This window comes from Agromyces aurantiacus (genome assembly GCF_016907355.1).
Classification (GTDB): Bacteria; Actinomycetota; Actinomycetes; order Actinomycetales; family Microbacteriaceae; genus Agromyces; species Agromyces aurantiacus.
In genome coordinates, this window is sequence record NZ_JAFBBW010000001.1 from 3333745 (window position 1) to 3387789 (window position 54045).

Consider the following 54045-nt stretch of genomic DNA (forward strand, 5'->3'; position numbering starts at 1 on the left):
CTGGAGCGCGCCGAGCGAGCCCATGCCGCGGTACGCCTTGTACTGCTTCCCGTTCTGGAAGACGAGGTCGCCCGGGCTCTCGGCGGTGCCGGCGAGCAGCGAGCCGAGCATGACGGTGTCGGCGCCCGCGACGAGCGCCTTCGCGATGTCGCCCGAGTACTGCAGGCCGCCGTCGGCGATGAGCGGCACGCCGGCCGGCTTCGTGGCCTTCGACGCCTCGTACACGGCCGTGATCTGCGGCACGCCCACGCCCGCGACCACGCGCGTGGTGCAGATCGAGCCGGGGCCCACGCCCACCTTCACGGCGTCGGCGCCCGCGTCGACGAGCGCCTTCGCGCCCTCGTACGTGGCGACGTTGCCGCCGATCACGTCGATGTGCGCGAACGTGGGGTTGGCCTTCAGGCGGCGGATGACGTCGAGCACGCCGGCCGACTCGCCGTTCGCGGTGTCGACCACGAGCACGTCGACGCCCGCGTCGCGCAGGGCCTCGGCACGCTCCCACGCGTCGCCGAAGAAGCCCATGGCCGCGCCGACGCGCAGACGGCCCTCGGCATCCTTCGTCGCGTTCGGGTACTGCTCGGACTTGTCGAAGTCCTTGACCGTGATCAGGCCGGTCAGTCGCCCCTGGTCGTCGACGAGGGGCAGCTTCTCGACCTTGTGCTGCGCGAAGATCGCGACGGCCTCGTCGGGGTCCATGCCGACGCGGCCGGTGATGAGCGGCATCTTCGTCATGACGTCGGCGACCTTCGTGGTCGGCTTCTCGAAGTCGGAGACGAAGCGCATGTCGCGGTTCGTGATGATGCCGACGAGGATGCCCTCGGCGTCGACCACGGGCAGGCCCGAGACCCGGTACGTCGCGCACAGCTGGTCGACCTCGGCCACGGAGGCATCCGGGGTCGTCGTCACCGGGTTGGAGACCATGCCCGACTCGCTGCGCTTGACGCGGTCGACCATCTCGGCCTGCTCGGCGATCGAGAGGTTGCGGTGCAGGATGCCGATGCCGCCCTGACGCGCCATGGCGATGGCCATGCGGGCCTCGGTCACGGTGTCCATCGCGGCCGAGAGCAGGGGCGTCGCCACCGTGATGCGTCGCGTCAGGCGCGAACTGGTGTCAGCCTCGCTCGGGATCACGTCGGTGTGCCCCGGCAGCAGGAGGACGTCGTCGTACGTGAGTCCCGTGAATCCGAACGGATCGGCCTGATCCATGTCGCCCCTTCGTATCGAGTCGTGCTCGAACGCCCGCGCACCGCGGATCGCGGGGCACGACGCGTCGACGCGGTGGTACAGAGAGTTTAAGCGAGTTTGCGCGCCCGGCATTCCCCGGATAACAATCGAGGGCCGTTTGTGAGCCGTGGCGAAACACATGGGACATAATCGGCACGTACTGTCGACGACGTCGTCGTCAGGAAGCCGGACCCGACCTCACCCCAGGTCGGCTCTTTGGAGGTGCAGTGGAACCCACGCGAACAGTCCCCACACGATCTCGCGGGAGGTGGCTCCTCCTCTTCGGACTCCTCGTCTCCGCACTCACTCTGTCCGGCATCGCAGCGTCCCCTGCGTTGGCGGACGAAGGGGGTACGGCGACGCCGAGCCCGACGGCGGAGGAGTACGAGTACTTCTTCAGCGGCAACGTCAAGTACAACGACGAGCCGCTCGAGGGCGTCGAGATCTCGGTCGAGGGCAACGGATTCGAAGCGTCCACCGAGACCGACGCCGATGGGCGTTGGACGATCGGCGTGCCCGAGAAGGCGACGTACGAGGTCACCCTCAATGAGGACACCCTCCCCGAGGGCGTCGTCGTGGCCGAGGGCAAGAACACGGTCGAGGCCGAGTTCGGGCTGACGAGCCGCAAGGCCGTCAACTTCTTCCTCGGCGAGGGCCAACGGGTCACGACCGACATCGGCGCCCAGGTGCTGATCCGGGTGGTCAACGGCCTGAACTTCGGCCTGCTGCTCGCGCTCGCCGCGATCGGCCTGTCGCTCATCTTCGGCACCACCGGGCTCTCCAACTTCGCCCACGCCGAGATGATCACGTTCGGCGCGTTGATGATGCTGACCTTCGGTGTCGATCTCGCGTTGCCCGTCTGGCTCGCGCTGATCATCGCGCTGGTGCTGTCCGCCGCATTCGGCTGGACGCTCGACGCGGCGATCTGGAAACCGCTGCGGCGACGCGGGGTGGCGCTCATCCCGCTGATGATCGTCAGCATCGGTCTCTCGCTCGCGGTCCGGTACACGTACCAGTTCTTCTACGGCGGTGCGACGCGCCAGTTGCCCGGAGCCACGCTCCCCTCCGACATCCGCATCGGGCCGATCGCGCTCTCGTGGATCGACATCGTGAGCATGGCGACGGCCATCGTGGTGCTGCTCGCGGTCGCGTACTTCCTGCTGCGCACCCGCATCGGCAAGGCCACGCGCGCGGTCTCCGACAACGCGCCGCTCGCCGCGGCCAGCGGCATCGACGTCGACCGCGTCATCCGCATCGTCTGGGTGCTCGGCGGCGCGCTCGCGGGCCTCTCGGGCATCCTCTGGGCGTACTTCCGTCCCGGCGTCAGCTGGGACATGGGCTTCCAGATCCTGCTGCTCGTCTTCGCGGCCGTCACGCTGGGCGGTCTCGGCACCGCGTTCGGCGCACTCGTCGGCTCGCTCATCGTGGGCCTGTTCGTCGAGCTGTCCACCCTGTGGCTGCCGAGCGACATGAAGTACGTCGGCGCGCTCGTCGTGCTGATCCTCGTGCTGCTGTTCCGACCGCAGGGCATCCTGGGTCGCCGAGAGAGAATCGGTTAAGGAGCGAACATCATGATCGATTTCCTCGCAATCCTGGGCAACGCGGCGCAGCAGATCATCAGCCCGACGACGGCGGCGTACGCGCTCGCCGCGCTCGGCCTGGCGATCCACTTCGGGTACACCGGCCTGCTGAACTTCGGCCAGGCGGGCTTCATGGCCATCGGCGCCTACGGGTACGCCATCTCGACGCTGTCGTTCGGCTTCCCGGTCTGGGCCGCGGTGCTCGTCGGCATCGGCGCGTCGATCGTCTTCGCGCTGATCCTCGGCATCCCGACGCTCCGGCTCCGGGCCGACTACCTCGCCATCGTGACCATCGCGGCGGCCGAGATCGTCCGGCTCGTGTTCACCACGAACACCTTCGAGGACGTGACGGGGTCGGCGAGCGGCCTGCAGGGCTACAAGGGCGGCTTCGCCGCACTGAACCCGATCCCCGACGGCACCTACGGGTTCGGCCCGTGGGTCTACAACGCCTACGACTGGTGGATCCGGATCGTCGGGTGGACCCTCGTGATCCTCGCGGCGCTCGTCACGTGGCTGCTCATGCGCAGCCCGTGGGGTCGCGTCATCAAGGGCATCCGCGAAGACGAGGACGCCGTGCGCGCGCTCGGCAAGAACGTCTACTCGTACAAGATGCAGAGCCTCATCCTCGGTGGCGTCTACGGCACCCTCGCCGGCATGGTCTTCATCATGCCGCGCGCGGTCGTGCCGGCGAACTACCAGACGTCGCTGACCTTCTTCATCTACGCGATCCTGCTGCTCGGCGGCGCCGCGACGATCTTCGGGCCCATCGTCGGCTCGATGATCTTCTGGGTGCTCATCTCGTTCTTCTCGGGCTTCGTCGCCCGCGGGGTCGAGGCCGGCTGGTTCCCGTTCATGACCCAGGTGCAGGCGGGCCAGCTCACGTTCATCCTCGTGGGCGTCGGCATCATGCTGCTCGTGGTCTTCAGGCCGCAGGGCATCTTCGGCAACAAGAAGGAGTTGGCCTTTGTCCGATAACGTCACTCCCGCGACGAAGCCGGTGAAGACCACCGGCCTCCACGTCGGCGACGCCGTTCCGGGCGTCAAGAAGGTCGACCCGATCCTCGTCGCCGACGGCGTCAAGCGCACGTTCGGCGGCCTCACGGCCGTCGACGTCGCCCACGTCGAGATCCCGCGCGGCGCCATCACGGCCCTCATCGGCCCGAACGGCGCCGGCAAGACCACGTTCTTCAACCTGCTCACGGGCTTCGACAAGCCCGACGAGGGCACGTGGGAGTTCGACGGTCGCTCGCTCGCGCACGTGCCGGCCTACCGGGTCGCGCGCATGGGACTCATCCGCACCTTCCAGCTGACCAAGGCGCTGGGCCTGCTCACCGTGCTCGACAACATGAAGCTCGGTGCGACGGGCCAGTCGGGCGAGAACCTGTTCCGCTCGGTGCTGCCGTTCCTCTGGCGCAAGCAGGAGGACGAGATCGAGGCCAAGGCGAAGGACCTGCTCACGCGCTTCAAGCTCGACGCCAAGCAGGACGACTACGCGGCGAGCCTCTCCGGCGGCCAGCGCAAGCTGCTCGAGATGGCGCGGGCGCTCATGAGCGACCCGACCCTCGTGATGCTCGACGAGCCCATGGCGGGCGTGAACCCGGCGCTCACCCAGTCGCTGCTCGACCACATCCTCGACCTGAAGGCCCAGGGCATGACGGTCCTCTTCGTCGAGCACGACATGCACATGGTGCGCCACATCGCCGACTGGGTGGTCGTGATGGCGGAGGGCAAGATCGTGGCCGAGGGCGACCCGCACACGGTCATGCAGGACCAGGCCGTGATCGACGCCTACCTCGGGGCCCACCACGACACCGATCTCGGCGCGACCGACACCGGCCACGTCGAAGCCATGAAGGAGCTCATCGATGACGAACAGTGAATCCGCGGCCGCCGAGCCGGCCGGCGGCACGGCCCTCGCGCCCGAGGCCGACGCGGTCATCGACGTCAGGAACGTGACCGCCGGCTACCTGCCCGGCGTGAACATCCTGAACGGCTGCTCGCTGGTCGCCCGCCAGGGCGAGCTGATCGGCATCATCGGCCCCAACGGCGCCGGCAAGTCGACGCTCCTGAAGGCGATCTTCGGCCTGGTGCGCGTCCGCGAGGGCGGCATCCACCTGCAGGGCGAGGAGATCACGAACCTCAAGGCGAACAAGCTCGTCGCCAAGGGGGTGGGGTTCGTCCCGCAGACGAACAACGTGTTCCCGTCGCTGACCATCCAGGAGAACCTCGAGATGGGCATCTTCCAGAAGCCCAGGGATCTCAAGCACCGACTGGAGTTCGTGGTCGACATCTTCCCCGAGCTCGGCAAGCGCCTCGGCCAGCGGGCCGGTTCGCTCTCGGGCGGCGAGCGCCAGATGGTGGCCATGTCGCGAGCGCTCATGATGGGACCGCACGTGCTGCTGCTCGACGAGCCGTCGGCCGGCCTCTCGCCGGTCCGGCAGGATGAGGCGTTCCTGCGGGTCAAGGAGATCAACCGCGCGGGCGTGACGACCATCATGGTCGAGCAGAACGCGCGGCGCTGCCTGCAGATCTGCGACCGCGGCTACGTGCTCGACCAGGGCCGCGACGCCTACGAGGGCACCGGGCGCGAGCTGCTCAACGACCCGAAGGTGATCGGCCTGTACCTGGGCACGCTCGGCCAGGACTAGCACGCACGACGCGAAGGGGTGGGATGCCGCGGCATCCCACCCCTTCATCGTGCCCGCCGCGAACGCGCGGAACCCGGGGGCCGCGTCGGCCGCGGTACGTTCGTCTGCGGTCCTTCCAGACTGCGCCGGGGCGCGCGATCGGGTAGGAGCGGGCGCACGCCTGCGCAGTGGGGGGCGGGGCCCCGGGCCGGCGTGAGGCCGGGACGCCTGCGCAGGGGCGCGCGGCGGGATGGCGGGGATGCACCGCCGTCGCCCGCTGCGGCGCCTCGAGGGTGCGTCGATCGATCCGCCTGCCCGGACGGTCGAGTCCGGCGAAGTGGGGCGCACCCGGCTGACCTGCGACCGGTGACGGGCATCCGGGCGTCGTGAGGCTCCCCTCCGCGACCGGACGACGAGGGACCCACGAGCGGACGCGTGGGGCGTGCCGCCCCGCGCACGCGAAAGGGCCCCGGCCGAAGCCGGGGCCCATCCTGCGCGTCAGCGACTAGTTGATGCGCTCGTAGGTGTTGTCGTCGCCGTACTCGTAGATGCCGATGGTGGCCTCGGTCGGGTCGCCGTTCTCGTCGAGCGTGATGGGGCCCGACGCACCGTCGTAGTCGACCTGCTTGCCCTCGGCGAGGAGCGCGGCGGCGTCGGCGAAGGTCGTGACCTTCTCGCCGTCGCCCGATCCACCGGAGACCTGCTGGAGGTACGCGCCGATGTCGGTGCCCTCGGTGCTGTTGGCCGCGTAGGCCGCCATCGCGATGAGCATCAGGGCGTCGTACGACTCGGGGCCGTAGCTGAAGTCGGCGAGCGTGTCGTCGACCCCGAGCAGGCGCTCGCGGAAGTCGTCGGCGAGCTTCGGCCCGGGCAGCGTGCCCTTGGCGCCGGCGATGAGGCCGGGCGCGAAGTCGGCGCTGTAGTCGGCCAGGTTGCCGTCGACGAAGTAGAGCTGGTCGCCGGGGTAGCCCGAGCCGACGAGCGCCGGAACGACGACCTTCGCCTCGTCGAACGTGATGACCGCGACCGCGTCGGGGTTCGCCGCGTTGATCGCCGCCAGCTGCGAGTCGAAGTTCGAGTCGCCGGTGTTGAAGAGCTCCTGCGCGACGACCTCGCCGCCGGCCTCCTCGAACGCCTTCGTCGTGAACTCCGCCAGACCGGTGCCGTACGGGTCGTTCAGCACCAGCAGGCCGAGCGTGGAGGCGCCGTCCTCGGCGATGAGGTTGCCGAGCACCTCGCCCTGGAGCTTGTCGGACGGAGCCGTGCGGAAGTACAGGCCGTTGTCGTCGTAGTCCGTGAAGTCGGGCGACGTGTTCGCCGGCGAGAACTGGACCACGCCCGCGGCGGTGATCTGGTCGATGACCGTGAACGACACGCCCGAGGACGCGGCGCCGATGATGGCCGAGACGTCCTGCGAGAGGAGGTCGGTCACCGAGACGGTCGCGATGTCGGTCGTGGTGTCGCCGGAGTCGCGGTAGACGACCTCGACCTGGATGCCGGCGTCGGCCTCGTTGATCTCCTGCGCGGCGAGTGCCACGCCGGCCTCCTCGGGCGGGCCGAGGAAGGCGAGCGTGCCGCTCTGCGGCAGGATGGTGCCGACCTTCAGGGTGAGGTCGCGCTCACCGGCCTCGATGGGCTGGGCGTCGCCGGTGTCGGCGGGCTCCTCCGACTCGGCCGGGGCATTCCCGCCCGTGCTGCACGCGGTGAGGAGGAGGGCGGACACGCCGGCGATGGCGATGCCCGTCCAGGCCGCGCGAGCCGAGCGCGAGGCGGTTGCCTTCGCGAATACGCTCATGTTGCTCCTTGGGACTGAAGGATCGGTACACAGATGCAGCGTCGTGCGACGCCGGTGTTTTGACAGTATTCGGCGGGTCCGACCGAGACAAGGGATCCCGGTCACAACCCGGTAACGCCGCCCCAATCGTTACCTCGGTGACACATCCTGCCCGTCGAACGCACGAAATCCGCGCCTCGCGCAGGATCCGCGCACGCTTCGCGCGTGCGTGGGTGCATGGCGGGTCGGCTGCGCAAGACCCCCGTAGAGGGGTCTCGCGACGTGGGTGGCCCGCTGCCGCGAGCGTCACGGCCGCCGTTCGAGCCGGCTCAGAGCGCCGCGAGCGCCGCCCGGCGGCTCGCCCGCGCACCGCGCACGAGGTCGACGGTGAGCACGGCGAGGGCGAGCCACACGAGTCCGAACCCGAGCCAGCGCTCGGGCGGCATCGGCTCGTGCAGGACCAGGACGCCCACGAGGAACTGGATGAAGGGCGCGAAGTACTGGATGAATCCCATGTAGATGAGCGGCAGCCTGCGGGCGGCCGCCGCGAACAGCAGCAGGGGAACCGCCGTGACGGCGCCCGCGGACAGCAGCAGCACGGTGTGCCACGTGCCCAGGGTGCCCATGGTCAGCCCCGTCGTCGTGGCGACGACGACCAGCAGCACGGCGGCGGGCGGGGCCAGCCACGCGGTCTCGAGCGTCAGGCCCGAGACGGCGTCGACCCGGTGGCCCACGCGCTTCTTGATCAGGCCGTAGAACCCGAAGCTGAACGCGAGCACGAGCGCGATCCACGGCAGTTGGCCGTAGCCGACGGCGAGCACGACGACGGCGACGATGGAGATGCCGACGGCCGTCCACTGCACGGCGTTCAGGCGCTCGCGCAGCACGAGCACGCCGAGGAAGACCGTGACGATCGGGTTGATGAAGTAGCCGAGGGCGGCCTCGACCACCTGGTCGGACAGCGTCGCGTAGACGTAGGTGAACCAGTTGACGAAGATGAGCGCTCCGGCCGCGCCCATGGTGAGGACGACCCGCCGGTCGCGCAGCAGCACCGCGAACGGGCGCCACGTGCGCGTGATCGCGATGAGCAGCGCGCAGAACACGAGCGAGAGGAGGATGCGCCAGGCGACGATCTCGAGGGGTGTCGTCGGCGCGAGCGCGATGAAGTAGATGGGCAGGAAGCCCCAGAGCCCGTAGGCCGAGACCGCGAAGACGAGTCCGAGCCGGTTCACCCCCGCCTTCGGGGCGCGGGACGGCGCGGCGGCGGGAGGAGGGGATGGCACCGGATCAGCCTACGCGCGACCGCGGACTCCGCGTCGCCGCATCCGTGCCCTCGCCGCCGCGGTCCCGCTGCGGCCCGCGCGCAGGACGCCCGACCGGCCGGACATGACGACGCGGCCCGGATGCCGAATGGCATCCGGGCCGCGGAACGTGTCGAGTCGGCTAGCGGACGACGACCGCGAGCACGTCGCGGGCCGACAGCACGAGGAACTCCTCGCCGCCGAACTTCACCTCGGTGCCGCCGTACTTCGAGTACAGGACGCGGTCGCCGACGGCCACGTCGAGCGGAACGCGGTTGCCGTTGTCGTCGATGCGGCCCGGGCCGACCGCCACGACCTCGCCCTCCTGGGGCTTCTCCTTGGCGGTGTCGGGGATGACCAGGCCGGATGCGGTGGTCTGCTCGGCCTCGACCTGCTTGATGACGATGCGATCCTCGAGCGGCTTGATGGAAACCGACACGGTTGACCTCTTTCTTGACGAAGACTGGGTTAGCAGCCTCTGAGTGAGAGTGCTAACCCGAGTCTAGGGCGGTTCTGGCACTCGTGCAACGTGAGTGCCAGCGGATGTCGCGGTGCTAGCGTGGCGGCGTGGAACGCGACGAGCTGGTGCGGCTGCTCTCCCCCGAGGGGCTCGATCTGCTCGACTCGCTCCCGGCCTGGTCGAGCAGCGCCGATGTCGTGCGCACGGTCGCCGACCTGCGCAAGCAGGGGCACTCCCCCGGCCTGGTCGCCGCGGTGCTGAGCCAGTCGAAGCTCCGGGCGAAGGCGCGTGCCAAGTTCGGCGAGTTCGCCGACCGGATGCTCTTCACGGAAGCCGGCCTCGAGCAGGCGACGCGGCTCCGCGTCGCCGCCCTCCACGCGGGACGGTTCGCCCGCGCAGGACTCCGCCACGTCGCCGACCTCGGCTGCGGGATCGGCGGCGACGCGCTCGCCTTCGCCGCGGTCGACCTCGAGGTCACCGCCGCCGAGGCCGACGAGGTCACGGCGGCCATCGCCGCGTTCAACCTCACGCCCTTCCCCCACGTCCACGTGGTGCACGCGCGCGCCGAGGAGGTGCCCCTGGCCGGCATCGACGCTGCGTGGCTGGACCCCGCACGGCGCACGACGACGGGCGGTACCACGACACGGCTCTCCGACGCCGCGGACTACTCGCCGTCGCTCGAGTTCGCGTTCGGCCTCGCCGATCGCCTGCCGATCGGCGTCAAGCTGGGCCCGGGGACCGACCGCGACGTGATCCCGCCGGGCACCGAGGCGCAGTGGGTCTCGGTCGACGGCGATGTCGTCGAGCTGGCGGTGTGGACCGGCGCCCTCGCGCGGCCCGGCGTCGGCCGCGCGGCGCTGGTCATCCGGGGCGACGGCGCGCACGAGCTCGTGGCGCCCGGCGACAGCGAGGATGCGCCGGTCGGGCCGCTCGGGGACTACCTGTACGAGCCCGACGGGGCCGTGATCCGGGCGCGCCTCATCGGCGACCTCGCCCGCGCGAACGGCGCCTGGATGCTCAGTCAGGGCATCGCCTACCTCACCGGCGACCGCGAGGTCGACAGCCCCTTCGCGCGCGGGTTCCGGGTGCTCGAACGGCTCCCCGCCGACGAGCGCCACCTCCGGCAGGCGTTGCAGGCCCGTGGCGTCGGCACGCTCGAGATCAAGAAGCGCGGCGTCGACGTCGACCCCGCCGCACTGCGGACGCGGTTGAAGCTCCGCGGCGACGACGCGGCGACCATCGTGCTGACGCGCGAGGAGGGCCGGCACGTCGCCCTCCTGGTCGAGCGGCTCTGAGCCGGCCGCCTCGAGCGCGGAGCCGGCACCGAGCCCGTCAGCGCGGGAGCGCCCCGAACACGATCGCGTAGTAGCCGATCCACACGCACGAGAACACCAGGCCGGCGATGCCGGCGCCGATGCCCACGAACGCGGGGATGCGGCCGTGCTCCTCGCGGCGCACGCCGAGCACTCCGAACACGATCGCCGCGACGGACACCGGGAGCATCCATCCGACGAACAGCGACGCGGCCGCGCCGATCACGCCGAGGGCGGCGGCGACGTAGCTGTAGACGCGCCGGCGCTCCTCCTCCTCGACCTCGTACTCGGGCACCTCGGGCTCGGGTCGGCGCACCGCGAGCAGCTGGCCCGTCGGCAGGGCGTGCAGCTCGCCCGTGTCGAACGGGCGGTCGAACTCCCGCGGCGCCCCCGCGGAGGGCCGCTCGGGTTCGCCCTGCGCAGGCGCCGCCGGATGCGGCTCGATCGCCGTGTGCGGGCCGACCGGCGTCGGCGCGGTGTGCGTGGGCACCGCATGCGGCGGCGCGGCGGCGGGCGCGACGGTCCGCTCGGGCGGGATGCGCTCGTCGGTCATGCGGACTCGGGCCGGGTCAGTAGGAGTAGCCGCTGTAGGCGTCGCCGATCGCGAACAGCACGCCCCACAGGATGAAGGAGAGCAGCGCGAGTCCGAGGCCGATGAATCCGAGCACGATGCCGGTCAGCCACATGCCCTTGGCGGCCGGCTCGCGCTTGCGGCCGATGAAGCCGAGGATGACGGCGGCCGCGGGCACGAACAAGCCGAGCACGCCGCCGACGAATGGCAGGAACAGGATCGGCGAGCCGACGATGCCGATGATGCCCGCGATGAGCGAGATCAGGCTGTAGACCGACGTCGGCCTGGCCGCCTGCGGGGCGTACGGTCCGGTGGCGCCGTACGGTGCCGGGGCGGCGGGCGGCACGGAGCCGTACGCCGGCGGCGGGACGGGCGGCGCACCGTACTCGGACGGCGCCCCGTAGGCGGACGGCGCCCCGTACGCCGCGGGAGCCGCCCCGTACGCGGGCGGAGCGGCATCGGTCGGGGCGCCGTACGGCGACGACGGCGTTCCCGCCGTGTAGGACGGCGGTGCGGGCGGTACCGGCGGCCCCGACGGCGCGGGAGGGACCGGCGGCACGGGCGGGGCGGGCGGCGCGGGCGGCTCCGGCGCCTCGAGCGGGTGCACCGGCTCGGGTGCCTCGGGCCCCGGCTCGGCCGGGATGGTCGGCTCGATCGGCTCGGCCGGGATGGTCGGCTCGATCGGCTCGGCCGGGATGGTCGGCTCGATCGGCTCCGCGGGCACGGGGGGCTCGACGGGCTCCGCCGGGATCGACGGTTCGGACGGCGCGACCGGCTCGACCGGCTCGTCGGGATTCCTGGGATCGCTCATGTCGAGCCCCTTCCGTGCTGCGGGTGGATCAGTAGGTGGTGATGTTGCCGCTGCTGACCGCGGCGCCGAGGATCGCGAACCACGCGATCACGGCGATGATGCCGACGACGAGGCCGATGTAGCCGATGATCAGGCCGGCGATCGCGAGGCCGCGGCCCTGCTCGCCGGTCTTCTTGATCTGGCTCAGGGCGATGTGGCCGGTGATGATGCCGACGATCGAGATGAAGAACGACGAGACGAGCGAGACGATCGCCAGCACGTTGGTCTTCTGCGACGCCGGAGCGCCGTAGGCGGGCGCCGACGCGTTGTACGCGGGAGCGGTGCCGTAGGACGGCGCGGGCTGGGCGGGCGGAGCCGGAGGAACGTTCGGGACGTTCGGGTCGGCGTTGGGGTCGGTCATGTGAACTGCTCTCCCTCAGGTGTGTGCATGGACTGGGCCATGCTGGCAGCGCCGCGGTGCGGTGTCAACGACCTGCGGCGCGGGTCGCGGCCCCGCGTTCGCGGGGTTTCTCGCGTCACCATAGCGCCCGTCGACGACGCCCGGCAGGGGCGGAAGTCCCCATGTCTCCCGACGTCGCGCCGCGACGGCCCGCTCAGGTCTGGATGTCGGTGACCGGGAGGGTCGAGTCGGCGCCGAAGTCGAGTCCCGAGGGTTCATGCCCGGCCATGATGAGCCGGGCGCCGAGCGCCGCGATCATGGCGCCGTTGTCGGTGCAGAGCGAGAGCGGCGGGATGCGCAGCGCGACGCCCGCGTCATCCGCCCGCTGCTGGGCCACCTCGCGCAGCCGCCGGTTGGCGACGACGCCGCCGCCGAGCAGGAGCCTGGGCACGCCGAGGTCGGTGCACGCGGCGATCGCCTTCGACACGAGCACGTCGACGACCGCCTCGCGGAAGCTCGCGGCGACGTCGGCGAGGGGCACCGGCTCGCCCGACGCCTCGCGCTGCTCCATCCACCGCGCGACCGCGGTCTTGAGCCCCGAGAACGAGAAGTCGTAGCGGTGGCGATCGAGGTCCTTCGGCCGGGTCAGCCCCCGCGGGAAGCGGATGGCGTCGGGGTCGCCGCCCACGGCGGCGCGGTCGATCTCGGGACCGCCGGGGTAGGGCAGCCCGAGCAGGCGCGCGACCTTGTCGAACGCCTCGCCCGCGGCGTCGTCGATGGTCTCGCCGAGCAGCTCGACGTCGGAGTCGAGGTCGCGCACGAGCAGCAGCGACGTGTGCCCGCCCGAGACGAGCAGCGCGACGCTCGGGGTCTGGAGCGGCCGGTCGCCGAGGAGGTCGGCGCCGACGTGGCCGACGAGGTGGTTCACGGCGTAGATCGGCTTCTCGAGCGAGAGCGCGAGCGCCTTGGCCGCGCCCACGCCGACCATGAGCGCGCCCGCGAGTCCCGGGCCGCTGGTCACGGCGACCGCGTCGAGCTCGTCGAGCCCGACCGACGCCTCGTCGAGCGCCGCCCGGATCGTCGGCCCGAGCGCCTCGAGGTGTGCGCGCGCCGCCACCTCGGGCACGACGCCGCCGTAGCGGGCGTGTTCCTCCATCGACGAGGCGATGGCGTTGGCGAGCAGCTCGGTGCCGCGCACGATGCCGACGCCGGTCTCGTCGCACGAGGTCTCGATGCCGAGCACGAGCGGGGCGTCGCGGTTCACGGCGTTCCTCCTGCGGGGTCTGCGGGCGCGGGCGCGCCGACGGCGCCGGATGCCGCGGGGCGGGCGAGCGCGGGCGGCACCGCGAGCCGCATGGCGATCGCGTCGACCCCGTCGGGCTGGTAGTAGCCGCGGCGCACGCCGATCTGCTCGAAGCCGAGGGACTCGTAGAGCGTTCGCGCGACCGGGTTGTCGGCGCGCACCTCGAGGAACAGCTCGGTCGCCCCGCGACGACGCGCCTCGTCGATGAGGGCGTGCATGAGGGCGCGCCCGATCCCGCGGCCCCGCGCGGCGGCGTCGACCGCGATGGTCTGGATGTCGCCCTGCCCCGAGCCGCGCGGCGCCAGCAGCCCGGCGTAGGCGAGCGGCCGGTCGGGCCGCTCGTCGTCGATGACCACGAGGTAGTACGTGTGCGCGCCCTCGAGCTCGGAGCGCATGGCGTGCTCGGGCCAGGCGTCGGTGGCGAACGTGGTGCGCTCGATCGCCATGATCGCGTCGAGGTCGCCGGGGCGCGCACGTCGCAGCATGAGGCTCACGGCGTCACCCGCTTGGCGGCCGAGAGCGTGACGTCGGGCGCGCGCAGGTAGAGCGGCTCGTCGCCCGCGACCGGCAGGCGCCCGGACGCCCAGGCGAGTTCCGCGAGCAGGCCGAGCGAACCGGCCGAGACGGTGTCGGCGTCGAGGCGGATGCCGCGGGGCTCGGGCACCGCGTCACGCGGCTCGAGGCGCGGGGCGGCGGAACGGACGGGCAGGCCGTCGGCGTCGATCCCGTCGTAGTCGGTCACGGCGGACTCGCGGCGACGGGCGTCGGTGACGACCTGCAGCGGACCGCTGCCGGAGGCCGAGTACCACGCGAGTGCGATCGCGTCGTGGCTGACGACGGGCACGACCGGCCGCCCGATGCCGAGCGCGAACGCGCGCGCGGCGGCGATCCCGACGCGGAGGCCCGTGAAGGGCCCCGGGCCCATGCCGGCGGCCACGGCCGAGAGATCGGCCGGGCGAACGCCTGAGCGCGCGAGCACCTCGCGGATGCCGCCGCCGATCGCCTCGGCGTGACGCATCGTGTCGCGCGTGCCCGTCTCGGCGAGGATGCCGCCGTCGCGGTCGACCACGGCGACGGACGTGCCGGTCGAGGTGTCGATCGCGAGGAGCATGTCCCAAGCCTACGGGGGCTCGCGCACGCGCGGGTCAGGCGTCGATCGCGGAGGCCGCGGCGTACGGGGTGTCCGCCCAGCGCGGACCGTGCCCGAGGATCTCGACGGTCCGGGGCTCGTCGGCGTCGAGCTCGTCGGCCTCCGGTTCCCCGGCGCCCGACCCGTCGGCGCGCGCCTCGTCGCCGCGCCGACGGGCGATCACGACCTCGAGCCAGGACTCGGCGACGCCGTCGAGCAGGCCGGCGCCCCATTCCACGACGACGACCGCGTGCGCGAAGTCGAGGTCGAGGTCCTCGAGCTCGGCAGCGCCCGAGAGCCGGTAGGCGTCGACGTGCACGAGCGGCGCACCGCCGACGAGGCTGGGGTGGGTGCGCGCGAGCACGAACGTCGGGCTCTGCACGGGCCCGCGGACGCCGAGGCCCTCGCCGATCCCGCGCGTGAGCGTGGTCTTGCCGGCGCCGAGCGGCCCGGTGAGCACGACGAGGTCGCCGGCGCGCAGCCAGGTGGCCAGCTCGCGCCCGAGGTCCTCCATCGCCGCCGCGTCGGGCACGCTCCGGCGCGTCACGACGGCTCCAGGTGGGTCCGCGGCACGCGCGGGCCGATGCGGGTGACGATCTCGTACGCGATCGAGTCGGCTGCGTCGCCCCAGTCGTCGGCCGAGGGCGCGCCGGTCCCGGGGTCGCCGAAGAGCACGACCTCGTCGCCGACGGCCACGTCCTCGTCGCCCACGTCGACGAGGAACTGGTCCATGGCGATCCGGCCGACGACGGGATGGCGCCGCCCGCCGATCGCGACCTCGCCCCGCCCGGAGGCCTGACGGGGCACGCCGTCGGCGTACCCGAGGGGCACGAGCGCGAGCGTGGTCGACCGCGAGGCGCGCCACGTGTAGCCGTAGGACGCGCCGGTGCCCTCCTCGACCCGGCGCACCGCCGCGATCCGGCCGCGGAGCGTCATCACGGGCCGCAGGCCCAGTTCGGCCGCGGTCGTGCCGTCGCCGTAGGGCGGAACGCCGTACAGGCCGATGCCGATCCGCACCATGTCGAGCCGCGCCTCGGGGAACCGGATGGCGGCCGCCGTCGAGGCGAGGTGCCGCACCTCGGGTGCGAGGCCGGCGGCCTCCGCCGACTCGACGCCGCGCAGGAACGCCTCGAGTTGGGCGGCGTCCTCGGCGGGCGACGCGTTGGCGAGGTGGCTGAAGAGGCCTCGCACGCGCACGCGTCCGGCGCGTTCGAGCTCGACCGCGCGCTCGATCGCCGGCGCCCAGTCGGTCGCCGCGATGCCGTTCCGGCTGAGCCCCGTGTCGAGCTTCAGGTGCACGTTCGCCGGTCGATCGGCGATCGTCGCCGCCTCGGCCGCGGCCTCGAGCTGGGCGAGCGAGGAGACGCCGAGGTCGATGTCGCGCGCCACCGCGGGCGCGAACCGCGCGGCGGGGTCGTGCAGCCAGGCGAGCATGGGCGCGTCGATGCCCGCCCCGCGCAGCGCGATCGCCTCGTCGAGGTCGGCGACACCGAGCCAGTCGGCACCGCCCTCGAGCGCGGCGCGCGCGACCGCCGCGGCGCCGTGGCCGTAGCCGTCGGCCTTCACCACCGCCATGATGCGGGCGGGGGCGACGGTCGCGGCGAGGTGGCGCACGTTGTGGCGCACGGCGCCGAGGTCGACGACCGCCTCGCGGAAGGGAGCGAGCACGTGCCGGGGGTTCACAGGTCCTCCTGGTCGGGACGGTCGGACGGGTGGGAGCCGGGGCGGAGCGGGGCGGCCCGGCCATCGCCGTCGAGCAGGTCGCGCGCCGACGCCGCGGGGCCGACGCCGCGCTCGAGCACGACGAAGGCGCTCGCGATCCCGGCGTCGTGGCTCATCGACAGGTGCACCCGGTCGATCCCGAGTGCGGCGACATGCTCGGACAGCGCTCCGGAGAGCGCGAAGTCGGGATTGCCGTCGTCGTCCTGCACGATGCGCATGTCATGCCAGCGGATCACGGCGTGGCCGCCCAGCGCCTTGATCAGGGCCTCCTTCGCGGCGAACCGGGCGGCCAGCGAACGTGCGGGCCGATCCCGTTCGCTCTGGGCGAACAGCCGGTCGCGGAGCGAGGGCGTCCGCTTGAGCGAGCGCTCGAAGCGCGCGATGTCGACGACGTCGATGCCGATGCCCGCGATCACGCGATCCTCCCCGCGTCCACGATCCGAGTCTGCCGCACGTCCGGCCCGGCGGCACCGGGCCGGACGTCGCGGATCACTCGACGGTGACCGACTTCGCCAGGTTCCGCGGCTGGTCGACGTCGAGGCCCTTGGCCTGCGAGAGCTCCATGGCGAAGATCTGCAGCGGCACGACCGCGAGCAGCGGCTCGAAGAGCGGGGCCGCGAGCGGGATCCGGATGACCTCGTCGGCGAACGGCAGGACGGCGGCATCCCCCGCCTCGGCGATCGCGATGACGCGGGCGCCGCGGGCGCGGATCTCCTGGATGTTGGAGACGACCTTCGGGTGCAGCGCCGCCGAGCCGCGCGGGCTCGGCACGACCACGAACACCGGCTGGCCCGGCTCGATGAGCGCGATCGGACCGTGCTTCAGCTCGCCCGCGGCGAAGCCCTCGGCGTGGATGTACGCGAGCTCCTTGAGCTTCAGCGCGCCCTCGAGCGCGATGGGGTACCCGACGTGCCGGCCGAGGAAGAGGACCGACCGGGTGTCCGACATCCAGTGCGCGAGCTCGCCCACGCGGTCGGCCTGCTCGAGCACGGTCGCGATCTTCTCCGGGATGGCCTGGAGCTCGGCCACCTGCGCGGCGAGCTGGGACTCCGAGAGCGTGCCGCGCACGCGCGCGAGGTGCAGGCCGAACAGGTACAGCGCGGTGATCTGCGCGACGAAGGCCTTGGTCGACGCGACGGCGACCTCCGGCCCCGCGTGCGTGTAGACGGCCGCATCCGACTCGCGCGGGATGGTGGCACCCTGGGTGTTGCACACCGAGATGGCCTTCGCCCCCTGCTCGCGCGCGTACTTCACGGCCATCAGGGTGTCCATGGTCTCGCCCGACTGGCTGATCGAGACGACGAGCGTGCCGTCATCGATCACCGGGTCGCGGTAGCGGAACTCGTGGCTGAGCTCGACCTCGACGGGGATGCGGGCCCACTGCTCGATCGCGTACTTGGCGACCATGCCCGCGTACGCGGCGGTCCCGCACGCGATGACGGTGATGCGCCGGATGGCGCGCAGCGCGTCGTCGCCGAACTCGTCGAGCTCCGGCACCGACACGACGCCGTCGACGATCCGGCCGCGGATCGTGTTCGCCACGGCGTCGGGCTGCTCCGCGACCTCCTTGGCCATGAACGACGACCAGCCGCCCTTCTCGGCCGCCGAGGCGTCCCAGGCTACGTCGAACGGCTCGACCTCGACCGGGTTGCCCTCGAAGTCGGTGACGGTGACCCCGGCAGCCGTGATCGCCACGATCTGGTCCTGCCCGATGGCGACCGCACGCTTCGTGAACTCGACGAAGGCCGCGACATCCGACCCCAGGAAGTTCTCGCCCTCGCCGAGCCCGATGACCAGCGGCGAGTTGCGCCGTGCGCCCACGACGACGCCCGGCTCGTCCTCGTGCACGGCGAGGAGCGTGAACGCCCCCTCGAGGCGGCTCACGGTACGACGGAACGCCTCGCGGAGATCACCGGTCTCGCGGTAGACCTTGCCGAGGAGCACGGCGGCGACCTCGGTGTCGGTCTCGCTCTGGAACTCGAACCCGTCTGCGACGAGCTCGTCCTTCAACTCGGAGAAGTTCTCGATGATGCCGTTGTGGATGAGGGCGAGCTTGTCGTCGTCGGCGAGGTGCGGGTGCGCGTTGCGGTCGGTCGGCCCGCCGTGCGTGGCCCACCTCGTGTGGCCGATGCCGGTGCCGCCGCGGTGGATCGGGTGGCGCTCGAGCTCGTCGGCGAGCACCTGCAGCTTGCCCGCGCGCTTGGCGAACTCGAGGTCGCCCTCGTCATCGACGACGGCGACGCCGGCCGAGTCGTAGCCACGGTATTCCAGACGGCGAAGGCCGCCCATGAGGACGTCGAGGCTGTTGCGCTCTCCGACGTATCCGACGATTCCACACATGCGCTCGATCCTAGCGGCGACCGGATGGGCGAATGCCCGGAGGGTCCTGACGACGCCACTAGACTGTGCCGGTGCCCGATCCGCAGAGCCCGTCGTCGCACACGCCGCACTCCTCGCCCTTCGTCGAACTCGACCGGGCCGACTGGGCGGCGCTGGCCCCGTCGATGCCCTCGCCGCTCCGCGAGACCGAGATCGTGCAGCTCCGCGGGCTCGGCGAGCCGCTCGACCTCAACGAGGTCGCCGAGGTGTACCTGCCGCTCAGCCGCCTGCTCAACCTCTACGTGGGCGGCACGAAGGCGCTGCACGAGGTGACGAGCACGTTCCTGCGCGAACGGTTCGAGTCGACCCCCTTCGTGATCGGCGTCGCCGGTTCGGTCGCGGTCGGCAAGTCGACGATCGCGCGGCTGTTGCGAGAGCTGCTCGCGCGCTGGGAGCACACGCCCCGCGTCGAGCTCGTCACGACCGACGGCTTCCTCTTCCCCAACGCCGAGCTCGCGCGGCGGGGCCTCATGGAGCGCAAGGGCTTCCCCGAGTCGTACGACCGCCGCGCGCTCCTCCGCTTCGTGAGCGAGGTGAAGGCCGGCGCGCCCGAGGTCCGCTCGCCCTTCTACTCCCACCTGGCGTACGACATCGTGCCCGACGCGCAGATCACCGTCCGCCGGCCCGACGTGCTCATCGTCGAGGGCCTGAACGTGCTGCAGCCCCCGGGTCCGGGGCACCGCCTCGCGGTGAGCGACCTGTTCGACTTCACGATCTACGTCGATGCGCGCACGCAGGACATCTCCCGCTGGTACGAGGAGCGGTTCCTCAAGCTCCAGCGCGGGGCGTTCTCGAATCCCCGATCGTACTTCCACCGCTTCGCGAGCCTCACCGAGGACGAGGCGCGCGCGCGTGCGCGTTCGATCTGGCACGCCATCAACGAGCCGAACCTGCTGCAGAACATCCGCCCGACGCGCTCGCGCGCCTCGCTCGTGCTGCGCAAGGGCTCCGACCATGCCGTGCAGAGCGTGCTGCTGCGCAAGCTCTGACGACCCGGCGAGACGCCCGACGCGCCCGGCCGTCGCGTCGGAGTCAGTTGGCGAGGCGCTCGCGCACCACGTCGGCGAGTCGGCCGGCGTGCGCCTCCGCGACCGGCAGCTCGGCGGCCTCGACCATGACCCGCACCATGGGCTCGGTGCCCGACGGCCGCAGCAGCACGCGTCCGGAGTCGCCGAGCTCGTGCTCGGCGCGACGGACCGCCTCCGCGATCTCGGCGTCGTCGTGCAGGGCGTGGTGGTCGACGCCGCGGACGTTGACGAGCACCTGCGGGTACACCGTCATCGCCGAGGCGAGCTCGGCGAGCGACCTGCCGGTCCGCGCCATCTCGGCGACCAGGTGCAGCCCCGTGAGCACGCCGTCGCCGGTCGTGGCGTACTCGGACATGATCACGTGGCCCGACTGCTCGCCGCCGAGGGCGTAGCCGCCCTGGGCGAGCGCCTCGAGCACGTACCGGTCGCCGACCTTGGTCTCGACGACCCGGATGCCGTGCTCGGCCATCGCGCGCTTCAGGCCGAGGTTCGACATCACCGTGACGACGAGGGTGTCGTCGGTCAGGGTGCCGCGCTCCTTCATCGCGAGCGCCAGGATCGCCATGATGCGGTCGCCGTCGATCACGTTGCCGTCGGCGTCGACGGCGAGACACCGGTCGGCGTCGCCGTCGTGCGCGATGCCGACGTCGGCGCCGTGCTCGCGCACGGCGCGCTGCAGCGGTTCGAGGTGGGTCGATCCGACGCCGTCGTTGATGTTCATGCCGTCGGGATCTGCGCCGATGACGACCACCTCGGCACCGGCGTCGCGGAAGGTCTCGGGCGAGACGCCCGCCGCCGCGCCGTGGGCGCAGTCGAGGACGACCTTGATGCCGTCGAGGCGGTTCGGCAGCGTGCCGAGCAGGTGTACGACGTAGCGGTCCTCGGCGTCGGCGAACCGGCGGATCCGGCCGACGCCGTCGCCGGTCGGGGCGAGCTTCTGCCGGCCGAGGAACGACTCGATGCGGTCCTCGACCTCGTCGGGGAGCTTCGTGCCGCCGAACGAGAAGAACTTGATCCCGTTGTCGGGCGCCGGATTGTGCGACGCCGAGATCATCACGCCGAAGTCGGCGCGGATGCTGTCGATGAGGAACGCCGTCGCGGGGGTCGGGATCACGCCCGCGTCGAGCACGTCGACGCCGGAGCTGGCGAGGCCGGCCGACACCGCGGCCGTGAGGAACTCGCCGGAGACGCGCGGGTCGCGCGCGACGACGGCGACGGGACGTCGGCCCGCCGCGCGGAGTTCGTCGGCGTGCCGGCCCTGCGTGAGGACGGCGGCCGCCGCCTGGGCGAGGCCCAGGGCCAGGTCAGCCGTGAGTTCACGGTTGGCCAGGCCCCGGACCCCGTCGGTTCCGAAGAGCCGAGGCATGCCAGGTGCTCTCGCGACTAGCGCTTCGAGAACTGCGGCGCCTTGCGGGCCTTCTTGAGACCAGCCTTCTTGCGCTCGATGACGCGCGCGTCGCGCGTGAGGAAGCCGGCCTTCTTCAGGGTCGGGCGGTTGTTCTCGCGGTCGATCTCGTTGAGCGCGCGCGCGATCGCGAGGCGCAGGGCCCCGGCCTGGCCGGAGGGGCCGCCGCCGGTGATGCGGGCGATCACGTCGTACGAGCCCGAGAGCTCGAGCACGGTGAACGGGTCGGTGATCAGCTGCTGGTGCAGCTTGTTCGGGAAGTAGTCCGCGAACTCACGGCCGTTGACCGTGATGGTCCCGGCGCCCGGTACGACGCGCACGCGGGCGATGGCCTGCTTGCGGCGGCCGACGGCCGCGCCCGAGACGTTCAGGACGGGGCGCGCGGCGGGCGCGGCGGCCGCGGCCGGCGTCTCGGTGGTGTAGCTCTCCGGAGCCTGGTCGATCTGGTCTGCGATCTTCGCCATGGTGATGTCTGAATCCTTCTTCGCGTCGGCGCCGGGGCTTACTGGGCGACCTGGGTGAGGGTGTACGGCTTCGGCTGCTGAGCCGCGTGCGGGTGCTCCGGGCCGGCGTAGACCTTCAGCTTCTTCAGCTGCTGGCGACCGAGCGAGTTCTTCGGGAGCATGCCGCGGATCGCCTTCTCGACGGCGCGGACGGGGTTCTTCTCGAGCAGCTCGGCGTAGCCGACGGCCTTGAGGCCGCCCGGGTAGCCGGAGTGGCGGTAGGCCTTCTTCTGCTCGAGCTTCTGACCGGTCAGGGCGACCTTGCCGGCGTTGACGATGATCACGTGGTCACCGGTGTCGACGTGGCTGGCGAAGGTCGGCTTGTGCTTGCCGCGGAGGATCGCGGCGGCGTGGCTGGCGAGACGGCCGAGCACGACGTCGGTGGCGTCGATGACGACCCAGTCGCGCTGGATCTCGTTCGCCTTCGGGGTGTAGGTGCGCGTCACAGTAGTGCTGCTTTCTGATCGAGTGAGGGGTTCGTGAATCCCGCTCCGGTGGGGGTTCGCCCGCGATGCGGGTCGAACGGCCCCGGTGGAGGGCTCAACATCGGGCACCGACGCAGTCGACGGCACCAAAGGGGAAGTCTAGCCGACCACGCCGTCGACGTGCAATTCGCGCCGTGCGCGGGTCTGCTGCGCCCGCGCCGCGAGCTCCTCGTCGGGCGGGTAGCCGACCTCGGTGAGCGTGAGCCCCTTCGCGGGCAGGACCTTGAACGCGCTCGTGCGCTGCCTCGCGTGCAGGAGCTCGGACGGACCGCCGACGTCGAGGCGCCCCTCGCCCACCGCGAGGCACGCGCCGACGAGCGCGCGGACCATCGAGTGGCAGAACGCGTCGGCCTGCAGCGAGGCGACGAGCACGCCCTCGGCGTCGCGCCGCCACCGGTAGGACTGCAGCGTGCGGATGGTCGTGGCCTCCTCGCGCGGCTTGCAGAACGCCGCGAAGTCGGCGAGGCCGATGAGCGTCTGGGCCGCCACGTCCATGGCCTCGACGTCGAGCTCGCGCGGGTACCAGACGGTGCGGTGCCGCTGCAGCGGGTCGTGCTCGCCGACGGCGTCGGCGACGCGGTACTCGTACCGGCGCCAGATGGCCGAGAACCGCGCATCGAACCCGGGCGGCGCCGGCCGCGCCGCGCGCACGACCACGTCGGAGTCCTGTGCGCCCAGGATGCCGCGGACGCGCCTCGCGAGCACGGCCGCGGGATCGGCCGCCGATCCGCTCGAGGCGTCGCCGCGCCTGGGCCGGGACACCGCCGCGAGCGCCCGCTCCTCGACGTCGAGGTGGGCGACCTGCCGCGCCGCGTGCACGCCCGCGTCGGTGCGCCCGGCCACGACGAGCCGCGGCGCCACGCCCTCGCGGCGGAACAGCGTCGCGAGGGCGGTCTCGAGCACGCCCTGCACGGTGCGCAGCCCGGGCTGACGGCTCCAGCCCGCGAAGTCGGTGCCCTGGTAGGCGAGGTCCAGACGCAGGCGCACGACGGATGGCGCGTCGTCCGCCCCGCCCTCGACGCTCCCGGTCAGCCCATCGTCCACCCGAACAGCCTAGATGCGACGAGGGGCCCCGACGCGTCGCGCGTCGGGGCCCCTCGTGCAGGAAGGCGCGAAGGCTACTTCGCCGCCGCCTCCTCGGTCTCGGCCGACTCCTCGGACGCCTCCGAACCGGCGGCCTCGTCGACCGCGGCCTCGGCCTCGGTGACGACCTCCGGGGTCTCCTCGGCCGCGGCCTCCTCGGCCGGCGCGGCGGGGGCGGCCTCGGCGGCCGGCTTCGCGGCGCGCTTCTTCGGGGTCACGGGCTCGAGGACGAGCTCGATGACGGCCATGGGCGCGTTGTCGCCCTTGCGGTTGCCGATCTTGGTGATGCGGGTGTAGCCGCCCTCACGGTCGGCGACCTGCGGCGCGATCTCCGCGAACAGCTTGTGCACGACCGACTTGTCGCCGATCACGGCGAGCACGCGACGGCGCGCGTGCAGGTCGCCGCGCTTGGCGAAGGTGATCAGGCGCTCGGCCAGCGGACGCAGGCGCTTGGCCTTGGTCTCGGTGGTCGTGATCCGCTCGTGCGTGAACAGCGCGGCGGCGAGGTTCGCGAGCAGCAGGCGCTCGTGCGCGGGTCCGCCTCCGAGGCGGGGGCCCTTCGTGGGCTTCGGCATGGTTCGTTATCTCCAGTGGTGGGGGGTTGGTGCGGCCCGTGGCCTGCTAGTTCTCGTCGTCGAAGCCCGTGTAGAAGTGGGCGCCGTCGAAGCCGGGGACCGAGTCCTTCAGCGACAGGCCCATCTCGGTGAGCTTGTCCTTGACCTCGTCGACCGACTTCTGGCCGAAGTTGCGGATGTTCATCAGCTGCGACTCCGACAGCGCCACGAGCTCGGACACCGTGTTGATGCCCTCGCGCTTGAGGCAGTTGTACGAGCGGACCGACAGGTCGAGGTCCTCGATCGGGATCGAGAGCTCGCTCGAGAGCACGGCGTCGACCGGCGCCGGGCCGATCTCGATGCCCTCCGCGGCCGTGTTGAGCTCGCGCGCGAGGCCGAACAGCTCGGTCAGCGTGCGGCCGGCCGACGCGATCGCGTCGCGCGGCGAGATGGCGGGCTTGGTCTCGACGTCGACCACGAGTCGGTCGAAGTCGGTGCGCTCGCCGGCACGCGTGGCCTCGACGCGGTAGGTGACCTTCAGCACCGGCGAGTAGATCGAGTCGACCGGGATCTGGCCCGCCTCGGAGTACTCGTTGCGGTTCTGCGAGGCGGAGACGTAGCCGCGGCCGCGCTCGATGGTCAGCTCGAGCTCGAACTTCGCCGAGTCGTTGAGGGTCGCGATGACCAGCTCGGGGTTGTGCACCTCGACGCCCGCGGGAGCGGAGATGTCGGCGGCGGTGACCTCACCGGCGCCCTGCTTGCGCAGGTAGGCGGTGATGGGCTCGTCGTGCTCGCTGGAGACGACCAGGTTCTTGATGTTGAGGATGATCTCGGTCACGTCCTCCTTCACACCCGGGACGGTCGAGAACTCGTGGAGCACGCCGTCGATGCGGATGCTCGTCACGGCCGCGCCGGGGATCGAGGAGAGGAGGGTGCGACGGAGGGAGTTGCCCAGGGTGTAACCGAAGCCCGGCTCGAGGGGCTCGATCACGAAACGCGAACGGAACTCCGAGATGTTCTCTTCGGTGAGCGTCGGGCGCTGTGCGATCAGCACGGTGTGATTCCTTTCGGCAGGGTGTCCGCTATATGACACCTGCGAGTTCGAGGATCTTGAGTTGTGAGAGAGAACGTGACCCTGCGGGTCGAGGAGCGTCCGGCGCAGCCGGACGCGTCTCGAGACCGGGATCTCGAGACGGCCTGACGGCCTCCTCGATCCGCAGGACGGAGTGTGCTAGACGCGGCGGCGCTTCGGCGGGCGGCAGCCGTTGTGCGCCTGGGGCGTCACGTCGTTGATGCTGCCGACCTCGAGGCCCGCGGCCTGGAGCGAGCGGATCGCGGTCTCGCGGCCCGAGCCGGGGCCCTTGACGAAGACGTCGACCTTCTTCATGCCGTGCTCCTGCGCCTGGCGCGCGGCCGACTCGGCGGCCAGCTGCGCGGCGAACGGGGTCGACTTGCGCGAGCCCTTGAAGCCGACGCCGCCCGACGAGGCCCAGCTGATCACGGCACCGTTCGTGTCGGTGATCGACACGATGGTGTTGTTGAACGTCGACTTGATGTGGGCCTGGCCCACGGCGATGTTCTTCTTCTCCTTGCGGCGCGGCTTGCGAGTAGCCGCCTTGGGTGCTGCCATGTTCGAAATCTCCTAGATCTTGGCGCGAGCGGTTACTTGCGGCCGGGCTTCTTCTTGCCGGCGACGGTGCGCTTCGGGCCCTTGCGGGTACGAGCGTTGGTCTTGGTGCGCTGACCGCGGACCGGGAGGCCGCGGCGGTGGCGGAGGCCCTCGTAGGAGCCGATCTCGACCTTGCGGCGGATGTCGGCGGCCACCTCGCGGCGGAGGTCGCCCTCGACCTTGTAGGTGCCCTCGATGTGGTCGCGCAGCGCGACGAGCTGGTCGTCGCTGAGGTCCTTCACGCGGATGTCGCCGCTGATGCCGGTGGCCTTCAGCGTCTCGAGCGCGCGGGTGCGACCCACGCCGTAGATGTAGGTCAGTGCGATCTCCACGCGCTTCTCGCGCGGGATGTCGACTCCTGCCAGACGTGCCATGGTGGCGTTCTCCTGTTGAGTGAGTCGGAGGTGTGGAGCACTTCCGGTGCCTCGGCCTCCGTCCGAGGGTGTCCCCCGCGCCTCAGGGGCGCAGGTTCGTGGAAGTGCCGGTATTCGGTTGCGTCGGCGCGGGACTAGCCCTGGCGCTGCTTGTGGCGCGGGTTCTCGCAGATGACCATCACGCGGCCGTGGCGGCGGATGACCTTGCACTTGTCGCAGATGCGCTTGACGCTGGGGTTGACCTTCACAGTCGTGGTTCCTTTTTTCGCTGTCCTCGTACCCGCGGGGTGCCGCGGGCCGTTACTTTCCGAACAGCCCCTACTTGTAGCGGTAGACGATGCGGCCGCGGGTCAGGTCGTACGGGCTCAGCTCCACGATCACGCGGTCCTCGGGGAGGATGCGGATGTAGTGCTGGCGCATCTTTCCGGAGATGTGGGCGAGCACCTTGTGCCCGTTGGTCAGCTCGACCCGGAACATCGCGTTCGGGAGAGCCTCGATGACCGAGCCTTCGATCTCGATGACGCCGTCTTTCTTGGCCATAGCCTCACTATCGCTTGGAGTGTGGGTATTCGGTCTGCGATGATGATGCACGACCTCGACGGGCCCATCGGGCATGCCGAAGCGGGCGTGCAAAACACCAAGGGTCAACTATAGGCGAATCGGGCGTGATTCGCCACTCCGTCCGCGTGTCAGCTTGCGGTGCGGCGGGCGACCGTCTCGACGAGGCGGTCGTGCAGCGGATGGCCCGGCTGGATCTCGCACACCTCGTGCACGATCGCGGCCGCGGCATCCGTTCGCAGCCGCTCCTGCAGTTCCACGCTCTCGGGGTCGGCCGGGACGTCGAACCCCAGCGCGGCCTCGATCGCCCCGAGCAGGCCGTCGACGGGCATCCCGCGCTCGGCGAGCTCGGCGGCGGGCGCGATGAACCGCTCGCGGCGACCCAGCTTGCGCAGCGGCTGGCGTCCGACGCGTTCGACCGTGTCGGGCAGCGCCGCGTTGCGGAACCGCGACAGGATCGTCGCACGGTACGCGGCCTGCTCCTCCTCGGTGAAGCCGTGCTTGGCGACGATGAGCGCCGAGGTCTCCTCCAGCACGCGCCCGACGCGCTCGGCCACCGACGCGTCGGCGAGCGCGTCGGCGATCCGCTCGTGCCCGGCCAGGAAGCCGAAGTACGCGGTCGACGCATGGCCGGTGTTGACGGTGAACAGCTTGCGCTCGATGTACGGCCCGAGCCGCTCGACGAAGTGGGCGCCCGGGATCCGCGGCGGCGCGTCGCCGAACGGCGGCCGCTCGATGGCCCACTCCGAGAACGTCTCGACCGTCACGTCGAGGTGGGCACCCGAGGGCTGGCCGGGGACGATGCGGTCCACGGCGGTGTTCGCGAAGACCGCCCGCCGCTCGAGCTCGATCCACTCGTCGGGACCGGCGAGGCGCTCGGTCTCGGCGCGCAGCATGCTCGTCGCGTCGATCGCGTTCTCGCACGCCATGACCGCGAGCGGCGCCGCCCCGGGCGAGCGGTCGCGCAGCGCCTGCAGCACATGCGGGGCGATGAATCGCAGCACGTTGGGCCCGACGGCCGTGGTGAGCACGTCGGCGTCGGCCAGTTCCGCGGCGAGCGCCGCGGCATCCGCTCGGCTGTCGATGGCCCGGTAGCCGTCGACGACGAGGTCGCGCGCGCCCTCGCCGACCTCGTGCACCGTGTACGAGTCGGATGCGGCGAGGGCGGCGATGAGCTCGGCGTCGACGTCGGCGAACACGACCTCGTAGCCCGCGTCGTGCAGGAGCAGGCCGATGAAGCCGCGTCCGATGTTCCCGGCGCCGAAGTGGACGGCCTTCACGACTCGTTCACCTCGGACAGCAGCGCGTGCAGCTCCTCGCTCGAACCGGCCGCGAGCAGCGTGTTGACCTGGTCCTCGTCGGAGAAGACGATCGCGATCTTGGAGAGGATCTCGAGGTGCTCGTCGCCGAGGCCCGCGATGCCGACGACGAACCGCGCCGGTTCGCCGCCCCAGTCGATGGGCTGCTCGTAGCGCAGCATCGTGAGCGCCGACTTGCGGATGAGGTCCTTCGCCTCGTTCGTGCCGTGCGGGATGGCGAGCCAGTTGCCCATGTACGTCGAGACGGTCGATTCGCGCTCGAGCATCGAGTCGACGTACGCCGCGTCGACGGCGCCGGCGTCGACGAGCACGCGCCCGGCCTCGCGGATCGCCTCGTCGCGGGTCGCGCCGCCCGGCACGATCCGCACGTTCTCGGGCGAGAGGATCTGGTCGGTCATGGGAACTCCTTCTTCGTCGGCGGTTCTCGTGGGTGCTGGGTCGAGGTCTGGTCGGGCGGTCGGGCGGTCGGCCGGTCGGGCGGCCCGGCGCCGGGCGGATGACGCGACCGCCCGGGCCGCGGACGCCGCACGGGGTGTGCCGCGTCGCGACCCGGGCGTCGCGTCATCCGGTGGCGGTCGTCAGCGCTCCTCCCGCTGCGCCTCGATCAGCTCCACGACCTCGTCGTACTTGGGCGAGTTCATGAAATTGTCGACCGAGATGTGGACGGCGTCGGGCGTCTGGTGGCGTGCCCGGTCCGTGAGCTGGTTCTGCGTGATCACGAGGTCGGCCGACGAGTCGAGGGCCGCGATCGCCTTGTTGACGACCGTGACGTCCTCGATCCCCGCCTTCTTGATCTTGTTGCGAAGGACGCTCGCGCCCATCGCGGACGAGCCCATGCCGGCGTCGCAGGCGAACACGACGTTCTTGATCTCCCGCATGGTGCCGGTCGCGGGGCCGCCGAGCCCGCCCGCCTGGGTCGCCGCGCCGCCGCGCAGGTTGGCGAGCGCGTCGGAGCTCTTGCCCTTGGCCGCCTCGGTCTGCGTGATCGCGGCGCCGAACGCGTCATCCGAGACCGCCATCGCCTCGAGGTCGCGCTTGCGCGACGCCCGCAGGATGACGGCGGCGATCGCGAACGTCACCGCGGCCGACAGGACGACCGACAGGATGACGGCGAAGTACGCGCCCGGTGCGGTCTGCAGCAGCACCGCGATGATGCTCCCCGGCGCGGCCGGCGCCCGCAGGGCACCGCCGAGCACCATGTTCGTGGTGACGCCGGTCATGCCGCCCGCGATGAGCGCGAGGATCAGGATCGGCTTCATCAGCGCGAACGGGAAGTACACCTCGTGGATGCCGCCGAAGAACTGGATGACGGCCGCACCGGGGGCCGATGCCCTCGCCGCGCCGATGCCGAAGAACGTGAACGCCAGCAGCAGGCCGACGCCGGGGCCGGGGTTCGCCTCGAGCAGGAACAGGATGGAGGAGCCCTGGTCGGCCGCCTCCGAGAGGCCGAGCGGGGTGAGCACGCCGTGGTTGATGGCGTTGTTCAGGAACAGCACCTTGGCCGGCTCGATGATGATGCTGGTCAGCGGCAGCAGGTTCGTCTCGACGAGCCAGCCCACCGCGGCCGAGAGGGCGTTCATGATGCCGTTCACGAGCCAGGCGACCGGGTAGAAGCCGACGATGGCCATGACGAAGCCCCAGATGCCGGCCGAGAACATGTTGACGAGCATCTCGAAGCCCGCCCGGATCTTGCCCTCCCAGATGGAGTCGATCCGCTTCATCGACCAGGCCGCGAGCGGGCCGAGGATCATCGCGCCGATGAACATGTGGATCTGGCCGAGCTGGTTGTCCTCGGGCAGCGTCGCGTTCACCTGGGCGATCAGGAGGTCGGACCCGGCGATCGCACCGAAGGTCGCGATGCCGCCGACCACGCCGCCGCGCACGCCGTACACCATCGAGCCGCCGGTGTAGCCGATCAGGATCGGCAGCAGGTAATGGATGAACGGGCCGACGATGGTCGCGAGGTCCGCGTTCGGCGTCCACCCGACGGCGATGAAGAACGCGGTGAAGATGCCCCACGCGATGAGCGCGGGGATGTTCGGCATGATCATGCCGCTGAGGAAGGTTCCGAATCTCTGGACGTGGACGCGGGCTCCCCCGGGTCGCTTCGTCTCAGCTGACGTCGTCGTCATGGCTGCCTCCTGGGCTGGTGTGCGTCACGGCACGGTCGTGCCGCTGGGGGTGGGTGCGGATTCGGCGGCCTCACGTGCCGCCTGCTTCGCCTCGGCCGCTCCCTCCGCGACCAGGGCTGCCCGGGCGATGCGCTCGGCATCCTCCCGGGTGTACCGCGCGAGGGAGGCGCGGACGTCTGCGAGTGCCGATGGGGACATCGACAGGCTGGTGGCGCCGAGGCCCACGAGCACCACGGCGAGCAGCGGATCGGCTGCGGCCTCGCCGCAGATGCCGACCGGGCGGCCGTCGGCCCGACCGGCGTCGCCGACGTGCTTGACGAGGTGCAGCACCGACGGGTGCCACGCGTCCTGCAGGTTCGCCACCGTGCCGAGCAGCCGGTCGGCCGCCATCGTGTACTGGGTCAGGTCATTCGTGCCGATCGAGGCGAAGTCGGCGACCTTGAGGATGTGCCCCGCGATCAGCGCGGCCGACGGGGTCTCGACCATGACGCCGGCCACCTTGATGCCGAGCTCGCGGCACAGCGCGGTGAAGTACCGCGTCTCCTCGACCGTCGCGATCATGGGCGCCATCACCCAGAGGTCGGCGTCGGTCGCGGCGTCGGCCGCGGCGAGCGCGGTCAGCTGCTCGCGCAGGATGACCTCCGAGTGCCGGAGGGCCCGGATGCCGCGCAGGCCGAGCGCGGGATTCTCCTCGTGCGCGTCGTTCAGGAACGACAACGGCTTGTCGGCGCCCGCGTCGAGCACGCGCACGACCACCTTCCTGCCCTCGAAGGCCGCGAGCAGGCGCGTGTACTGCTCCTGCTGCTCCGTGACGGACGGCGCGGTGTTCGCGTCGAGGAAGAGGAACTCGGTGCGGAAGAGCCCCACGCCCTCGGCGCCGAGCTCGAGGGCCTCGGCCGCGCCGTCGGCCGAACCGAGGTTCGCCAGCAGCGGGATGGCGGTGCCGTCGGCGAGTGCGCCCGGCGTGATCGGCGCCGCGGCCCGCGCGGCGCGCTCGGCGATGCGCTCGCGCGCCGCGGCGACCTCGTCGGGCGAGGGGGATGCCGTCACGCGGTCGTCCGCCGCGTCGACGATCACGGTGTCGCCGTCGGCGAGGCCGGCGGCGCCGGCTGCACCGACGACCGCGACGATCGACTTCTCGCGCGCGAGGATCGCGGTGTGCGAGGTCGGTCCGCCGTCGATGGTGACCAGGCCGAGCACCTGCGTGAGGTCGAGCAGCGCCGTGTCGGCCGGCGCGAGGTCGCGGGCCACGAGGATGAACGGATGGCCGGGGTTCGGCACTCCGGGAGCGGGCACCTTCAGCAGGTGCGCGACCACGCGCTGCGAGACGTCGTCGAGGTCGGCGGCGCGCTCGCCCATGTACCCGCCCATCGACGCGAGCAGGTCGCGGAACGACGCGAACGCCTCGAACACCGCGCGCTCGGCGGTCTTGCCCGTCGCGAGCCGTGCGACGATGTCGTCGACGAGGGTCGGGTCCTCGGCCATCATGGCCTGCGCCTCGAGCACGTCCTGCGCGGCGCCGCCGGCCTGCCGGCCCTTGCGCTGCAGCTCGTCGGCGACGACGGAGAGCGACGCCCGGGCGCGTTCCTCCTCGCGCGCCGGGTCGAGGTGACTGGGGCGGTCGACCGGCTCCGGCAGCCGTTCGGCCATGCGCACGACCGGTCCGACGGCCACGCCCTGGCCGATCCCCGTGCCTCTGATCTCCATCACTCGCCCCTCCGATTCGATTCGATGGGCGACGGATGCCGCGGGCTACTCGTCGTGGTCGGTGCTGAGCAGCTCGACGAGCTCGTCGAGCACGCGCTGCTCGTCGCCTCCGTCGACGGCCACGGTGACCTCGTCGCCGAAATCGATGCCCTGCGCGATGACCGCGAGGATGCTCGCCGCATTGACGGGAGCACCACCGTTCTTCGCGATGGTGACACTCGATCCCGATGCCGCGGCGGCCTGGGTGAACAGCTTCGCCGGACGGGCGTGCAGCCCGTGCGTCGATCCGACTCGAACAGTGCGCTCCACCATGTCTCCGGCCTCCGTCGCTGGCGTCCGTTCCCGCCTTCACCATAGTGCCGTGCACGCGCGCAGGGAACGGGGTTGCGCGGCGTGGGGGCGTTCACGATCGTGCTCCCGTGATCGCGATCGCGAGGTCGAGCGCCGCGTCGCCGTCCAGCGTGTGGGTCTCGCCGGGCAGCACGGCCAGCGGCACGGATGCCGCGGCGGCCGCCTGCTCGAGGTCCTCGAGCCGCTCGGCGAGGTGGATCCCGACGAGCAGCGCGTCGGCACCGGCGAGCGCCTCGGCGAGCGTCTGCTCGCCGGCGGCGCGCACGTCGACGTCGAGCCCGCGCGTGTCGGCGGCGCGACGGATGCGCAGCGCGGCGAAGGTGCTCGACGCACCCGCTCCGCACACCACGACGATCCGCATCGCCTGCCTCCTCGCCCGGCTTCGCCCGGTCCCCTTCGATCGGTCACGGCGGATGCCGCGATCGAGTCGAGTGTCCTCCCCGGGGCGGCGCGCCCGCCACCAGACGTGCTTCCGCACCCCCGGAAGATCTCCTGCGACCCGCGGCGCGACGGCCCTGGGGGTGGTTGACTGGACGGCACCCGCCCGGCACGGCGCCGTGGCGGCCGAACGGGAGCGAGCGGACGTGCCGGACAAGTGGGAGCGCCTCGTCGAGGTCCTCTCCGCCGAGGACGGGTGGACGACGGCCGCGCGGCTGGCCGAGCGGCTCGGGGTCTCCGACCGGACCGTGCGCAGCTACGTGGCCCGCGCCAACCGCGACGGCGCCGACCTCGTCGAGTCCGGGCCCGACGGGTACCGGCTGGATCGCGACGCCTGGATCCGGCGGATGCGCGAGCGACCCGGCGGCATCGACGCGGGCACGCCCGACGGGCGGCGGGCCCGGCTCATCCGCGACCTCGTCGACGCCCCCGACGGACTCGACGTGCACGAGGTCGCCGCGACCGCGCACGTGAGCGAGTCCACCGTCGAGGCCGACCTCGGCCGCGTGCGCGCGCGGCTGCAGGGCAGCGGCCTCGCGCTCGAACGCGACGGCAGCACCGTGCGCCTGGTCGGGCCCGAGTCCGCCATGCGCCGGCTCGTCGGCGCCCTCGTCCGGGAGGAGGGGCGCCGCGGCATCCGCGACCTGTCGTCGCTGCGAGCCGGCTTCGCGCCGATGGACGGGTTCCGCCGTGCGCTCGTCGACGGGCTCGACGACGCCGGTTACGCGCCCAACGAGTACGCCCTCGACGACGTGCTGCTGCACGTCGCGATCGCGCTCGACCGGGTCGCCCGCGACCGCACGCTCCAAGAGGGCACCGCCGACGCGGGCCACGCGCGCGACGGCGAGCCCGACGATCCGCTCGCGGAACTCGTCGACGATCTCGTCGTGCGCGAGTTCGGCGTGCGGCTCCCGCCCGCCGAGCGCCGCCACCTCGCGCGACTCATCGGCACGCGCGCCGCGACCCGGCGATCCGGCGCGACGCGCGCGGGCGTGCTGCGCGAGATCGTCGCGCGCATCTCCCGCGACTGGCTGGTCGAGCTGGGCGACGACGAGTTCATCGAGCGGCTCGCGCTGCACGTCGACAACCTCGCGGCGCGCGCCGCCGACCGCAGCTACTCGCGCAACCCGCTGACCGCCTCGATCAAGTCCGCCTACCCGCTCATCTACGACCTCGCCGTCTACCTCGCCAGCGAGCTCGCACGCCTCGAGGGGATCACGGTGAACGACGACGAGATCGCCTACCTCGCCATGCACCTCGGCGCGCAGCTCGAGCGCACGCGCGCCCGCGGCGAGGTCGTGCGCGTCGCGGTCGTCGCACCCGGGTACCACGACGCCAGGGCGCTGCTCGTCGAACGCCTCCGCGCACGGCTCGGCGACGAGGTGGAGCTCGCCGTCGGCGACCCGGCCGAGCTCGAGGCGGATGGCGCGGGCGCGGCATCCGACGCCGACCTCGTCGTCGCGGTGCTGCCGCCGCGCACGCCGCTCCCCCACGTCGTGACCGTGGCGCCGATCCCGACCGAGGACGACCTCGAGCGCGTCCGGGCCGAGGTCGTGCGCCTGCGCCGCGGGCGGCGGCGTGCGCGCCTCGCGTCGACCCTGTCGCGCACGATCGGACCCGACCTGTTCGTGCGCGGCGTCGGCGGCCGCGAGCGCGAGGAGGTGATCCGCCTGCTCGGCGAGCGGCTCATCGCCGCCGGCGTCGTCGATGACGAGTACGTGCGCGGCGCGCTCGAGCGCGAGCGGATGTCGTCCACCGCGTTCACCGACCTGCTCGCCGTGCCCCACGCCATGACCATGAGCGCCTCGCGCAGCGCGATCGCCATCGCGATCGACGAGCGGCCCATCGCGTGGGGCGGCGCCGACGTGCACGTCGTCGCGCTGATCGCGTTCGCCGAGGGCGGGCGCGCGGAGTTCCAGGCCGTGTTCGACCAGTTCGTGGAGGCGTTCTCCGAGCCCGAGAACGTGCGGCGCCTCGTGCGCGGCGCGCTCGACTATCCGGGACTGCTCGCCGAGCTGTCGGGCATCATGGCCCCCTGAGCGAGCCCGTCCCGGGCGTCGCGCTCGAGGCCTCAGGCGATCGGCACCGGCACGACCCCGAACGGGGCGAGCCCGGCGGCGCCGCCGTCGGGCGCCGTGAGCACCCAGATGCCGTCGCGGTGCACCGCCACGCTGTGCTCGACGTGCGCGCCGTCGCCGCCGTCGGAGGTCGTGACCGTCCACCCGTCGTCGCGCACGAAGGTCTCGGCCGAGCCCGACGTGATCATCGGCTCGATCGCGACGACCAGCCCGGGCTGCACGCGGGGGCCGCGCCCGCGCACCGCGTGGTTGTACACGGTCGGCTCCTCGTGCATCGCGCGCCCGATCCCGTGCCCGCCGTAGCCCTCGAGGATGCCGTACGGTCCGGAGGCCGCGACCGATTCCTCGATCGCCTCGCCGACCTCGTTGAGGTGCCGTGCCGAGGAGAGCCGGGCGATGCCCGCCCAGAGGGCGAGGTCGGCGGCCTCGGCGAGCTCCTGCCGCGCGCGCACGACCTCGGGACGATCGGGGTCCGGCAGGACGACCGTGAACGCGGCGTCGCCGTTCCATCCGCCCACCTCGGCCCCGCCGTCGACCGACACGATGTCGCCCGGCCGCAACGGCCGTTCGCCCGGGATGCCGTGCACCACGTCGTCGTCGACCGACACGCAGAGCGTGTGGCGGTAGCCGGGGACGAGCGCGAAGTTCGATCGGCCGCCGCGGCCGCGGATCACCGCGTCGGCGACCGCGTCGAGCTCGAGCGGCACCGCGCCGACCACGAGTCGTTCACGCACCGCCGCAAGGGCGCTCGCGGTCGCCTCACCTGCCGCCACCATCGCCCGCAGCTCGGCGGGCGACTTCAGCGGCAGGCGCCGGAACACGGGGGCGCCGGTCAGGCGGGGACGGCCGCCGCGCCGTCGCCGTTGGGCACGAGCCCGCGCTCGGCGAGCGCCGCGAAGATGCGGGCGGTCACCTCGTCGAGGGCGCCCACGCCGTCGACCGGCAGCACGAGGTCGCGTTCGCGGTAGACGTCGAGGATCGGCGCCGTCTCGCGCTCGTAGATCGCGAGGCGGTTCTCGATGACCTCCTCGGTGTCGTCGGTGCGACCCTGGTCGCTCGCGCGCTGGCGAAGTCGCGCGATGCTCTCCTCGCGCGGCACCACGAGCTCGATCACGGCGTCGAGCGACTCGCCGCGGCCCTCGAGGAAGGCATCGAGGTGGTCGACCTGGCCCCGGTTGCGCGGGTACCCGTCGAGCAGGAAGCCGTGCGCCGCGTCGGGCTGCGCCAGGCGGTCGCGCACCAGCTCGCTGGTCAGCTCGTCGGGCACGAGGTGGCCCGCCTCGATGATCTCCTGGACCTGCTTGCCGAGGTCGGTGCCGCCCTTGACGTTCTCGCGGAAGATGTCGCCCGTGGCGACCTGCGGGACGCCGAACGCCTCCGCGACGAGCACGCCCTGCGTGCCCTTGCCCGAGCCCTGCGGGCCGACGATGAGGAAGCGTGCGGAGTTCGTCATCGGAGGAGCCCTTCGTAGTGGCGCTGCTGCAGCTGGGCGTCGATCTGCTTCACGGTCTCGAGGCCGACGCCCACGATGATCAGGATCGAGGCGCCGCCGAACGGGAAGTTCTGGTTCGCGCCGACCGCGGCGAAGAAGATCAGCGGGAGCAGCGCGATGAGGCCGAGGTAGAGCGAGCCGGGCAGCGTCACGCGCGTGAGCACGTAGTCGAGGTACTCGGCGGTCGGGCGTCCGGCGCGGATGCCCGGGATGAACCCGCCGTACTTCTTCATGTTCTCGGCCACCTCGTCGGGGTTGAACGTGATCGCGACGTAGAAGTACGTGAACCCCACGATGAGGAGGAAGTAGATGAGCATGTAGAGCGGGTGGTCGCCCTTGGTCAGGTTGTTCGTGATCCACACGACCCACGGCTGCGGCGTCTCGCCCGCGGCGGGCTGGTTGAACTGCGCGATCAGCGCGGGCAGGTAGAGCAGCGACGAGGCGAAGATGACGGGCACGACGCCGGCCATGTTGACCTTGATCGGGATGTAGGTGTTGTTGCCGCCGTACGTGCGCCGGCCGACCATGCGCTTGGCGTACTGCACCGGGATGCGGCGCTGCGACTGCTCGACGAACACGACCGCCACGACGATCAGCAGGCCGATCGCGAGCACCACGGCGAAGACGTCCCAGCCGCGCGAGATGCCGATCGCCCAGAGCGAGCCCGGGAAGGTCGCCGCGATCGAGGTGAAGATGAGCAGCGACATGCCGTTGCCGATGCCGCGCTCGGTGATGAGCTCGCCCAGCCACATGATGAGGCCGGTGCCGGCGGTCATGGTGACGACCATGAGCATGATCGCGTACCAGGCGTCGTTCGTGATCAGCTGCGAGCACGAGGGGTCGGAGTTCGCCGGGAACAGGGCGCCCGAACGCGCCACCGTGATCAGCGTGGTCGACTGGAGCACGCCGAGCGCGATCGTCAGGTACCGCGTGTACTGCGTGAGCTTGGCCTGGCCGGCCTGGCCCTCCTTGTAGAGGGTCTCGAAGTGCGGGATGACCACGCGCAGCAGCTGCACGATGATCGATGCCGTGATGTACGGCATGATGCCGAGCGCGAAGATCGAGAGCTGGAGCAGCGCGCCGCCCGAGAAGAGGTTGACGAGCTCGTAGAGGCCGGAGGCGCCCTGGTTCGCCGCGAGGCACTGCTGGACGTTGCCGAAGTCCACGAACGGCGCCGGGATGAAGGAGCCGAGTCGGAACAGGGCGACGATGCCCAGCGTGAACCCGATCTTCCGGCGAAGGTCGGGGGTGCGGAAGATCCGCCCGATGGCGTTGAACACTCGTCCTCCTGTTGCTCCGTCGTGGAGTCAGTCCATATGCGGCTCGAGCCTGTCGAGACCCCCGTGAATCATACGCGAGGTCCCGACAGGCTCGAACTCGGGTGGGTTGCTGCGGCCTACTTGACCGAACCGCCCGCGGCGACGATCTTCTGCTCGGCGGAGCCGGAGACCTTGTCGACCGCGACATTGAGCTTGACCTGGATGTCGCCGTTGCCGAGCACCTTGACGCGCTCGTTCTTGCGGACGGCGCCCTTGGCCACCAGGTCGTCGACGGTCACGTCGCCGCCCTTGGGGTAGAGCTCGGCGAGCTTGTCCAGGTTGACCACCTGGTACTCGACGCGGAACGGGTTCTTGAAGCCGCGCAGCTTCGGCGCACGCATGTGGTACGGAAGCTGGCCGCCCTCGAACCCGGGCCGGATGTTGTTGCGGGCCTTCGAGCCCTTGGTGCCGCGACCGGCGGTCTTGCCCTTCGAACCCTCACCGCGTCCGACGCGGGTCTTGTCCTTCTTGGCACCGGGCGCCGGGCGCAGGTGGTGCACCTTCAGCACGGGCTCGCGCACGACGTCGGCCTCGGCCTTCTTGGCCGGAGCCTTCTTCGCCGGAGCCTTCTTCGCCGGCGCCTTCTCGGCAGCGGCGTCGTCGGCCTTCGCGGCGGCGGCCTTGGCCGGCGCCTTCTTCGCGGGAGCCTTCTCGGCCTTCTCAGCCGCCGGCTTCGCGGCCGCCTTCTTCGCGGGAGCCTTCTTGGGGGTCTCCTCGGCGACGGCGGCCTTCTTCTCGTTCTCTGCCATTAGTCGATCTCCTCAACCTTCACGAGGTGGGCGACCGTCTTGACGTAGCCGCGGTTCTGCGGCGTGTCGTCGCGGACGACGGAGTCGCCGATGCGCTTCAGTCCGAGGCTGCGCAGCGTGTCGCGCTGGTTCTGCTTCTCGCTCACCTTGGACTTGATCTGGGTCACCTTCAGCTGCTTGGCCATCAGGCACCTGCCTTCGCTGCTGCGGCGGCCTCGGCCGCCTGGGCCTCCGCACGCAGGAGACGGGCCGGGGCGACCTCGTCGTAGTCGAGACCACGACGGGCGGCGACGGCGCGCGGCTCCTCGAGCTGCTTGAGCGCCTCGACCGTGGCGTGCACGATGTTGATGGTGTTCGACGAGCCGAGCGACTTGCTCAGCACGTCGTGGATGCCGGCGCACTCGAGCACGGCGCGGACCGGACCACCGGCGATGACACCGGTACCGGGGCCGGCCGGACGCAGGAGCACGACACCGGCCGCGGCCTCGCCCTGCACCGGGTGCGGGATCGACGAGCCGACGCGGGGGACGCGGAAGAAGTTCTTCTTCGCCTCCTCGACGCCCTTCGAGATCGCGGTCGGCACCTCGCGGGCCTTGCCGTAGCCGACGCCGACGAGTCCGTTGCCGTCGCCCACGACGACCAGCGCCGTGAAGCTGAAGCGGCGACCGCCCTTGACGACCTTCGACACCCGGTTGATGGTGACGACGCGCTCGAGGAACTGGCTCTTCTCGGCGTCGCGGTCGCGACGATCGCGGCCCTGGCCGCGGTCGCGGCCGCCGCGGCGGCCTTCGCGCTCGTTGCGCTGCGGCTCGGACGACGCTGCCGTCTCGACGGGTGCCTCTGCGGTCACCTCGGTCTCCTTCACAGTGCCACTTTCGTTAGTAGGTGCAGTGCTCACAGGTTCAGCCCTGCCTCTCGCGCTCCATCGGCGATCGCAGCGACACGACCGGCGTACTTGTTGCCGCCGCGGTCGAACACGACCGACTCGATGCCGGCCTGCTTGGCACGCTCGGCGACGAGCTCGCCGACCTTCTTGGCCTTGGCGGTCTTGTCACCCTCGAACGCGCGGAGGTCGGCCTCCATGGTCGAGGCGGAGGCCACGGTGCGGCCCTTGCTGTCGTCGACGACCTGCACGAAGACGTGGCGGGCCGAACGCGTCACGACGAGACGGGGGCGCAGCTCGGTGCCGACGACCTTCTTGCGGAGCCGGGTGTGGCGGCGCGAACGCGCAGCCGACTTGCTCTTGACGGCCATGATTACTTACCAGCCTTTCCGGCCTTGCGACGCACGACCTCGCCGGCGTAGCGGATGCCCTTGCCCTTGTAGGGCTCGGGCTTCTTGATCTTGCGGATGTTGGCGGCGGTCTCGCCGACGGCCTGCTTCGAGATGCCCGAGACCGTGAGCTTGTTGTTGCCCTCGACGGTCAGCGTGATGCCGGCCGGCGGTTCGACGGTGACCGGGTGCGAGAAGCCGAGCGCGAACTCGACCGCGCTGCCCTTCTGCGCGACGCGGTAGCCCGTGCCGACGATCTCGAGGCCCTTGGAGTAGCCCTGGGTCACGCCGAGGATGTCGTTGGCGATGAGGGTCCGCGTGAGGCCGTGGAGCGAACGCGACGCGCGCTCGTCGTCGGGGCGCGTGACGAGGACCTGGTTGTCCTCGACGGCGACCTCGATCGGGGCGGCCACGGTGAGCGAGAGCTCGCCCTTCGGGCCCTTCACGGTGACCGCGCGGCCGTCGACCTTCACGTCGACGCCGGCGGGGATGTCGATGGGGAGTCGTCCGATTCGTGACATGGATCTACCACACGTAGGCGAGGACTTCCCCACCCACGCCCTTCTTCTCGGCCTGGCGGTCGGTGAGCAGACCGCTGGAAGTGGACAGGATCGCGACGCCGAGGCCGCCGAGCACCTTGGGGATCTCGGTCGACTTCGCGTAGACGCGCAGGCCGGGCTTCGACACGCGCTTGATGCCCGCGATCGAACGCTCGCGGTTGGGGCCGAACTTGAGCTTCAGCGTGAGGGTCGTGCCGACGCGCGCGTCGGTCACCTCGAAGTCCGCGATGTAGCCCTCGTTCTTCAGGATCTCGGCGATGTGCGCCTTGAGCTTGGAGTTGGGCATCGACACGGAGTCGTGGTGCGCCGAGTTGGCGTTGCGCAGGCGCGTCAGCATGTCAGCGACCGGGTCGGTCATCGTCATGACGAGTGTTTCCTAACGTTCACCAGGTTTCAGGACCCGTTCCACGGGGACTGACCTGTGGTGGTGGCGGCACGCGGATGCGAACCGCCGGATGCCGGTGCCGGCGGAGCCTCGGATGCCTCCGAGACCCGCCGGCGCTGGCACAAACTCGTAGAGTCTACTACGAACTACTGGGCGGACTCGTTCGACTTGAACGGGAAGCCGAGCGCCTTGAGCAGCGCGCGACCCTCGTCGTCGGTCTTGGCGGTGGTCACCACGGTGATGTCCATGCCGCGGACGCGGTCGATCTTGTCCTGGTCGATCTCGTGGAACACGGACTGCTCCGTGAGGCCGAACGTGTAGTTGCCGTTGCCGTCGAACTGCGCGTCCGAGAGGCCGCGGAAGTCGCGGATGCGGGGCAGCGCGAGCGAGAGCAGGCGGTCGAGGAACTCCCACATGCGGTCGCCGCGGAGCGTCACGTGGGCGCCAATGGGCTGGCCCTCGCGGAGCTTGAACTGGGCGATCGACTTGCGGGCCTTGGTGACCTGCGGCTTCTGGCCGGTGATGCGGGTGAGGTCGGCGATGGCGCCGTCGATGACCTTGCCGTCGCGCGCGGCCTCGCCGACACCCATGTTGACCACGATCTTCACGAGACCCGGCACCTGGTGCGGGTTGGCGTAGCCGTTCGCCTCGGTGAGGGACTTGGTGATCTCGTTCTTGTACTTCTGCTTGAGGCGCGGCTGGATCTTGCCAGCCGGCGCAGCAGTCGCGGTGTCAGTCATTACAGGTCCTTACCTGACTTCTTGGCGTAGCGGACGCGGACCGTCTTCTCGACGCCGTCCTTGGTGACCGTCTCGGTGCGGAAGCCCACGCGGGTCGGCTTCTTCGTCTCGGGGTCGACGAGCGCGACGTTCGACACGTGGATCGGGGCCTCGTGGGTCTCGATGCCGCCGGTCTTGGTGCCGCGCTGCGTCTGGCCGACGCGCACGTGCTTGGTGACGTAGTTCACGCCCTCCACGACGACGCGGTTCTGGTCGACGAGCACCTCGATGACCTTGCCCTGCTTGCCGCGGTCTCCGCCGCGGGCCTGGCTGCGGCCCGAGATGACCTGGACCAGGTCGCCCTTCTTGATGTTCGCCATGGTTACAGCACCTCCGGCGCCAGCGAGATGATCTTCATGAACTTCTTGTCGCGGAGCTCCCGGCCGACCGGCCCGAAGATGCGGGTGCCACGGGGGTCACCGTCGTTCTTGAGGATCACCGCGGCGTTCTCGTCGAACTTGATGTAGGAGCCGTCGGGACGACGGGTCTCCTTCACGGTGCGGACGACGACGGCCTTGACCACGTCGCCCTTCTTCACGTTGCCACCGGGGATGGCGTCCTTGACCGTGGCGACGATCACGTCGCCCAGGCCCGCGTACCGGCGGTTCGATCCGCCGAGCACGCGGATCGTGAGCAGCTCCTTGGCACCCGTGTTGTCGGCGACCTTGAGCCGGGATTCCTGCTGAATCACTTCGTACTCCTTCTGAGAGGCAAGCCCGGGGGCTTACTTGGCCTTCTCGACGATCTCGACGAGGCGCCACCGCTTGGTGGCGCTGAGCGGGCGGGTCTCGGAGATCACGACGAGGTCGCCGATACCGGCGGTGTTCTGCTCGTCGTGCGCCTTGACCTTGGACGTGCGGCGGATGACCTTGCCGTACAGCGGGTGCTTCACGCGGTCCTCGACCTCGACGACGATGGTCTTGTCCATCTTGTCGCTGACGACGTAGCCGCGACGGACCTTGCGGTAGCCGCGCGCGTCGGCGTCCCGGACGTCGTTCTCGGCGGACTCGTGGCCCTTCGTCTCCTTGGCGGTTGCCATGACTAGGCCTCCTTCGTCTCGGCCTCGGCTGCCTCATCGGCGGCCTTGGCCTTCTTGGTCTTCTTGGCGGGCGCGGCGGGTGCCTCGACCGGAGCCGGCGTCGCGCGGATGCCGAGCTCGCGCTCACGGATGACCGTGTAGATGCGGGCGATGTCGCGCTTGACGGCCTTGAGGCGGCCGTGGCTCTCGAGCTGGCCGGTGGCCGACTGGAAGCGCAGGTTGAACAGCTCCTCCTTGGCCTTCTTCAGCTCGTCGACGAGACGATCGTCCTCGAAGGTGTCGAGCTCGACGATAGCGAGCTCCTTGGAACCGACGGCCATTATGCGTCGCCCTCCTCGCGCTTGATGATGCGTGCCTTGAGGGGCAGCTTGTGGATGGCACGGGTCATGGCCTCGCGAGCGAGTTCCTCGGAGACGCCCGAGACCTCGAAGAGGACGCGACCCGGCTTGACGTTGGCGACCCACCACTCGGGCGAACCCTTACCGGAACCCATGCGGGTCTCGGCCGGCTTCTTCGTGAGCGGACGGTCGGGGTAGATGTTGATCCACACCTTGCCGCCGCGCTTGATGTGACGCGTCATCGCGATACGAGCGGACTCGATCTGACGGTTGGTCACGTACGCGGGGGTCAGGGCCTGGATGCCGAACTCGCCGAAGGAGACCTTCGTGCCGCCGGTGGCCTGGCCCGAACGGCCGGGGTGGTGCTGCTTGCGGTGCTTGACTCGACGGGGAATCAACATGGTTATGCCTCAACTCCTGCGGTCACCGGCTCCTGCGAACGCGGCGCACGGCGGGGACGGTCATTGCGGTCACGCGACGGCTTCTGCGAGGCCTGCTCGCGGGCGAGCTCCTTGTTGGTGATGTCGCCCTTGTAGATCCAGACCTTCACGCCGATGCGGCCGAAGGTGGTCTTGGCCTCGTAGAAGCCGTAGTCGATGTTCGCGCGGAGCGTGTGCAGGGGCACGCGGCCCTCGCGGTAGAACTCCGAGCGGCTCATCTCCGCGCCGCCGAGACGGCCCGACACCTGGATGCGGACGCCCTTGGCGCCGGCGCGCTGCGCGCCCTGCAGGCCCTTGCGCATCGCGCGGCGGAACGCCACGCGAGCGGAGAGCTGCTCGGCGATGCCCTGCGCGACGAGCTGGGCGTCGGCCTCGGGGTTCTTCACCTCGAGGATGTTGAGCTGGATCTGCTTGCCGGTGAGCTTCTCGAGGTCGGCGCGGATGCGCTCGGCCTCGGCGCCGCGGCGGCCGATCACGATGCCGGGACGCGCCGTGTGGATGTCCACTCGGACGCGGTCGCGGGTGCGCTCGATCTCGATGCGGGACACGCCCGCGCGATCGAGCGACGTCTGGAGCAGGCGACGGATCTTGACGTCCTCGGCGAGGTAGTCGGCGTAGCGCTGTCCGGGCTTCGTCGAGTCGGAGAACCACCGCGACACGTGGTCGGTGGTGATGCCGAGACGGAAGCCGTACGGGTTGACCTTCTGACCCATTACTTCGTACCCTCCTCGGGCGTGCCGAGCACGATGGTGATGTGGCTCGTGCGCTTGTTGATGCGGAAGGCACGGCCCTGCGCGCGCGGCTGGAATCGCTTGAGGGTCGTGCCCTCGTCGACGAACGCCGTCTTCACGTACAGGTCCTGCTCGTCCAGGTAGGTGTTCGTGGCGTCGGCCTTGACGCGAGCGTTCGCGATGGCCGAGGCGACGAGCTTGTACACCGGCTCGCTCGCACCCTGGGGGGCGAACTTCAGGATGGCGAGCGCCTCCTGAGCCTGCTTGCCGCGGATCAGGTTGACGACGCGGCGAGCCTTCATGGGGGTGACGCGGATGTGTCGCACGCGGGCGATCGACTCCACCATTTCTTCCTCCTTCACACCACCGCGACTAGCGGCGGCGGCCCTTCTTGTCGTCCTTCACGTGTCCACGGAAGGTGCGGGTGGGGGCGAACTCGCCGAGCTTGTGGCCCACCATGGTCTCGGTGACGAACACCGGGATGTGCTTGCGGCCGTCGTGCACGGCGATCGTGTGGCCGAGCATGGCCGGGATGATCATCGAGCGACGCGACCAGGTCTTGATGACGTTCTTGCTGCCGGCTTCGTTCTGCGTGACGACCTTGCGAAGCAGGTGCTCGTCGACGAAGGGGCCCTTCTTGAGACTGCGAGGCATCTTCTCTTACTCCTACTTGCGCTTCTTGCCGACGGTGCGACGACGGACGATGAGCTTGTCGCTCTCCTTGTTGGGGCGACGGGTGCGGCCCTCGGGCTGACCCCACGGGCTCACCGGGTGACGACCACCGGAGGTCTTGCCCTCACCACCACCGTGCGGGTGGTCGATCGGGTTCATCGCGACACCGCGGACGGTCGGGCGCACGCCCTTCCAGCGCTTGCGGCCGGCCTTGCCCCAGTTGATGTTCGACTGCTCGGCGTTGCCGACCTCGCCGACGGTCGCGCGGCAGCGCGCGTCGACGTTGCGGATCTCGCCCGACGGCAGGCGGAGCTGCGCGTAGGGGCCGTCCTTCGCGACCAGGCGGACGGAGGCGCCGGCCGAGCGCGCGAGCTTCGCGCCGCCACCGGGGCGCAGCTCGATGGCGTGCACGACGGTACCGGTCGGGATGTTGCGCAGCGGCAGGTTGTTGCCGGGCTTGATGTCGGCGTTGGGGCCCGACTCGATCGGGTCGCCCTGCTTGAGCTTGTCGGGGGCGATGATGTAGCGCTTGGTGCCGTCCACGAAGTGCAGCAGCGCGATGCGCGCGGTGCGGTTCGGGTCGTACTCGATGTGCGCGACCTTGGCGGGCACGCCGTCCTTGTCGTTGCGACGGAAGTCGATGACGCGGTACTGGCGCTTGTGGCCGCCGCCGACGTGGCGGGTGGTGATGCGGCCCTGGTTGTTGCGGCCACCGGACTTCGAGAGCGGGCGGAGCAGCGACTTCTCGGGCGTCGAGCGCGTGATCTCGGCGAAGTCGGCGACCGACGAACCGCGACGGCCCGGCGTCGTGGGCTTGTACTTGCGAATAGCCATAGTGAGTTTCCTCTGCTCCTTAGCCGACAGCCGTGAAGATGTCGATCGAGCCGGACTTGAGGGTGACGATCGCGCGCTTGGTGTCCTTGCGCTTGCCCATGCCGAAGCGGGTGCGACGCGTCTTGCCCTGGCGGTTCAGGGTGTTGATCGAGGCGACCTGGACGTTGAAGATCTTCTCGATCGCGAGCTTGATCTCGGTCTTGTTCGCGCGGGGGTCCACGATGAACGTGTACTTGCCCTCGTCGATCAGGTTGTAGCTCTTCTCCGAGACCACCGGCGCGATGATGATGTCGCGGGGGTCCTTGTTGTGCGCGGCGCTCATGCGGAGACCTCTTCCTTCTTCGCCTGCTTCGCGGCGATGAACGCCTCGAGCGCGGCCTTGCTGAAGACGATGTCGTCGGAGACGAGCACGTCGTAGGCGTTCAGCTGGTCGACCGGCAGCACGTGCACGGCCTCGATGTTGCGCACGGCGCGCTCCGAGAGCTCCTCGCCGCGCGCGAGCACGACCAGGTAGTGCTTGGCCGGCGCGATGCCCGCGAGCAGCGCCACGGCGTCCTTGGTCTTCGGGGCGTCGCCGGCGGCGAACGCCTCGACCGCGTGGATGCGGCCGCCGCGAGCGCGGTCGGAGAGCGCGCCCAGCAGGGCGGCGGCGATCATCTTCTTGGGGGTGCGCTGCGAGTAGTCGCGCGGCTGCGGGCCGTGGACGACGCCACCGCCGGTCATGTGCGGCGCGCGGATCGAGCCCTGGCGGGCGCGGCCCGTGCCCTTCTGCTTGAAGGGCTTGCGGCCGGCGCCGGAGACCTCGCCGCGGGTCTTGGTCTTGTGCGTGCCCTGGCGCGCGGCGGCGAGCTGGGCGACGACGACCTGGTGGATCAGCGGCACGTTGGTCTGCACGTCGAAGAGCTCGGCGGGCAGCTCGATCGAGCCGGACTTCTTGCCGGTGACGTCGAGGACGTCGATGGTGTCAACGGTCGCCATGTCAGGCTCCCTTCACAGCGTTGCGGACGAACACGAGACGGCCGCGCGCACCGGGGACGGCGCCCTTGACGAGCAGCAGGCCCTTCTCGGCGTCGACCGCGTGCACGCGGAGGTTCAGGACGGTGACGCGCTCGCCGCCCATGCGGCCGGCCATGCGCATGCCCTTGAAGACGCGGCTCGGGGTCGACGAGGCGCCGATCGAACCGGGCTTGCGGTGGTTGCGGTGGGCACCGTGCGAGGCGGAGACGCCCGCGAAGTTGTGGCGCTTCATGACACCGGCGAAGCCCTTGCCCTTGCTCGTGCCGACGACGTCGACGAGCTGGCCGGCCTCGAAGGTGCCGTCCACGGTGAGCTCCTGGCCGAGCGAGTACTCGGCGGCGTCGGCCGTGCGCACCTCGGTGACGTGGCGGCGCGGGGTCACGCCGGCGGCGTCGAAGTGGCCGGTGAGCGGCTTGGTGACCTTGCGCGGGTCGATGGCGCCCGCGGCGATCTGGACGGCCGAGTAGCCGTCCTTCTCGGCGGTGCGCAGCTGGGTGACCACGTTGGGGGCGATCTCGATGACGGTGACCGGGATGAGCTTGTTGTTCTCGTCCCACACCTGGGTCATGCCGAGCTTGGTGCCCAGCAGGCCCTTTACGTTCTTGGCAGTGGTGGACATGTCGTACCTCAGAGCTTGATCTCGATGTTGACGTCGGCCGGGAGGTCGAGACGCATGAGCGAGTCGACGGCCTTGGGCGTCGGGTCCACGATGTCGATCAGGCGCTTGTGGGTGCGCATCTCGAAGTGCTCGCGGCTGTCCTTGTACTTGTGCGGCGAGCGGATGACGCACACCACGTTCTTCTCGGTCGGAAGCGGCACGGGGCCGACGACCGTGGCGCCCGCGCGGGTCACCGTGTCGACGATCTTGCGCGCCGAGGTGTCGATGACCTCGTGGTCATACGACTTCAGTCGAATGCGGATCTTCTGTCCCGCCATTGCTGACTCTCTCTCTGTCAAGGCGTCTTACCCCTTCCGAGGGCATCGGACGCCGCGTAGCCACTTCGTGTGAAGCACCACTGTTCTTCTGTCAAAGGCCGGTGATCGAGCCTGTCGAAACCACCGCGCTGCGGTGACCTCGACACGCTCGACCTTCGAGCCCCAACCGGCCCCCGCGCTCGGGCGTGTCGCACTCGCGGAAACGGGCATGGGTGACCCATGCTCGAATCAGGTGTCGGTTGTGTGTTCTCCTGCCTGCGGCCTAGCCTGACCCGGACGGCTCCGTGGGAGGTTCCGGTGGCTATGCACTGCCTGGCAGTGATTCGAACGGCACGCAGCAGGGCACGCCGTTCGAAATGTTGAACTAGAAGAGTTTGCCATACGCGCAGGGTCCATGCAACCCGGGCGTGTCGCGCGCGCGGGTCTCCCCGCAACCTCCCAGTCAAGCGGATGCCGCGACGTCCGCGCACGTGATGGAATCGACCGACGGACCGACCGAGGGAGACGCCATGACCGACCAGACCACGGACCACGCCCACGCCGTGAGCGAGCGGATCGGACCGGGCAGCGTCTCGGTCGTCCGGACGGCGCCGCGGCGATACGAGGGCCTGAACGAGCGTGGTGCGACCGTGCAGATCGGGGGCACGGAGCTCGAGGGCGAGCACTTCACGCCCGGCGAGCTGCTGAAGCTCGCGCTCGCCGGCTGCGTCGCGCTGAGCGTCGACCGCGTCACCGCGCGCCGCCTCGGCGACGACTTCGCCATGACCGTCTGGGCGCACGGCCGCTCCGACGAGGAGTCCAACCGCTACCAGCACATCGAGGAGGAGGTCATCGTCGACCTGTCGGTGCTCGACCCGGCCGACCGCGACAAGCTCGTCGGCATCATGGGCCGCGCCATCGAGAAGGGCTGCACGGTCGGCCGCAGCGTCGAGGGCGCCATCGACGTCGACACCGACATCGACGGCACGCGCGTCGAGGCGCACTGACCGCGCCGGCCCCGGATACGACGAAGGGGCCGGGCCCGAGGGCCCGACCCCTTCAGAAGGTCGCGATCGCGAAGACTACTTGAGGATCTTCGTGACGGTACCGGCGCCGACCGTGCGGCCACCCTCGCGGATGGCGAAGCCGAGGCCCTCCTCCATGGCGATCGGCTGGATGAGCTCGACCGTCATGTCGGTGGTGTCGCCGGGCATGACCATCTCGGTGCCCTCGGGCAGCGTGATGACGCCGGTGACGTCGGTGGTGCGGAAGTAGAACTGCGGACGGTAGTTCGCGTAGAACGGGTTGTGACGCCCGCCCTCCTCCTTGGAGAGGATGTACGCGGTGCCCTCGAAGTTCGTGTGCGGGGTGACCGAGCCGGGGGCCACGACGACCTGGCCGCGCTCGACGTCCTCGCGCTTGGTGCCGCGGAGCAGGAGACCGCAGTTCTCGCCGGCCCAGGCCTCGTCGAGCTGCTTGTGGAACATCTCGATGCCCGTGACGGTGGTCTTCTGCGTCGGGCGGATGCCGACGATCTCGACCTCGGAGTTGATCTTCAGCGTGCCGCGCTCGGCGCGACCCGTGACGACCGTGCCACGACCGGTGATGGTGAAGACGTCCTCGATGGGCATGAGGAACGGCTTGTCCTTGTCGCGCACCGGGTCCGGGATCGACTCGTCCACGGCCTCCATGAGGTCGAGGATCGACTGCGTCCACTTCTCGTCGCCCTCGAGCGCCTTGAGGCCCGAGACGCGGACGACCGGAGCGTCGTCGCCGGGGAAGCCCTGCGAGGAGAGGAGCTCGCGCACCTCGAGCTCGACGAGCTCCAGGATCTCCTCGTCGTCGACCATGTCGGCCTTGTTCAGCGCGACGAGCAGGTAGGGCACGCCGACCTGCTTGGCGAGCAGCACGTGCTCGCGCGTCTGCGCCATGGGGCCGTCGGTCGCCGCGACCACGAGGATCGCGCCGTCCATCTGGGCCGCACCGGTGATCATGTTCTTGATGTAGTCGGCGTGACCCGGGGCGTCGACGTGCGCGTAGTGGCGCTTCGGCGTCTCGTACTCGACGTGCGAGATGTTGATCGTGATGCCGCGCTGGCGCTCCTCGGGAGCCGAGTCGATCGACGCGAAGTCGCGCTGCACGTTGGTGGCCGACGGGTACTTGTCGGCGAGCACCTTCGAGATCGCCGCGGTGAGCGTCGTCTTGCCGTGGTCGACGTGACCGATCGTACCGATGTTGACGTGCGGCTTGGTCCGCTCGAACTTGGCCTTAGCCACTGTGGGTCCTCCTCAGGATCCGTGTAGCAGCACCGGGCGCCGGATTGCGACCGGTGAGCTACGGGGGTTGTGTTGTTATGTTACGCGAACCTGTCGGCTCGTGCGTTCGGGCGCTACTCGCCCTTGTTCTTCTGGACGATCTCGTCGGCCACGGCCTTCGGGACCTCCGCGTAGCTCTCGAACTCCATCGAGTACACGGCGCGGCCCGAGGTCTTGGACCGCAGGTCGCCGATGTAGCCGAACATCTCCGAGAGCGGGACGTGCGCACGCACGACCTTCACGCCGGCGGCGTCCTCCATGGACTGGATCTGGCCGCGGCGCGAGTTCAGGTCGCCGATGACGTCGCCCATGTACTCCTCGGGAGTACGGACCTCGACGGCCATCAGCGGCTCGAGCAGGACGGGGTTCGCCTTCCGAGCGGCCTCCTTGAAGCCCATCGAACCGGCGATCTTGAACGCCATCTCCGAGGAGTCGACGTCGTGGGCGGCGCCGTCGAGCAGGATGCCCTTGACGCCGACCATCGGGTAGCCGGCCAGGATGCCGTACTGCATGGCGTCCTGGAAGCCGGCGTCGACCGAGGGGATGTACTCGCGCGGAACGCGGCCACCCGTGACCTTGTTCTCGAACTCGTAGGTCTTGTCGCCCTCGACCGCGAGCGGCTCGAGCGCGAACTGGATCTTCGCGAACTGGCCCGACCCACCGGTCTGCTTCTTGTGCGTGTAGTCGTGCTTCTCGACCGCGCGCTTGATGGTCTCGCGGTAGGCGACCTGCGGCTTGCCGACGTTCGCCTCGACCTTGAACTCGCGCTTCATGCGGTCCACGAGGATGTCGAGGTGCAGCTCGCCCATTCCCTTGATGACCGTCTGGCCGGTCTCCTGGTTGAGCTCGGTGCGGAAGGTCGGGTCCTCCTCGGCGAGCTTCTGGATCGCCGTGCCGAGCTTCTCCTGGTCGGCCTTGGTCTTCGGCTCGATGGCGACCTCGATGACGGGCTCGGGGAAGGTCATCGACTCGAGGACCACCTGGTTGTCCGGGTCGCACAGGGTGTCGCCGGTGGTGGTGTCCTTCAGGCCGATGACGGCGTAGATGTTGCCCGCGGTGACCGAGTCGACCGGGTTCTCCTTGTTGGCGTGCATCTGGAAGATCTTCCCGATGCGCTCCTTCTTGCCCTTGGTCGAGTTGATGACCTGGGCGCCGGAGTCGAGGCGGCCCGAGTACACGCGCACGTAGGTGAGGCGACCGAAGAACGGGTGCACCGCGACCTTGAACGCGAGCGCGGAGAACGGCTCGGTCGCGTCGGCGTGGCGCTCGATGATCTTCTCCTCGTCGCGCACGTCGTGGCCCTGCACGGGCGGCACGTCGAGCGGCGACGGCAGGTAGTCGATGACCGCATCGAGCATGGGCTGCACGCCGCGGTTCTTGAACGCCGAGCCGCACAGCACGGGGTAGATCTCGGAGTTGGTCGTGAGCTTGCGGATCGCGCCCTTGATCTCGGCGACCGTGAGCTCCTCGCCGCCGAAGAACTTCTCGAGCAGCTCGTCGCTGGTCTCGGCGACGGTCTCGAGCAGCTGCTGGCGGTACTCCTCGGCCTTGTCCTTGAGGTCGGCCGGGATCTCCTGGACCTCGTACTTGGCGCCCATGGTCACGTCGCCCTTGGCGTCGCCGGGCCACACGAGCGCGCGCATCTCGACGAGGTCGATGACGCCGATGAAGTCGTTTTCGGCACCGATCGGCAGCTGCAGCACGAGGGGCTTCGCGCCGAGTCGGTTGACGATGGTGTCGACCGTGAAGTAGAAGTCGGCCCCGAGCTTGTCCATCTTGTTGACGAAGCAGATGCGGGGGACGTTGTACTTGTCGGCCTGGCGCCACACGGTCTCGGACTGGGGCTCCACGCCCTCCTTGCCGTCGAACACGGCGACCGCGCCGTCGAGCACGCGCAGCGAGCGCTCCACCTCGACGGTGAAGTCGACGTGGCCGGGCGTGTCGATGATGTTGATCTGGTTCTTGTTCCAGAAGCAGGTCACGGCGGCCGACGTGATCGTGATGCCGCGCTCCTTCTCCTGCTCCATCCAGTCGGTGGTCGAGGCGCCGTCGTGCGTCTCGCCGATCTTGTGGTTGACGCCCGTGTAGAACAGGATGCGCTCGGTGGTGGTGGTCTTGCCGGCATCGATGTGCGCCATGATGCCGATGTTGCGGACCTTGCTCAGGTCGGTGAGCACGTCAAGTGCCACGGGGTTCCTCCGAATGGTCGGGAAGGTGTGAGTGAGGGGGGAGCGGATGCCGCGTGGCGTCCGCGAGCGCACGGCCCGCGGCATCCGCTCGGGCCGCTACCAGCGGTAGTGGGCGAAGGCGCGGTTCGACTCGGCCATCTTGTGGGTGTCCTCGCGGCGCTTGACCGCGGCACCGAGGCCGTTCGACGCGTCGAGGATCTCGTTGGTGAGACGCTCGGTCATGGTCTTCTCGCGGCGGGCCTTGGCGTAGCTGGTGAGCCAGCGCAGCGCCAGGGTGTTCGCGCGGTGGGGCTTGACCTCGACGGGGACCTGGTAGGTCGAGCCGCCGACGCGGCGCGACCGGACCTCGAGGGTCGGGCGCACGTTGTCGAGGGCCTTCTTGAGGGTGGCGACGGCGTCCTGGCCGGACTTGTTCGCGACGTTCTCGAGCGCCTCGTAGACGATGCGCTGCGCGAGGTCCTTCTTGCCGTCGATCAGGATCTTGTTGACGAGCTGGCTGACGACCGGCGAGCCGTAGACGGGGTCGGCGACGACGGGGCGCTTCGGAGCGGGTCCCTTGCGAGGCATTACTTCTTCTCCATCTTCGCGCCGTAGCGGCTGCGGGCCTGCTTGCGGTTCTTCACGGCCTGCGTGTCGAGCGCGCCGCGGATGATCTTGTAGCGCACGCCGGGGAGGTCCTTCACACGACCGCCGCGGACGAGCACCATCGAGTGCTCCTGCAGGTTGTGGCCCTCACCGGGGATGTAGGCCGTGACCTCGGTGCCGTTCGAGAGCTTCACGCGGGCGACCTTGCGCAGCGCCGAGTTCGGCTTCTTGGGGGTGGTGGTGTACACGCGGGTGCACACGCCGCGCTGCTGGGGGTTGGCCTTCAGGGCGGGCGCCTTGGTCTTGGTGACCTTGGGCGAGCGACCCTTGCGGACCAACTGCTGAATGGTTGGCACTGCTTCTCCTCGTTGGTGCTGCACGGTGACAGCGCTGATGGATTTCACATCACGACCCACCGGCACCGCCGAGCGGCGGAGCCTGTTCGTGGTGGGTATGCCGTGGGGGCGGCCGGGTCGATGGCGATCCCGCGCCCTGTGTGTACGTCTGTGAGAACCCGCGCCCCGCCCCCGGCATTCCGCGGGCACGACGCGAGCGCGCGGCAAAGCGCACACCCGGTCAATGGTAATCCGGCGTCACGATGCGGTCAAATGGGCGGATGCCTCGAGCCTACGCCGCGGGCGAACGGCGCCGAGGGCTCAGCCGGGCCAGCCGGGCGCGTCGAGCTCGCGGTCGAGGTCGGCGAGCAGGTCGGCGACCTGCGGCTCGACGTGGCGCTCGACCGCCGCGGCGATCCGGGACCGGTGGTGCGCGAGTTCGACGCAGATGCGGCGGCCCAGCTGTTTGGCGAACTCGTCGGCCAGGCGCACCTCCTCGCGGAGCGCCTCCTTCTCCTGCGGCGTGAACGGACGCGGCGCGGGCTCGGCGGACTCGGCCGCGGCATCCGCCTCGAGGCCCTGCAGCGTGAACAGGAACGGTTGCCCGGGCGTCGGCTCCGGGTCGAGATCGAGGCCGAGGAACTCCGGGTCCAGTCCCTCCCCCGCACGGTACGGCCGGCGCGCCTTGCGGTCCTCGGCGAGCCGGATCTCGCGGTGCAGCATGGGCAGGTTGCGCGCGGTGTAGTCGTCGACCGCCGCGTCGATGATGCCCTTCATGCGCATCGAGAACGCGTGCTGGACCGGGTGCGGCACGTCGACGTCGAGCCCGGCCGCGGCGAGGATCGGCGAGCCGAAGCACCGCGTGCAGAGGCGCACTCGACCGCGGTGCGTGCCCGGCCGCCATCGCGGAAGCCACGCGAGCCAGCGGTCGACCTCGTGGCTCACCCGGGCCTCGACCGATCCCTCCACGCGGTTCACCCTACTGCGGGCCCGGCGCGGCCGGGCGCAGGCGGCGAACGGATGTCACGACGAGCCCGGTCGCGTCACTCCTCGTCGTCGCGCTCCCACGGCCATCGCGGCCGCTCGACGCCGCCGCGCTGCGCCCGTGCGGTGACCGCGGCCAGCAGCGCGACGAGCGCCGCGGAGACGGGGATGATGAGGCCGAATCCCACGGTCATGAACGAGAGCGCGAAGATCAGGGCGGCCAGCAGCGTGCCGGTCGCGGCCGCGTACGCGACGGTGGCCGCGAGGACGCCCGCGGCCCACGTGACGACGAGGGCGAGCCCGGCGAGCGACCAGGGCCGGACGCCGCGATCCAGGGCGACGCCGAGCAGCAGGAGCAGCGCGAGGACCGCCGCCCCGATCGTGATCGGGCCGACCAGCCGGCCCGCGGCCGGGTCGGCGATGGGCTCGGCGTCGGCGAACAGGCTCACGAGCCCGAACGCCGCGACCACGAGCGCGACCTCGAGCGCGGCCGCGAATCCCGCGACGGCCCATGCATTGCCCGAGTTCGTCGCCACGCCCCGAGCCTACGCCGGTCCGCGGCGGGCCCGGCTGCGTTCGTGCGCCCACGCCCAGCGGCCGAGGCCGCCCGGCGGCACGGCCGCCGCGTCGCGGCGCGTGTCCTCGTCGATGGCGCCCGACGCGACCAGGCGGTCGAGCGCATCCTCGCGGTCACGGTCGAGCCGCGACCGCAGCTCGGGCGGCAGCGCCTCCACGAGGCGTCGAAGCCGGTCGGCGGCGCCCTCGCTCCCCCCGTGCGGCGCCGCGGTGCGCGCCCGGCGACGCTCGAGCACGAGCCAGGCCACGAGCACCACGGTCA

Annotated in this window: 67 protein-coding genes and 1 pseudogene (2 of these 68 cut by a window edge); 8 read left to right on the forward strand and 60 right to left on the reverse strand. The window is 70.7% G+C overall.

The window, feature by feature from the left end; all coding sequences use genetic code 11:
- Window positions 1-1206, reverse strand: partial view of an IMP dehydrogenase gene (gene guaB, locus JOD46_RS15705; protein WP_204395426.1) — the 5' portion only. It extends 297 nt beyond the left edge of the window; 1206 of the gene's 1503 nt are visible here — the first part of the coding sequence; its start codon is at window positions 1204-1206; the stop codon falls past the left edge of the window.
- 245 nt (window positions 1207-1451) lie between these two features.
- On the opposite strand from guaB, the gene JOD46_RS15710 reads away from it, so the two are divergent.
- The 4 genes from JOD46_RS15710 to JOD46_RS15725 are packed head-to-tail and all read left to right on the forward strand — an operon-like array spanning window position 1452 to window position 5452.
- The gene (locus tag JOD46_RS15710; RefSeq protein ID WP_204395427.1) at window positions 1452-2783 is read left to right on the forward strand and encodes an ABC transporter permease subunit; all 1332 of its coding nucleotides are present in this window, start codon (window positions 1452-1454) and stop codon (window positions 2781-2783) included.
- A gap of 15 nt (window positions 2784-2798) precedes the next feature.
- Window positions 2799-3779, forward strand: coding sequence for a branched-chain amino acid ABC transporter permease (locus JOD46_RS15715; protein ID WP_204396757.1), 981 nt, complete (start codon window positions 2799-2801; stop codon window positions 3777-3779).
- Entirely contained in the window at window positions 3769-4683 is a 915-nt protein-coding gene (locus JOD46_RS15720) for an ABC transporter ATP-binding protein (RefSeq protein ID WP_204395428.1), read from the forward strand. Before JOD46_RS15715 ends, JOD46_RS15720 begins: the two co-directional genes overlap by 11 nt.
- Window positions 4670-5452 (forward strand): ABC transporter ATP-binding protein, encoded by a 783-nt coding sequence (locus JOD46_RS15725; protein ID WP_204395429.1) that lies wholly within the window; start codon window positions 4670-4672, stop codon window positions 5450-5452. The genes JOD46_RS15720 and JOD46_RS15725 overlap by 14 nt, the downstream gene beginning before the upstream one ends.
- Window positions 5453-5936: 484 nt before the next feature.
- On the opposite strand, the gene JOD46_RS15730 is transcribed toward JOD46_RS15725, so the two are convergent.
- The 3 genes from JOD46_RS15730 to groES form a co-directional block, all read right to left on the reverse strand.
- The gene (locus JOD46_RS15730; protein ID WP_204395430.1) at window positions 5937-7226 is read right to left on the reverse strand and encodes an ABC transporter substrate-binding protein; all 1290 of its coding nucleotides are present in this window, start codon (window positions 7224-7226) and stop codon (window positions 5937-5939) included.
- A 308-nt stretch (window positions 7227-7534) separates the two neighbouring features.
- Window positions 7535-8488 carry an EamA family transporter RarD gene (gene rarD, locus JOD46_RS15735; RefSeq protein ID WP_307835069.1) on the reverse strand — a complete coding sequence of 318 codons (954 nt, stop codon included), beginning with the start codon at window positions 8486-8488 and terminating at the stop codon, window positions 7535-7537.
- 160 nt (window positions 8489-8648) lie between these two features.
- Window positions 8649-8945, reverse strand: coding sequence for a co-chaperone GroES (groES, locus tag JOD46_RS15740; protein ID WP_149161212.1), 297 nt, complete (start codon window positions 8943-8945; stop codon window positions 8649-8651).
- Window positions 8946-9073: 128 nt separating this feature from the next.
- On the opposite strand from groES, the gene JOD46_RS15745 reads away from it, so the two are divergent.
- A complete protein-coding gene (locus JOD46_RS15745; RefSeq protein ID WP_204395431.1) occupies window positions 9074-10261 on the forward strand; it encodes a class I SAM-dependent methyltransferase in 1188 nt (395 codons plus the stop codon).
- Window positions 10262-10298: 37 nt separating this feature from the next.
- Here JOD46_RS15745 and JOD46_RS15750 read toward each other — a convergent pair whose 3' ends face one another.
- From JOD46_RS15750 to glmS, 10 genes and pseudogenes are all read right to left on the reverse strand, one after another.
- Window positions 10299-10832, reverse strand: a complete 534-nt coding sequence (locus JOD46_RS15750) for a hypothetical protein (RefSeq protein WP_204395432.1) — start codon at window positions 10830-10832, stop codon at window positions 10299-10301.
- 16 nt (window positions 10833-10848) lie between these two features.
- On the reverse strand, window positions 10849-11661 hold the full coding sequence (locus JOD46_RS15755) for a DUF4190 domain-containing protein (RefSeq protein WP_204395433.1): 813 nt from the start codon (window positions 11659-11661) through the stop codon (window positions 10849-10851).
- A gap of 28 nt (window positions 11662-11689) precedes the next feature.
- Window positions 11690-12061, reverse strand: a complete 372-nt coding sequence (locus JOD46_RS15760) for a DUF4190 domain-containing protein (RefSeq protein ID WP_204395434.1) — start codon at window positions 12059-12061, stop codon at window positions 11690-11692.
- A gap of 193 nt (window positions 12062-12254) precedes the next feature.
- The gene (gene tsaD / locus JOD46_RS15765; RefSeq protein WP_204395435.1) at window positions 12255-13304 is read right to left on the reverse strand and encodes a tRNA (adenosine(37)-N6)-threonylcarbamoyltransferase complex transferase subunit TsaD; all 1050 of its coding nucleotides are present in this window, start codon (window positions 13302-13304) and stop codon (window positions 12255-12257) included.
- Complete coding sequence (gene rimI, locus JOD46_RS15770; protein ID WP_204396760.1) at window positions 13301-13828, reverse strand: ribosomal protein S18-alanine N-acetyltransferase; 528 nt, start codon at window positions 13826-13828, stop codon at window positions 13301-13303. Before rimI ends, tsaD begins: the two co-directional genes overlap by 4 nt.
- A gap of 5 nt (window positions 13829-13833) precedes the next feature.
- Window positions 13834-14454, reverse strand: a complete 621-nt coding sequence (gene tsaB, locus JOD46_RS15775) for a tRNA (adenosine(37)-N6)-threonylcarbamoyltransferase complex dimerization subunit type 1 TsaB (RefSeq protein ID WP_204395436.1) — start codon at window positions 14452-14454, stop codon at window positions 13834-13836.
- Window positions 14455-14488: 34 nt separating this feature from the next.
- Window positions 14489-14986 (reverse strand): tRNA (adenosine(37)-N6)-threonylcarbamoyltransferase complex ATPase subunit type 1 TsaE, encoded by a 498-nt coding sequence (gene tsaE, locus JOD46_RS15780; RefSeq protein WP_204396769.1) that lies wholly within the window; start codon window positions 14984-14986, stop codon window positions 14489-14491.
- Window positions 14987-15015: 29 nt separating this feature from the next.
- On the reverse strand, window positions 15016-16155 hold the full coding sequence (gene alr, locus JOD46_RS15785) for an alanine racemase (RefSeq protein WP_307835070.1): 1140 nt from the start codon (window positions 16153-16155) through the stop codon (window positions 15016-15018).
- Window positions 16156-16265: 110 nt separating this feature from the next.
- Window positions 16266-16610, reverse strand: a pseudogene (locus JOD46_RS15790) (holo-ACP synthase); the annotation flags it as partial.
- 73 nt (window positions 16611-16683) lie between these two features.
- Window positions 16684-18534, reverse strand: a complete 1851-nt coding sequence (glmS, locus tag JOD46_RS15795) for a glutamine--fructose-6-phosphate transaminase (isomerizing) (RefSeq protein WP_204395438.1) — start codon at window positions 18532-18534, stop codon at window positions 16684-16686.
- Between the two features lie 71 nt (window positions 18535-18605).
- On the opposite strand from glmS, the gene coaA reads away from it, so the two are divergent.
- Entirely contained in the window at window positions 18606-19562 is a 957-nt protein-coding gene (gene coaA, locus JOD46_RS15800; protein WP_204395439.1) for a type I pantothenate kinase, read from the forward strand.
- 43 nt (window positions 19563-19605) lie between these two features.
- Here the strand turns inward: coaA and glmM are convergent, their stop codons facing one another.
- The 16 genes from glmM to JOD46_RS15875 all read right to left on the reverse strand — a co-directional run bounded on the left by glmM (window position 19606) and on the right by JOD46_RS15875 (window position 32102).
- A complete protein-coding gene (glmM, locus tag JOD46_RS15805) occupies window positions 19606-20967 on the reverse strand; it encodes a phosphoglucosamine mutase (protein ID WP_204395440.1) in 1362 nt (453 codons plus the stop codon).
- A 17-nt stretch (window positions 20968-20984) separates the two neighbouring features.
- Window positions 20985-21470, reverse strand: a complete 486-nt coding sequence (rpsI, locus tag JOD46_RS15810) for a 30S ribosomal protein S9 (RefSeq protein WP_204395441.1) — start codon at window positions 21468-21470, stop codon at window positions 20985-20987.
- A gap of 38 nt (window positions 21471-21508) precedes the next feature.
- Window positions 21509-21955, reverse strand: a complete 447-nt coding sequence (gene rplM, locus JOD46_RS15815; RefSeq protein ID WP_204395442.1) for a 50S ribosomal protein L13 — start codon at window positions 21953-21955, stop codon at window positions 21509-21511.
- Window positions 21956-22093: 138 nt separating this feature from the next.
- A complete protein-coding gene (gene truA, locus JOD46_RS15820) occupies window positions 22094-22981 on the reverse strand; it encodes a tRNA pseudouridine(38-40) synthase TruA (protein WP_204396773.1) in 888 nt (295 codons plus the stop codon).
- Between the two features lie 131 nt (window positions 22982-23112).
- Entirely contained in the window at window positions 23113-23652 is a 540-nt protein-coding gene (rplQ, locus tag JOD46_RS15825; protein ID WP_204395443.1) for a 50S ribosomal protein L17, read from the reverse strand.
- A gap of 46 nt (window positions 23653-23698) precedes the next feature.
- Window positions 23699-24685, reverse strand: coding sequence for a DNA-directed RNA polymerase subunit alpha (locus tag JOD46_RS15830; protein ID WP_204395444.1), 987 nt, complete (start codon window positions 24683-24685; stop codon window positions 23699-23701).
- Window positions 24686-24862: 177 nt separating this feature from the next.
- Window positions 24863-25261: a 30S ribosomal protein S11 gene (gene rpsK, locus JOD46_RS15835; protein ID WP_204395445.1), complete on the reverse strand. Its 399-nt coding sequence runs from the start codon at window positions 25259-25261 to the stop codon at window positions 24863-24865.
- A 32-nt stretch (window positions 25262-25293) separates the two neighbouring features.
- Window positions 25294-25674, reverse strand: coding sequence for a 30S ribosomal protein S13 (rpsM, locus tag JOD46_RS15840; RefSeq protein ID WP_129190184.1), 381 nt, complete (start codon window positions 25672-25674; stop codon window positions 25294-25296).
- A gap of 134 nt (window positions 25675-25808) precedes the next feature.
- Entirely contained in the window at window positions 25809-25922 is a 114-nt protein-coding gene (gene rpmJ, locus JOD46_RS15845) for a 50S ribosomal protein L36 (RefSeq protein ID WP_056734976.1), read from the reverse strand.
- A 70-nt stretch (window positions 25923-25992) separates the two neighbouring features.
- Window positions 25993-26214: a translation initiation factor IF-1 gene (infA, locus tag JOD46_RS15850; protein WP_011186713.1), complete on the reverse strand. Its 222-nt coding sequence runs from the start codon at window positions 26212-26214 to the stop codon at window positions 25993-25995.
- Window positions 26215-26363: 149 nt separating this feature from the next.
- The gene (locus tag JOD46_RS15855; RefSeq protein ID WP_204395446.1) at window positions 26364-27512 is read right to left on the reverse strand and encodes a mannitol-1-phosphate 5-dehydrogenase; all 1149 of its coding nucleotides are present in this window, start codon (window positions 27510-27512) and stop codon (window positions 26364-26366) included.
- Window positions 27509-27949, reverse strand: coding sequence for a PTS mannitol transporter subunit IIA (locus tag JOD46_RS18690; RefSeq protein ID WP_239562823.1), 441 nt, complete (start codon window positions 27947-27949; stop codon window positions 27509-27511). Before JOD46_RS18690 ends, JOD46_RS15855 begins: the two co-directional genes overlap by 4 nt.
- A 180-nt stretch (window positions 27950-28129) precedes the next feature.
- Window positions 28130-29683 carry a PTS mannitol transporter subunit IIBC gene (locus tag JOD46_RS15860; protein WP_239562825.1) on the reverse strand — a complete coding sequence of 518 codons (1554 nt, stop codon included), beginning with the start codon at window positions 29681-29683 and terminating at the stop codon, window positions 28130-28132.
- 24 nt (window positions 29684-29707) lie between these two features.
- A complete protein-coding gene (gene ptsP, locus JOD46_RS15865) occupies window positions 29708-31390 on the reverse strand; it encodes a phosphoenolpyruvate--protein phosphotransferase (RefSeq protein WP_204395447.1) in 1683 nt (560 codons plus the stop codon).
- A gap of 45 nt (window positions 31391-31435) precedes the next feature.
- Window positions 31436-31702, reverse strand: coding sequence for an HPr family phosphocarrier protein (locus JOD46_RS15870; RefSeq protein WP_204395448.1), 267 nt, complete (start codon window positions 31700-31702; stop codon window positions 31436-31438).
- A gap of 91 nt (window positions 31703-31793) precedes the next feature.
- A complete protein-coding gene (locus tag JOD46_RS15875; protein ID WP_204395449.1) occupies window positions 31794-32102 on the reverse strand; it encodes a PTS sugar transporter subunit IIB in 309 nt (102 codons plus the stop codon).
- A 223-nt stretch (window positions 32103-32325) separates the two neighbouring features.
- Here JOD46_RS15875 and JOD46_RS15880 point away from each other — a divergent pair, with 223 nt between their 5' ends.
- The gene (locus JOD46_RS15880) at window positions 32326-34218 is read left to right on the forward strand and encodes a BglG family transcription antiterminator (RefSeq protein ID WP_204395450.1); all 1893 of its coding nucleotides are present in this window, start codon (window positions 32326-32328) and stop codon (window positions 34216-34218) included.
- A gap of 32 nt (window positions 34219-34250) precedes the next feature.
- Here JOD46_RS15880 and map read toward each other — a convergent pair whose 3' ends face one another.
- The 23 genes from map to rpsJ form a co-directional block, all read right to left on the reverse strand.
- Window positions 34251-35078: a type I methionyl aminopeptidase gene (gene map, locus JOD46_RS15885; RefSeq protein WP_204395451.1), complete on the reverse strand. Its 828-nt coding sequence runs from the start codon at window positions 35076-35078 to the stop codon at window positions 34251-34253.
- Window positions 35079-35089: 11 nt separating this feature from the next.
- Window positions 35090-35710 (reverse strand): adenylate kinase, encoded by a 621-nt coding sequence (locus JOD46_RS15890; RefSeq protein WP_204395452.1) that lies wholly within the window; start codon window positions 35708-35710, stop codon window positions 35090-35092.
- Window positions 35707-37029: a preprotein translocase subunit SecY gene (gene secY / locus JOD46_RS15895; RefSeq protein WP_204395453.1), complete on the reverse strand. Its 1323-nt coding sequence runs from the start codon at window positions 37027-37029 to the stop codon at window positions 35707-35709. The genes JOD46_RS15890 and secY overlap by 4 nt, the downstream gene beginning before the upstream one ends.
- 116 nt (window positions 37030-37145) lie before the next feature.
- Window positions 37146-37817, reverse strand: a complete 672-nt coding sequence (rplO, locus tag JOD46_RS18695) for a 50S ribosomal protein L15 (RefSeq protein WP_239562829.1) — start codon at window positions 37815-37817, stop codon at window positions 37146-37148.
- On the reverse strand, window positions 37817-38002 hold the full coding sequence (gene rpmD, locus JOD46_RS15905; RefSeq protein ID WP_148733823.1) for a 50S ribosomal protein L30: 186 nt from the start codon (window positions 38000-38002) through the stop codon (window positions 37817-37819). The genes rplO and rpmD overlap by 1 nt, the downstream gene beginning before the upstream one ends.
- A complete protein-coding gene (gene rpsE / locus JOD46_RS15910) occupies window positions 38002-38667 on the reverse strand; it encodes a 30S ribosomal protein S5 (RefSeq protein ID WP_172802947.1) in 666 nt (221 codons plus the stop codon). The genes rpmD and rpsE overlap by 1 nt, the downstream gene beginning before the upstream one ends.
- 44 nt (window positions 38668-38711) lie before the next feature.
- Window positions 38712-39071 carry a 50S ribosomal protein L18 gene (gene rplR, locus JOD46_RS15915; protein ID WP_204395454.1) on the reverse strand — a complete coding sequence of 120 codons (360 nt, stop codon included), beginning with the start codon at window positions 39069-39071 and terminating at the stop codon, window positions 38712-38714.
- Between the two features lie 2 nt (window positions 39072-39073).
- On the reverse strand, window positions 39074-39610 hold the full coding sequence (gene rplF, locus JOD46_RS15920) for a 50S ribosomal protein L6 (protein WP_204395455.1): 537 nt from the start codon (window positions 39608-39610) through the stop codon (window positions 39074-39076).
- A gap of 4 nt (window positions 39611-39614) precedes the next feature.
- Window positions 39615-40013: a 30S ribosomal protein S8 gene (rpsH, locus tag JOD46_RS15925; RefSeq protein WP_204395456.1), complete on the reverse strand. Its 399-nt coding sequence runs from the start codon at window positions 40011-40013 to the stop codon at window positions 39615-39617.
- Window positions 40014-40180: 167 nt separating this feature from the next.
- Window positions 40181-40774 (reverse strand): 50S ribosomal protein L5, encoded by a 594-nt coding sequence (gene rplE / locus JOD46_RS15930; RefSeq protein WP_204395457.1) that lies wholly within the window; start codon window positions 40772-40774, stop codon window positions 40181-40183.
- Window positions 40774-41133 carry a 50S ribosomal protein L24 gene (gene rplX, locus JOD46_RS15935; protein WP_204395458.1) on the reverse strand — a complete coding sequence of 120 codons (360 nt, stop codon included), beginning with the start codon at window positions 41131-41133 and terminating at the stop codon, window positions 40774-40776. The genes rplE and rplX overlap by 1 nt, the downstream gene beginning before the upstream one ends.
- A 2-nt stretch (window positions 41134-41135) precedes the next feature.
- On the reverse strand, window positions 41136-41504 hold the full coding sequence (gene rplN / locus JOD46_RS15940) for a 50S ribosomal protein L14 (RefSeq protein ID WP_092668534.1): 369 nt from the start codon (window positions 41502-41504) through the stop codon (window positions 41136-41138).
- A 33-nt stretch (window positions 41505-41537) separates the two neighbouring features.
- On the reverse strand, window positions 41538-41852 hold the full coding sequence (gene rpsQ, locus JOD46_RS15945; protein ID WP_204395459.1) for a 30S ribosomal protein S17: 315 nt from the start codon (window positions 41850-41852) through the stop codon (window positions 41538-41540).
- Between the two features lie 2 nt (window positions 41853-41854).
- The gene (gene rpmC / locus JOD46_RS15950; RefSeq protein WP_204395460.1) at window positions 41855-42172 is read right to left on the reverse strand and encodes a 50S ribosomal protein L29; all 318 of its coding nucleotides are present in this window, start codon (window positions 42170-42172) and stop codon (window positions 41855-41857) included.
- A complete protein-coding gene (gene rplP / locus JOD46_RS15955; protein ID WP_055894786.1) occupies window positions 42172-42591 on the reverse strand; it encodes a 50S ribosomal protein L16 in 420 nt (139 codons plus the stop codon). Before rplP ends, rpmC begins: the two co-directional genes overlap by 1 nt.
- Before the next feature lie 2 nt (window positions 42592-42593).
- Complete coding sequence (rpsC, locus tag JOD46_RS15960) at window positions 42594-43343, reverse strand: 30S ribosomal protein S3 (RefSeq protein ID WP_204395461.1); 750 nt, start codon at window positions 43341-43343, stop codon at window positions 42594-42596.
- The gene (rplV, locus tag JOD46_RS15965) at window positions 43343-43708 is read right to left on the reverse strand and encodes a 50S ribosomal protein L22 (RefSeq protein WP_092668524.1); all 366 of its coding nucleotides are present in this window, start codon (window positions 43706-43708) and stop codon (window positions 43343-43345) included. Before rplV ends, rpsC begins: the two co-directional genes overlap by 1 nt.
- A gap of 25 nt (window positions 43709-43733) precedes the next feature.
- On the reverse strand, window positions 43734-44015 hold the full coding sequence (gene rpsS / locus JOD46_RS15970) for a 30S ribosomal protein S19 (protein ID WP_204395462.1): 282 nt from the start codon (window positions 44013-44015) through the stop codon (window positions 43734-43736).
- A gap of 12 nt (window positions 44016-44027) precedes the next feature.
- A complete protein-coding gene (gene rplB / locus JOD46_RS15975) occupies window positions 44028-44867 on the reverse strand; it encodes a 50S ribosomal protein L2 (protein WP_204395463.1) in 840 nt (279 codons plus the stop codon).
- 19 nt (window positions 44868-44886) lie between these two features.
- Window positions 44887-45189 (reverse strand): 50S ribosomal protein L23, encoded by a 303-nt coding sequence (rplW, locus tag JOD46_RS15980; protein ID WP_204395464.1) that lies wholly within the window; start codon window positions 45187-45189, stop codon window positions 44887-44889.
- On the reverse strand, window positions 45186-45845 hold the full coding sequence (rplD, locus tag JOD46_RS15985) for a 50S ribosomal protein L4 (protein ID WP_204395465.1): 660 nt from the start codon (window positions 45843-45845) through the stop codon (window positions 45186-45188). Before rplD ends, rplW begins: the two co-directional genes overlap by 4 nt.
- A gap of 1 nt (window position 45846) precedes the next feature.
- Window positions 45847-46503: a 50S ribosomal protein L3 gene (rplC, locus tag JOD46_RS15990; RefSeq protein ID WP_204395466.1), complete on the reverse strand. Its 657-nt coding sequence runs from the start codon at window positions 46501-46503 to the stop codon at window positions 45847-45849.
- 8 nt (window positions 46504-46511) lie between these two features.
- Window positions 46512-46820, reverse strand: coding sequence for a 30S ribosomal protein S10 (rpsJ, locus tag JOD46_RS15995; RefSeq protein ID WP_017201594.1), 309 nt, complete (start codon window positions 46818-46820; stop codon window positions 46512-46514).
- A 509-nt stretch (window positions 46821-47329) separates the two neighbouring features.
- On the opposite strand from rpsJ, the gene JOD46_RS16000 reads away from it, so the two are divergent.
- Entirely contained in the window at window positions 47330-47806 is a 477-nt protein-coding gene (locus JOD46_RS16000; protein ID WP_204395467.1) for an OsmC family protein, read from the forward strand.
- 75 nt (window positions 47807-47881) lie between these two features.
- On the opposite strand, the gene tuf is transcribed toward JOD46_RS16000, so the two are convergent.
- From tuf to JOD46_RS16035, 7 genes are all read right to left on the reverse strand, one after another.
- Window positions 47882-49075 (reverse strand): elongation factor Tu, encoded by a 1194-nt coding sequence (tuf, locus tag JOD46_RS16005; RefSeq protein ID WP_204395468.1) that lies wholly within the window; start codon window positions 49073-49075, stop codon window positions 47882-47884.
- A 113-nt stretch (window positions 49076-49188) separates the two neighbouring features.
- Window positions 49189-51303, reverse strand: coding sequence for an elongation factor G (gene fusA, locus JOD46_RS16010; RefSeq protein WP_204395469.1), 2115 nt, complete (start codon window positions 51301-51303; stop codon window positions 49189-49191).
- 96 nt (window positions 51304-51399) lie between these two features.
- Window positions 51400-51870, reverse strand: a complete 471-nt coding sequence (rpsG, locus tag JOD46_RS16015; protein ID WP_092668506.1) for a 30S ribosomal protein S7 — start codon at window positions 51868-51870, stop codon at window positions 51400-51402.
- A complete protein-coding gene (gene rpsL, locus JOD46_RS16020) occupies window positions 51870-52244 on the reverse strand; it encodes a 30S ribosomal protein S12 (protein ID WP_022889720.1) in 375 nt (124 codons plus the stop codon). The genes rpsG and rpsL overlap by 1 nt, the downstream gene beginning before the upstream one ends.
- Window positions 52245-52544: 300 nt before the next feature.
- Window positions 52545-53192: a spermidine/putrescine ABC transporter substrate-binding protein gene (locus JOD46_RS16025; RefSeq protein WP_204395470.1), complete on the reverse strand. Its 648-nt coding sequence runs from the start codon at window positions 53190-53192 to the stop codon at window positions 52545-52547.
- Window positions 53193-53266: 74 nt separating this feature from the next.
- Window positions 53267-53743, reverse strand: a complete 477-nt coding sequence (locus JOD46_RS16030) for a DUF6121 family protein (RefSeq protein ID WP_204395471.1) — start codon at window positions 53741-53743, stop codon at window positions 53267-53269.
- A 9-nt stretch (window positions 53744-53752) separates the two neighbouring features.
- Window positions 53753-54045: the end of a hypothetical protein gene (locus tag JOD46_RS16035; RefSeq protein ID WP_204395472.1), read on the reverse strand. 535 nt of this gene lie beyond the right edge of the window; 293 of the gene's 828 nt are visible here — the last part of the coding sequence; the start codon falls outside the window, past its right edge — the gene reads right to left on this strand; its stop codon occupies window positions 53753-53755.

Coding starts and splice junctions, on each gene's coding strand:
- rpsH (WP_204395456.1), bottom strand. CDS start 40,013: ATGACGATGACCGACCCGGTCGCTGACATGCTGACGCGCCTGCGCAAC.
- rpsG (WP_092668506.1), bottom strand. CDS start 51,870: ATGCCTCGCAAGGGACCCGCTCCGAAGCGCCCCGTCGTCGCCGACCCC.
- rpsS (WP_204395462.1), bottom strand. CDS start 44,015: ATGCCTCGCAGTCTCAAGAAGGGCCCCTTCGTCGACGAGCACCTGCTT.
- rpsJ (WP_017201594.1), bottom strand. CDS start 46,820: ATGGCGGGACAGAAGATCCGCATTCGACTGAAGTCGTATGACCACGAG.
- JOD46_RS15725 (WP_204395429.1), top strand. CDS start 4,670: ATGACGAACAGTGAATCCGCGGCCGCCGAGCCGGCCGGCGGCACGGCC.
- rimI (WP_204396760.1), bottom strand. CDS start 13,828: ATGCTGCGACGTGCGCGCCCCGGCGACCTCGACGCGATCATGGCGATC.
- rplQ (WP_204395443.1), bottom strand. CDS start 23,652: ATGCCGAAGCCCACGAAGGGCCCCCGCCTCGGAGGCGGACCCGCGCAC.
- glmM (WP_204395440.1), bottom strand. CDS start 20,967: ATGCCTCGGCTCTTCGGAACCGACGGGGTCCGGGGCCTGGCCAACCGT.
- rplW (WP_204395464.1), bottom strand. CDS start 45,189: ATGAGCGCCGCGCACAACAAGGACCCCCGCGACATCATCATCGCGCCG.
- rplF (WP_204395455.1), bottom strand. CDS start 39,610: ATGTCACGAATCGGACGACTCCCCATCGACATCCCCGCCGGCGTCGAC.
- tsaB (WP_204395436.1), bottom strand. CDS start 14,454: ATGCTCCTCGCGATCGACACCTCGACCGGCACGTCCGTCGCCGTGGTC.
- rpsM (WP_129190184.1), bottom strand. CDS start 25,674: ATGGCACGTCTGGCAGGAGTCGACATCCCGCGCGAGAAGCGCGTGGAG.
- rpsI (WP_204395441.1), bottom strand. CDS start 21,470: ATGGCGAAGATCGCAGACCAGATCGACCAGGCTCCGGAGAGCTACACC.
- rpmD (WP_148733823.1), bottom strand. CDS start 38,002: ATGGCCAAGCAGCTGAAGGTGACCCAGATCAAGTCCAAGGTGAGCGAG.
- JOD46_RS15755 (WP_204395433.1), bottom strand. CDS start 11,661: ATGAGCGATCCCAGGAATCCCGACGAGCCGGTCGAGCCGGTCGCGCCG.
- rpmC (WP_204395460.1), bottom strand. CDS start 42,172: ATGGCCGTCGGTTCCAAGGAGCTCGCTATCGTCGAGCTCGACACCTTC.
- JOD46_RS15860 (WP_239562825.1), bottom strand. CDS start 29,683: ATGACGACGACGTCAGCTGAGACGAAGCGACCCGGGGGAGCCCGCGTC.
- rplD (WP_204395465.1), bottom strand. CDS start 45,845: ATGGCGACCGTTGACACCATCGACGTCCTCGACGTCACCGGCAAGAAG.
- JOD46_RS15875 (WP_204395449.1), bottom strand. CDS start 32,102: ATGCGGATCGTCGTGGTGTGCGGAGCGGGTGCGTCGAGCACCTTCGCC.
- infA (WP_011186713.1), bottom strand. CDS start 26,214: ATGGCCAAGAAAGACGGCGTCATCGAGATCGAAGGCTCGGTCATCGAG.
- ptsP (WP_204395447.1), bottom strand. CDS start 31,390: ATGGAGATCAGAGGCACGGGGATCGGCCAGGGCGTGGCCGTCGGACCG.
- rplP (WP_055894786.1), bottom strand. CDS start 42,591: ATGTTGATTCCCCGTCGAGTCAAGCACCGCAAGCAGCACCACCCCGGC.
- rplC (WP_204395466.1), bottom strand. CDS start 46,503: ATGTCCACCACTGCCAAGAACGTAAAGGGCCTGCTGGGCACCAAGCTC.
- rplE (WP_204395457.1), bottom strand. CDS start 40,774: ATGACTGACACCGCGACTGCTGCGCCGGCTGGCAAGATCCAGCCGCGC.
- rplV (WP_092668524.1), bottom strand. CDS start 43,708: ATGGTGGAGTCGATCGCCCGCGTGCGACACATCCGCGTCACCCCCATG.
- JOD46_RS15730 (WP_204395430.1), bottom strand. CDS start 7,226: ATGAGCGTATTCGCGAAGGCAACCGCCTCGCGCTCGGCTCGCGCGGCC.
- rplX (WP_204395458.1), bottom strand. CDS start 41,133: ATGGCGAACATCAAGAAGGGCGACCTGGTCCAGGTCATCTCGGGCCGC.
- rpsK (WP_204395445.1), bottom strand. CDS start 25,261: ATGGCAGCACCCAAGGCGGCTACTCGCAAGCCGCGCCGCAAGGAGAAG.
- rplR (WP_204395454.1), bottom strand. CDS start 39,071: ATGGCCGTCAAGAGCAAGTCGGCTGCGCGTTCGCGCCGCCACACCCGG.
- JOD46_RS15890 (WP_204395452.1), bottom strand. CDS start 35,710: ATGACGAACTCCGCACGCTTCCTCATCGTCGGCCCGCAGGGCTCGGGC.
- rpsC (WP_204395461.1), bottom strand. CDS start 43,343: ATGGGTCAGAAGGTCAACCCGTACGGCTTCCGTCTCGGCATCACCACC.
- JOD46_RS16000 (WP_204395467.1), top strand. CDS start 47,330: ATGACCGACCAGACCACGGACCACGCCCACGCCGTGAGCGAGCGGATC.
- JOD46_RS18690 (WP_239562823.1), bottom strand. CDS start 27,949: ATGACCGACCAGATCCTCTCGCCCGAGAACGTGCGGATCGTGCCGGGC.
- glmS (WP_204395438.1), bottom strand. CDS start 18,534: ATGTGTGGAATCGTCGGATACGTCGGAGAGCGCAACAGCCTCGACGTC.
- JOD46_RS15760 (WP_204395434.1), bottom strand. CDS start 12,061: ATGACCGACCCCAACGCCGACCCGAACGTCCCGAACGTTCCTCCGGCT.
- rplB (WP_204395463.1), bottom strand. CDS start 44,867: ATGGCTATTCGCAAGTACAAGCCCACGACGCCGGGCCGTCGCGGTTCG.
- JOD46_RS15870 (WP_204395448.1), bottom strand. CDS start 31,702: ATGGTGGAGCGCACTGTTCGAGTCGGATCGACGCACGGGCTGCACGCC.
- tsaE (WP_204396769.1), bottom strand. CDS start 14,986: ATGGAGGACCTCGGGCGCGAGCTGGCCACCTGGCTGCGCGCCGGCGAC.
- JOD46_RS15750 (WP_204395432.1), bottom strand. CDS start 10,832: ATGACCGACGAGCGCATCCCGCCCGAGCGGACCGTCGCGCCCGCCGCC.
- rplO (WP_239562829.1), bottom strand. CDS start 37,817: ATGGCAGAGAACGAGAAGAAGGCCGCCGTCGCCGAGGAGACCCCCAAG.
- rpsQ (WP_204395459.1), bottom strand. CDS start 41,852: ATGGCAACCGCCAAGGAGACGAAGGGCCACGAGTCCGCCGAGAACGAC.